At 71.8% G+C, this 56,467-nt stretch carries 47 protein-coding genes, 3 pseudogenes and 1 riboswitch (2 of these 51 only partly in view); of the genes and pseudogenes, 23 read left to right on the forward strand and 27 right to left on the reverse strand.

The window, feature by feature from the left end:
• Window positions 1-845, reverse strand: the 5' portion of a protein-coding gene (locus ACGFZF_RS01855) for an NYN domain-containing protein (RefSeq protein ID WP_393550572.1). 520 nt of this gene lie to the left of the window's left edge; 845 of the gene's 1,365 nt are visible here — the first part of the coding sequence; it begins with the start codon at window positions 843-845; its stop codon lies off the left edge, out of view.
• A gap of 34 nt (window positions 846-879) precedes the next feature.
• Complete coding sequence (locus tag ACGFZF_RS01860; protein ID WP_147977656.1) at window positions 880-1,122, reverse strand: hypothetical protein; 243 nt, start codon at window positions 1,120-1,122, stop codon at window positions 880-882.
• A 195-nt stretch (window positions 1,123-1,317) separates the two neighbouring features.
• Between ACGFZF_RS01860 and ACGFZF_RS01865 the strand changes: the two are divergent.
• Window positions 1,318-2,101, forward strand: a pseudogene (locus tag ACGFZF_RS01865) (rhomboid family intramembrane serine protease).
• Complete coding sequence (locus ACGFZF_RS01870; protein WP_147977657.1) at window positions 2,098-2,379, forward strand: Lrp/AsnC family transcriptional regulator; 282 nt, start codon at window positions 2,098-2,100, stop codon at window positions 2,377-2,379. The pseudogene ACGFZF_RS01865 and the gene ACGFZF_RS01870 overlap by 4 nt, the downstream one beginning before the upstream one ends.
• A gap of 62 nt (window positions 2,380-2,441) precedes the next feature.
• Here the strand turns inward: ACGFZF_RS01870 and ACGFZF_RS01875 are convergent, their stop codons facing one another.
• The 6 genes from ACGFZF_RS01875 to ACGFZF_RS01900 form a co-directional block, all read right to left on the reverse strand.
• Window positions 2,442-3,872: an aminotransferase class V-fold PLP-dependent enzyme gene (locus ACGFZF_RS01875; protein ID WP_393550573.1), complete on the reverse strand. Its 1,431-nt coding sequence runs from the start codon at window positions 3,870-3,872 to the stop codon at window positions 2,442-2,444.
• 230 nt (window positions 3,873-4,102) lie between these two features.
• A riboswitch (SAM riboswitch) is annotated at window positions 4,103-4,219 on the reverse strand.
• Window positions 4,220-4,328: 109 nt separating this feature from the next.
• Window positions 4,329-5,393 carry an anthranilate phosphoribosyltransferase gene (gene trpD / locus ACGFZF_RS01880; protein WP_393550574.1) on the reverse strand — a complete coding sequence of 355 codons (1,065 nt, stop codon included), beginning with the start codon at window positions 5,391-5,393 and terminating at the stop codon, window positions 4,329-4,331.
• Window positions 5,394-5,514: 121 nt separating this feature from the next.
• Complete coding sequence (locus tag ACGFZF_RS01885) at window positions 5,515-7,140, reverse strand: cytochrome bc complex cytochrome b subunit (protein WP_393550575.1); 1,626 nt, start codon at window positions 7,138-7,140, stop codon at window positions 5,515-5,517.
• The gene (locus tag ACGFZF_RS01890; protein ID WP_147977659.1) at window positions 7,137-8,189 is read right to left on the reverse strand and encodes a Rieske 2Fe-2S domain-containing protein; all 1,053 of its coding nucleotides are present in this window, start codon (window positions 8,187-8,189) and stop codon (window positions 7,137-7,139) included. The genes ACGFZF_RS01885 and ACGFZF_RS01890 overlap by 4 nt, the downstream gene beginning before the upstream one ends.
• Window positions 8,186-8,995 (reverse strand): c-type cytochrome, encoded by an 810-nt coding sequence (locus ACGFZF_RS01895; protein ID WP_393550576.1) that lies wholly within the window; start codon window positions 8,993-8,995, stop codon window positions 8,186-8,188. The genes ACGFZF_RS01890 and ACGFZF_RS01895 overlap by 4 nt, the downstream gene beginning before the upstream one ends.
• A gap of 66 nt (window positions 8,996-9,061) precedes the next feature.
• Window positions 9,062-9,682 (reverse strand): heme-copper oxidase subunit III, encoded by a 621-nt coding sequence (locus ACGFZF_RS01900; RefSeq protein ID WP_393550577.1) that lies wholly within the window; start codon window positions 9,680-9,682, stop codon window positions 9,062-9,064.
• Window positions 9,683-9,859: 177 nt separating this feature from the next.
• On the opposite strand from ACGFZF_RS01900, the gene ACGFZF_RS01905 reads away from it, so the two are divergent.
• Window positions 9,860-10,261 (forward strand): hypothetical protein, encoded by a 402-nt coding sequence (locus ACGFZF_RS01905; protein ID WP_356603180.1) that lies wholly within the window; start codon window positions 9,860-9,862, stop codon window positions 10,259-10,261.
• Between the two features lie 70 nt (window positions 10,262-10,331).
• On the opposite strand, the gene ACGFZF_RS01910 is transcribed toward ACGFZF_RS01905, so the two are convergent.
• From ACGFZF_RS01910 to coxB, 4 genes are all read right to left on the reverse strand, one after another.
• On the reverse strand, window positions 10,332-11,594 hold the full coding sequence (locus tag ACGFZF_RS01910) for an Ig-like domain-containing protein (RefSeq protein ID WP_393550578.1): 1,263 nt from the start codon (window positions 11,592-11,594) through the stop codon (window positions 10,332-10,334).
• A 119-nt stretch (window positions 11,595-11,713) separates the two neighbouring features.
• Entirely contained in the window at window positions 11,714-12,112 is a 399-nt protein-coding gene (locus tag ACGFZF_RS01915) for a cytochrome c oxidase subunit 4 (RefSeq protein ID WP_393550579.1), read from the reverse strand.
• Window positions 12,109-13,842 (reverse strand): cytochrome c oxidase subunit I, encoded by a 1,734-nt coding sequence (gene ctaD / locus ACGFZF_RS01920; protein WP_393550580.1) that lies wholly within the window; start codon window positions 13,840-13,842, stop codon window positions 12,109-12,111. Before ctaD ends, ACGFZF_RS01915 begins: the two co-directional genes overlap by 4 nt.
• Window positions 13,839-14,804 (reverse strand): cytochrome c oxidase subunit II, encoded by a 966-nt coding sequence (coxB, locus tag ACGFZF_RS01925; RefSeq protein ID WP_393550581.1) that lies wholly within the window; start codon window positions 14,802-14,804, stop codon window positions 13,839-13,841. The genes ctaD and coxB overlap by 4 nt, the downstream gene beginning before the upstream one ends.
• 286 nt (window positions 14,805-15,090) lie before the next feature.
• Between coxB and ACGFZF_RS01930 the strand changes: the two genes are divergently transcribed.
• Window positions 15,091-16,482 carry a cysteine desulfurase/sulfurtransferase TusA family protein gene (locus tag ACGFZF_RS01930; protein WP_393550582.1) on the forward strand — a complete coding sequence of 464 codons (1,392 nt, stop codon included), beginning with the start codon at window positions 15,091-15,093 and terminating at the stop codon, window positions 16,480-16,482.
• A gap of 111 nt (window positions 16,483-16,593) precedes the next feature.
• On the opposite strand, the gene ACGFZF_RS01935 is transcribed toward ACGFZF_RS01930, so the two are convergent.
• The gene (locus ACGFZF_RS01935; protein ID WP_393550583.1) at window positions 16,594-17,568 is read right to left on the reverse strand and encodes a carbohydrate kinase family protein; all 975 of its coding nucleotides are present in this window, start codon (window positions 17,566-17,568) and stop codon (window positions 16,594-16,596) included.
• Window positions 17,569-17,699: 131 nt separating this feature from the next.
• Between ACGFZF_RS01935 and ACGFZF_RS01940 the strand changes: the two genes are divergently transcribed.
• Window positions 17,700-17,906 carry a hypothetical protein gene (locus ACGFZF_RS01940; RefSeq protein ID WP_147977668.1) on the forward strand — a complete coding sequence of 69 codons (207 nt, stop codon included), beginning with the start codon at window positions 17,700-17,702 and terminating at the stop codon, window positions 17,904-17,906.
• 68 nt (window positions 17,907-17,974) lie between these two features.
• Complete coding sequence (locus ACGFZF_RS01945) at window positions 17,975-19,417, forward strand: hypothetical protein (RefSeq protein WP_393550584.1); 1,443 nt, start codon at window positions 17,975-17,977, stop codon at window positions 19,415-19,417.
• Between the two features lie 81 nt (window positions 19,418-19,498).
• Here the strand turns inward: ACGFZF_RS01945 and ACGFZF_RS01950 are convergent, their stop codons facing one another.
• Complete coding sequence (locus ACGFZF_RS01950) at window positions 19,499-19,855, reverse strand: iron-sulfur cluster assembly accessory protein (protein ID WP_018848827.1); 357 nt, start codon at window positions 19,853-19,855, stop codon at window positions 19,499-19,501.
• A 291-nt stretch (window positions 19,856-20,146) separates the two neighbouring features.
• Between ACGFZF_RS01950 and nadA the strand changes: the two genes are divergently transcribed.
• Window positions 20,147-21,328, forward strand: coding sequence for a quinolinate synthase NadA (gene nadA, locus ACGFZF_RS01955; RefSeq protein ID WP_356776419.1), 1,182 nt, complete (start codon window positions 20,147-20,149; stop codon window positions 21,326-21,328).
• Between the two features lie 127 nt (window positions 21,329-21,455).
• Here the strand turns inward: nadA and ACGFZF_RS01960 are convergent, their stop codons facing one another.
• The 5 genes from ACGFZF_RS01960 to ACGFZF_RS01980 all read right to left on the reverse strand — a co-directional run bounded on the left by ACGFZF_RS01960 (window position 21,456) and on the right by ACGFZF_RS01980 (window position 27,888).
• A complete protein-coding gene (locus ACGFZF_RS01960; RefSeq protein ID WP_393550585.1) occupies window positions 21,456-24,572 on the reverse strand; it encodes an efflux RND transporter permease subunit in 3,117 nt (1,038 codons plus the stop codon).
• A gap of 160 nt (window positions 24,573-24,732) precedes the next feature.
• Window positions 24,733-25,425, reverse strand: coding sequence for a response regulator (locus ACGFZF_RS01965; RefSeq protein WP_393550586.1), 693 nt, complete (start codon window positions 25,423-25,425; stop codon window positions 24,733-24,735).
• Complete coding sequence (locus ACGFZF_RS01970) at window positions 25,422-26,648, reverse strand: sensor histidine kinase (protein WP_393550587.1); 1,227 nt, start codon at window positions 26,646-26,648, stop codon at window positions 25,422-25,424. The genes ACGFZF_RS01965 and ACGFZF_RS01970 overlap by 4 nt, the downstream gene beginning before the upstream one ends.
• Window positions 26,649-26,787: 139 nt before the next feature.
• A complete protein-coding gene (locus ACGFZF_RS01975; protein ID WP_393550588.1) occupies window positions 26,788-27,066 on the reverse strand; it encodes a hypothetical protein in 279 nt (92 codons plus the stop codon).
• Window positions 27,067-27,090: 24 nt separating this feature from the next.
• Window positions 27,091-27,888, reverse strand: coding sequence for a PspA/IM30 family protein (locus ACGFZF_RS01980; protein WP_393550589.1), 798 nt, complete (start codon window positions 27,886-27,888; stop codon window positions 27,091-27,093).
• A 272-nt stretch (window positions 27,889-28,160) separates the two neighbouring features.
• On the opposite strand from ACGFZF_RS01980, the gene ACGFZF_RS01985 reads away from it, so the two are divergent.
• Window positions 28,161-28,757 (forward strand): DUF3043 domain-containing protein, encoded by a 597-nt coding sequence (locus tag ACGFZF_RS01985; RefSeq protein ID WP_361313135.1) that lies wholly within the window; start codon window positions 28,161-28,163, stop codon window positions 28,755-28,757.
• A gap of 41 nt (window positions 28,758-28,798) precedes the next feature.
• The gene (locus ACGFZF_RS01990; RefSeq protein ID WP_393550590.1) at window positions 28,799-29,575 is read left to right on the forward strand and encodes a class I SAM-dependent methyltransferase; all 777 of its coding nucleotides are present in this window, start codon (window positions 28,799-28,801) and stop codon (window positions 29,573-29,575) included.
• Between the two features lie 125 nt (window positions 29,576-29,700).
• Here ACGFZF_RS01990 and ACGFZF_RS01995 read toward each other — a convergent pair whose 3' ends face one another.
• On the reverse strand, window positions 29,701-29,907 hold the full coding sequence (locus ACGFZF_RS01995) for a hypothetical protein (RefSeq protein ID WP_356603150.1): 207 nt from the start codon (window positions 29,905-29,907) through the stop codon (window positions 29,701-29,703).
• Between the two features lie 91 nt (window positions 29,908-29,998).
• Between ACGFZF_RS01995 and ACGFZF_RS02000 the strand changes: the two genes are divergently transcribed.
• The 4 genes and pseudogenes from ACGFZF_RS02000 to ACGFZF_RS02015 form a co-directional block, all read left to right on the forward strand.
• A complete protein-coding gene (locus ACGFZF_RS02000) occupies window positions 29,999-31,201 on the forward strand; it encodes a bifunctional adenosylcobinamide kinase/adenosylcobinamide-phosphate guanylyltransferase (RefSeq protein ID WP_393550591.1) in 1,203 nt (400 codons plus the stop codon).
• 44 nt (window positions 31,202-31,245) lie between these two features.
• Window positions 31,246-32,349: a nicotinate-nucleotide--dimethylbenzimidazole phosphoribosyltransferase gene (gene cobT, locus ACGFZF_RS02005; protein WP_393550592.1), complete on the forward strand. Its 1,104-nt coding sequence runs from the start codon at window positions 31,246-31,248 to the stop codon at window positions 32,347-32,349.
• A 124-nt stretch (window positions 32,350-32,473) separates the two neighbouring features.
• Window positions 32,474-34,234 carry a phosphatidylglycerol lysyltransferase domain-containing protein gene (locus ACGFZF_RS02010; protein WP_393550593.1) on the forward strand — a complete coding sequence of 587 codons (1,761 nt, stop codon included), beginning with the start codon at window positions 32,474-32,476 and terminating at the stop codon, window positions 34,232-34,234.
• Window positions 34,231-34,890: pseudogene (locus ACGFZF_RS02015) on the forward strand (hypothetical protein); the annotation flags it as partial. The gene ACGFZF_RS02010 and the pseudogene ACGFZF_RS02015, both read left to right, overlap by 4 nt.
• Here the strand turns inward: ACGFZF_RS02015 and ACGFZF_RS02020 are convergent.
• Window positions 34,890-35,756 (reverse strand): hypothetical protein, encoded by an 867-nt coding sequence (locus ACGFZF_RS02020; RefSeq protein WP_393550594.1) that lies wholly within the window; start codon window positions 35,754-35,756, stop codon window positions 34,890-34,892. The pseudogene ACGFZF_RS02015 and the gene ACGFZF_RS02020 sit on opposite strands and share 1 nt — an antisense overlap.
• Window positions 35,757-35,832: 76 nt before the next feature.
• Between ACGFZF_RS02020 and cobS the strand changes: the two genes are divergently transcribed.
• Complete coding sequence (gene cobS, locus ACGFZF_RS02025) at window positions 35,833-36,597, forward strand: adenosylcobinamide-GDP ribazoletransferase (protein WP_393550595.1); 765 nt, start codon at window positions 35,833-35,835, stop codon at window positions 36,595-36,597.
• 205 nt (window positions 36,598-36,802) lie between these two features.
• Window positions 36,803-37,888: a hypothetical protein gene (locus tag ACGFZF_RS02030; RefSeq protein WP_393550596.1), complete on the forward strand. Its 1,086-nt coding sequence runs from the start codon at window positions 36,803-36,805 to the stop codon at window positions 37,886-37,888.
• 40 nt (window positions 37,889-37,928) lie between these two features.
• Here the strand turns inward: ACGFZF_RS02030 and ACGFZF_RS02035 are convergent, their stop codons facing one another.
• The 3 genes and pseudogenes from ACGFZF_RS02035 to ACGFZF_RS02045 form a co-directional block, all read right to left on the reverse strand.
• Complete coding sequence (locus ACGFZF_RS02035; RefSeq protein WP_393550597.1) at window positions 37,929-38,474, reverse strand: GNAT family N-acetyltransferase; 546 nt, start codon at window positions 38,472-38,474, stop codon at window positions 37,929-37,931.
• 43 nt (window positions 38,475-38,517) lie between these two features.
• On the reverse strand, window positions 38,518-39,186 hold the full coding sequence (locus ACGFZF_RS02040; protein WP_393550598.1) for a spherulation-specific family 4 protein: 669 nt from the start codon (window positions 39,184-39,186) through the stop codon (window positions 38,518-38,520).
• Between the two features lie 178 nt (window positions 39,187-39,364).
• Window positions 39,365-40,753 (reverse strand): annotated as a pseudogene (locus ACGFZF_RS02045) (hypothetical protein); the annotation flags it as partial.
• Between the two features lie 295 nt (window positions 40,754-41,048).
• On the opposite strand from ACGFZF_RS02045, the gene ACGFZF_RS02050 reads away from it, so the two are divergent.
• The 6 genes from ACGFZF_RS02050 (at window position 41,049) to ACGFZF_RS02075 (ending at window position 50,953) form a co-directional block, all read left to right on the forward strand.
• Entirely contained in the window at window positions 41,049-42,560 is a 1,512-nt protein-coding gene (locus ACGFZF_RS02050) for a leucyl aminopeptidase (protein ID WP_393550599.1), read from the forward strand.
• 301 nt (window positions 42,561-42,861) lie between these two features.
• Entirely contained in the window at window positions 42,862-44,250 is a 1,389-nt protein-coding gene (gene lpdA, locus ACGFZF_RS02055) for a dihydrolipoyl dehydrogenase (RefSeq protein WP_393550600.1), read from the forward strand.
• A gap of 96 nt (window positions 44,251-44,346) precedes the next feature.
• Window positions 44,347-46,110: a 2-oxoglutarate dehydrogenase, E2 component, dihydrolipoamide succinyltransferase gene (gene sucB, locus ACGFZF_RS02060; protein ID WP_393550601.1), complete on the forward strand. Its 1,764-nt coding sequence runs from the start codon at window positions 44,347-44,349 to the stop codon at window positions 46,108-46,110.
• 141 nt (window positions 46,111-46,251) lie between these two features.
• The gene (locus ACGFZF_RS02065; protein ID WP_393550602.1) at window positions 46,252-46,875 is read left to right on the forward strand and encodes a GntR family transcriptional regulator; all 624 of its coding nucleotides are present in this window, start codon (window positions 46,252-46,254) and stop codon (window positions 46,873-46,875) included.
• Between the two features lie 361 nt (window positions 46,876-47,236).
• Window positions 47,237-49,933 carry a pyruvate dehydrogenase (acetyl-transferring), homodimeric type gene (gene aceE / locus ACGFZF_RS02070; RefSeq protein WP_393550603.1) on the forward strand — a complete coding sequence of 899 codons (2,697 nt, stop codon included), beginning with the start codon at window positions 47,237-47,239 and terminating at the stop codon, window positions 49,931-49,933.
• Window positions 49,934-49,990: 57 nt separating this feature from the next.
• On the forward strand, window positions 49,991-50,953 hold the full coding sequence (locus ACGFZF_RS02075; protein ID WP_393550604.1) for a helix-turn-helix transcriptional regulator: 963 nt from the start codon (window positions 49,991-49,993) through the stop codon (window positions 50,951-50,953).
• On the opposite strand, the gene ACGFZF_RS02080 is transcribed toward ACGFZF_RS02075, so the two are convergent.
• Window positions 50,944-51,861 (reverse strand): SDR family oxidoreductase, encoded by a 918-nt coding sequence (locus tag ACGFZF_RS02080; protein ID WP_356603116.1) that lies wholly within the window; start codon window positions 51,859-51,861, stop codon window positions 50,944-50,946. The two genes, ACGFZF_RS02075 and ACGFZF_RS02080, sit on opposite strands and share 10 nt — an antisense overlap.
• Before the next feature lie 99 nt (window positions 51,862-51,960).
• On the opposite strand from ACGFZF_RS02080, the gene ACGFZF_RS02085 reads away from it, so the two are divergent.
• A complete protein-coding gene (locus ACGFZF_RS02085) occupies window positions 51,961-52,479 on the forward strand; it encodes a DUF4240 domain-containing protein (RefSeq protein WP_393551003.1) in 519 nt (172 codons plus the stop codon).
• A 60-nt stretch (window positions 52,480-52,539) separates the two neighbouring features.
• On the opposite strand, the gene ACGFZF_RS02090 is transcribed toward ACGFZF_RS02085, so the two are convergent.
• Both ACGFZF_RS02090 and ACGFZF_RS02095 read right to left on the reverse strand, forming a co-directional pair.
• Window positions 52,540-54,621, reverse strand: a complete 2,082-nt coding sequence (locus ACGFZF_RS02090; RefSeq protein ID WP_393550605.1) for a SpoIIE family protein phosphatase — start codon at window positions 54,619-54,621, stop codon at window positions 52,540-52,542.
• Between the two features lie 273 nt (window positions 54,622-54,894).
• Window positions 54,895-55,680 (reverse strand): SDR family NAD(P)-dependent oxidoreductase, encoded by a 786-nt coding sequence (locus ACGFZF_RS02095; protein WP_393550606.1) that lies wholly within the window; start codon window positions 55,678-55,680, stop codon window positions 54,895-54,897.
• 188 nt (window positions 55,681-55,868) lie between these two features.
• Between ACGFZF_RS02095 and ACGFZF_RS02100 the strand changes: the two genes are divergently transcribed.
• On the forward strand, window positions 55,869-56,467 hold the 5' portion of the coding sequence (locus ACGFZF_RS02100; protein WP_393550607.1) for a TetR/AcrR family transcriptional regulator. It continues 118 nt past the right edge of the window; only the first 599 of its 717 coding nucleotides appear in the window; it begins with the start codon at window positions 55,869-55,871; its stop codon lies off the right edge, out of view.

Consider the following 56,467-nt stretch of genomic DNA (forward strand, 5'->3'; position numbering starts at 1 on the left):
AGTTCACGGCGCAGCCCCTGCGCCGATTCCAGGACGGTGTCCAGCAGCAGTCGCAGGCGCATGTCCTCGACCGAGCGCCCCTCACGGGCGGCACGGCGGCTCGCCTCCAGCGCCGCCTCCACCTCGGCGAGCCGCGACTTGAGCCGGCGGCTCTCGCTCTCGGCGGCCGAGACCTGGGCTGCGGCCTCCGCCTTGACGGTGTCGATCTCGGCCTGGGCACGGCGCAGGGCGGCCTCGCCGCGCTTCACGTCGCTCTGGGCACTGCGCAGCTTGCGGTGAAGCGATTCCGCTTCCTTGCGGGTCGTCTCCAGGTCGTGGCGCAGTTGCTCGGTCTCGCTCCGGCCGCGCTCCTTGGCGTGCGCGACCTCCTCGCGCAGCCGCTCCAGCTCGCGCCGCCCGGCCTCGTCGGCCCGCTCGGCGTCCGCGCGCTGGGCCTCCTCGCCTGCGGCGGCGACCAGCTTGACCCAGCCCGCCGGGCGCAGGACGTAGGCCGCCGCGGCGACGTCGACGGGGTCGGCGGCGGCCGGCGGCGCGCCGGACTCGACCGCACCGGCAAGCTCGGGCTGGGCGTCCTTGAAACGCTCGCCGATGCGCTGCCGGAAGAGCGGGTCGCTCTCCAGGGCCGCGGCCATCGCGTTGCCGGCGAACTTGGCCCGCCGGCTCGCGGTGAAGCGCGCGTACTGCCGCAGGGGCGCGGGCAGCTCCGCGACGGTCAGCCCGCCGAAGGCGTCGGCGACCAGCGCGACGACCTTGCGCCGCACGCCGTCCGGCAGCGGCCGGTCGAGCGCCTCGGCGGCGTCGTCCGCCGCGCCGGCCGGTTCGTCACCACGCGTGGGCTGCTCCACGATCCGTCACCCCACTGTCATGCGCAGCGCTCCGTCAGGAAGCGCTGCCCGGCCTGTCCACCAGTTCGATCTGGTCCACCGCGTTGCACCAGCGACAGCGGACCGACTCGATGGTCTCACTGACCACCTCGCGCTCCTCCACCTTGGGCTCCCCGGCAAGGTCCAGATGGATGTACTCGACGACCTTGGAGGAGCGGGTCACGTCGAATCGGGTCAGATTGCCGCAGAGTGTGCAGCGCCAGCGGGTCTCGGCGGTCGGCTGGGGAATCGCCGTCATCGTGCCGTCCTCGTTTCTTGGTGCGTGATACCAGGTGCGGGAGCCGCGGTGCGCCGTCGAACTGCGGATGTAATGCCCGTACCCTACGGCCATCGGGGTACGCCCTGCTCGGGCGGAGCCCGGCGCACGGGCCGGTACCGCGCGCCCCGGCGAGGCGCTCTGTCCGCGTCGACCCCGGTACGTCATGATCTGTCCATGATCGACTGGCGGGGAGCGGCCCTCGGCGCCTGGCACGGCGCGCGGAACGGACCGACGGTGACGTACGGCCTGATCGCCCTCTGCTGCCTCGCGTTCCTGATCAGCCCGGTCTCCGGGCTGGTCCCGGCGCACGGCACGGGGGACGCGTCCCTGATCGCCCAGAGCGCGTACTTCCACCGCTGGGGAGTGGTGCCGGCGGAACTGATGGACAGCGAGCCGCGCGCCCTGCTGACCCCGCTCACCGCGCTGTTCGTCCACGGCAGCTGGCTGCATCTGCTCGGGAACATGCTGTTCCTCTACGTCTTCGGCGCGATGGCCGAGGAACGGATGGGGCCGGTGCCGTTCCTGCTCTTCTACCTCGCCTGCGGCTACCTCGCCCTGCTCGGCTACGCCGCCGCCTACGCGAGCAGCGAGCAGACCCTGGTCGGGGCGTCGGGGGCGATCTCGGGGGTGCTCGGGGCGTTCCTCTACCTCTTCCCCCGCTCCCGGGTCACCAGCCTCTTCCCCTTCCTCCTCTTCCTGCCGCTGCGGTTCCCCGCCTGGATCGTGCTGGTCTTCTGGTTCGTGCTGCAGTGGCTGGCCGCCCGGGCGGCCGGGGCGGGACCCGGGGTCGCCTATCTGGCACACGTGGTCGGCTTCGCCGTGGGCTTCCTCTACGCCTGGGGCCGGTACCGCCGGCGGGGTGGCCGCGGGGTGCTTCCCCGGCGCGACGGCGACGGAAGCCGGGCGGGCTAGAGTGAAGGCCCCAGCCGCGGCGACCGAGGGAGTAAGCCAGCCGTGATCACCGCGATCGTGCTCATCAAGACCAGCGTGGACCGCATTCCCGAGATCGCGGAGTCGATCGCCTCGCTCGACAGCGTCAGCGAGGTCTTCTCGGTCACCGGTACCTACGACCTGATCGCCATGGTGCGCGTGCCGAAGCACGACGACCTGGCGGACGTCATCCCGGGCCGCATCAGCAAGATCCCCGGCGTCGAGGCCACGGACACGCACGTCGCGTTCCGTACGTACTCCCAGCACGACCTGGAAGCGGCCTTCGCCATCGGCCTGGAGTCGTAACATCCGTCACGAGTGAAGGGGGCCTCCCGGGGGAGGCCCCCTTCACTCGTACGAGTGGGTGGTCAGCCGCGGTCCGGCACGCAGCGGCCGTCCTCGGTGCGGTACTTCCACTGCGCGCCGTCGCGGACGAGCTCCCGTACGGCGCCGACGAAACGCTCCACGTGCTCGTCCGGCGTACCGGCGCCGAAGCTGACCCGGATGGCGTTCAGCGACCGCTCGCCCGGCTCGGCCTCCGGGGCGCCGCACTCGCCGACGTCCTGCGGGTCGCTGCCCAGCAGGGTCCGCACCAGCGGGTGGGCGCAGAAGAGACCGTCGCGGACGCCGATGCCGTACTCGGCGGAGAGCGCGGCGGCGAAGTGCGAGCTGTTCCAGCCCTCCACCACGAAGGAGATGACGCCGACGCGCGGGGAGTCGTCGCCGAACAGCGAGAGCACCCTGACCTCGGGCACCTCGGCCAGGCCCGCGCGCACCGTGGCGATCAGGTGCTGCTCGCGGGCGACCAGGGAGTCGAAGCCGGCTTCGGTCAGCGCCTTGCAGGCGGAGGCGATCGAGTAGACGCCGATGACGTTCGGGGATCCGGCCTCGTGGCGGGCGGCGGTGGTGTGCCACTCGACGTCCACTCCCCCGTCGGCGCGGCGGGCGACCTTGCGGGAGGCGCCGCCGCCCGCGAGGTACGGCTCGGCCTCCTGGAGCCAGTCGGCACGTCCGGCGAGGACGCCGGAGCCGAAGGGGGCGTACAGCTTGTGGCCGGAGAAGGCCACCCAGTCGACGTCCGACTCCCGGACGGACACGGGGTGGTGGGGCGCGAGCTGGGCGGCGTCGAGGACGATGCGGGCGCCGTGGGCGTGCGCGGCGGCGGCGAGCTCCTTGACCGGCCACAGTTCGCCGGTGACGTTGGACGCGCCGGTCACGCAGACCAGCGCCGGACCGTGCGGCTCGCGGGCGGCCAGCGCCTGCTCCAGGATCTCGACGGCCTGGGCGGGCGTGCGCGGCGCGTTGAGGTAGCTGACCTGGGCGTCCTTCCAGGGCAGCAGCGAGGCGTGGTGCTCGGTCTCGAAGACGAAGACCTGGCAGTCGGCCGGAACCACGGCGGCGAGCAGGTTCAGCGAGTCGGTGGTGGAGCGGGTGAAGACGACCTGGTCGTCGGCGCGGCAGTCGAGGAACTCGGCGACGGTGACCCGGCTGTTCTCGAAGAGGTCGGTGGACAGCTGCGAGAGGTAGCCGGCGCCCCGGTGGACGCTGCCGTAGTACGGGGCGTACGCGGCGACGTCGTCCCAGACCCGCTGGAGCGCCGGGGCGCTGGCCGCGTAGTCGAGCGCGGCATAGCTGACCTCGCCGCCGGTCACCAGGGGGACGGTGACGTCCCGGCCGAGCACCGGGAGCGGGGCCGCGCAGCAGGGATCGGCGGAGTCGGCGGCGGTGACGGGCTCGCCGCCCGCGGTGGGCACGGTGGCGATGACGGAAGCGGCGGCGGCGTTCGGGCACACGGACATGGCGAAGTCTCCCTGCGGGACGGAGTGTCCCCTCGGCCGAGGAGGGGATGGTGACGTGAGAAGCCCGCAGGGCACGACGAAGAAGGGTGCCGCGTACGGGAGTTGCCTCGACAGGCGGCACGGAGGGCCGCTCGGAGGGAATGGGAAAGAAGGAGGGCCGGAGGCCCTAGCACATTCGCTTGCTCACGAGACTGCTCCCTCGAGGACCAAGGACCCCAGGGTTCCGCAGGGGTCCGCGCTTGCCGCGGACCTTGCTGTCCACGGCCTGGTCTTCACCCGGGGCACCCCGCCACGGACGGAGGGTTGCCGGACAGCAAGCCGGGGCCTGAACGCTGTCACTCATGACCTGCTCCGAAGTTATGCCACGTGATCGCTCCGGCGCAACCCGTGTCCGGATCACGGGACACGAAAGGGCCCCGCCGCAGCGGGGCCCCTCGGTCGTCCCTACGACGCTCCCTACGCGTTGCTGGCCGCGACCCAGCGCTCCAGGGCCTGCCGCGCCGCTCCGGAGTCGATCGACTCCGCCGCCTTCGCGATGCCCGACGCGAGCTGCTCCGTCAGCGTGCCTGCGCCGGGGTCGAGCGCCGTGAGGGCGGCCGCCGAGTTGAGCAGCACCGCGTCCCGTACGGGACCGGTCTCGCCGGCCAGCAGCCGGCGGGCCACGTCCGCGTTGAAGGAGGCGTCGGCGCCGCGCAGCGCCTCCACCGGCACCAGCTCGATGCCGACGTCCCGCGGGTCGAAGGCCTCCTCGCGCACCGCGCCGTCCCGGACCACCCACACCCGGGAGGTGGCCGTGGTGGTGAGCTCGTCGAGGCCGTCGTCGCCGCGGAAGACCAGGGCCGAGGAGCCGCGCTCGGCGAGTACGCCCGCCATGATCGGGGCCATCCGGGCGTCGGCCACGCCGGTGGCCTGGGACCTGACCCGGGCCGGGTTGGTGAGCGGGCCGAGGAAGTTGAAGACGGTGCGCACGCCGAGCTGGCCGCGGGCGGTGGCGACGTGACGCAGCGCCGGGTGGAACTTGACCGCGAAGCAGAAGGTGATGCCGGCCTCCTCGGCGACCTCGGCCACCCGCCGCGGGGTGAGCTCCAGGTTGACGCCGAGCTTCTCCAGGACGTCGGAGGCGCCCGAGGCCGAGGAGGCCGCCCGGTTGCCGTGCTTGACGACCTTGGCCCCGGTGCCGGCCACCACGATCGCCGACATGGTGGAGATGTTGACCGTCTTCGCGCCGTCGCCGCCGGTGCCGACGATGTCGACGGTGCGGCCGGGCACCTCGATGGTGTTGGCGTGCGCGTACATCGTGCGGACGAGGCCGGTGATCTCCTCGACGGTCTCGCCCTTGGCGCGCAGCGCGACCGCGAAGCCGGCGATCTGCACGTCGGTCGCCTCGCCGCTCATGATGCGGTCCATCGCCCAGGCCGAGTCCTCGGTGCCGAGGTCGCCGCCGTCCAGCAGGGTGTTCAGCACGGCCGGCCAGGAGCGACCCGCCGTGGTAGGTCCTCCAGCGGGGGTCACAGCGCTCATGGCAGCTCCAGGTTCGACACGTATCGGTGGTGATCCCACCCTATCGAGCCGGCGGCACGGCAAAGAGCCCCGTCCATCGAATGGACGGGGCTCCTGCCGTGGCGACCTTCAGGTCAGGTGATCAGTGGTGGCCGTGGCCGCTGGTGATCTCCTTGTACTCCTCGGCGGTGGGCTTGGCGATCTGGCTGTCCTCGCCGTAGTAGCTCCGGTTGAGCTTGATCCGGAGCCTCTCGATGGCGCCGACCTTGCGCTCCACACCGTTCTCGTCGACCAGCGGGCCGAGCTCGGCCGGCTGGTTCTGCTCGTGCGCCGTGAGGCGGTACAGCTCGCCCTGGCTGAGCGGCTGGTGGATCTCGACGAACTCACCGTGCGGCAGGCGCTTGATGATGCCGGACTCGCGTCCGTGCAGCACCTTGTCCTTGTCCCGGCGCTGGAGGCCGAGGCAGATCCGCTTGGTGACGACGAAGGCGATGACCGGTCCGACGAAGAAGAAGATCCGGACGAACCAGGTGATCGAGTTCAGCGACAGGTGGAAGTGGGTGGCCCAGAGGTCGTTTCCACCACCGATGAGCATGACCATGTACGCGGTGATCCAGGCGACGCCGAAGGCGGTGCGCGTCGGAGCGTTGCGCGGACGCTGCGCGATGTGGTGCTCGCGCTTGTCGCCCGTGATCCAGGACTCGATGAACGGGTAGACCGCGATGGCCGCCAGGACCGCCGGGAAGATCGCCAGCGGGATCATCACGCCCAGGACCAGCGTGTGGCCCCAGAGGTTGATCTCCCAGCCCGGCATGACACGGATCAGACCCTCGGCGAAGCCCATGTACCAGTCGGGCTGGGCGCCGGTGGACACCTGGTCCGGCCGGTACGGGCCGATCGCCCAGATCGGGTTGATCGAGGCGATCGCCGCGACGACCGAGATGACACCGAAGACCAGGAAGAAGAAGCCTCCGGCCTTGGCCATGTAGACCGGCAGCAGCGGCATGCCCACGACGTTCTTGTTCGTCCGGCCGGGGCCCTCGAACTGCGTGTGCTTGTGGTAGAAGACCAGGATCAGGTGGGCGACCACCAGACCCAGCATGATGCCGGGCAGCAGCAGGATGTGGGCCGAGTAGAACCGGGCCACGAAGTCGCCGCCGGGGAACTCCCCGCCGAACAGGAACATCGACAGGTACGTGCCGATGATCGGCACGGACAGGATCGCGCCCTGCATGAAGCGGACACCGGTGCCGGAGAGCAGGTCGTCCGGGAGCGAGTAGCCGGTGAAGCCGGTGAACATGCCCAGGAAGAACAGCAGGAAGCCGAACAGCCAGTTGATCTCACGCGGCTTGCGGAACGCGCCCGTGAAGAACACGCGCATCATGTGCACGAACATGCCGGCGAGGAAGATCAGCGCCGCCCAGTGGTGGATCTGCCGGATGAGCAGACCACCGCGCACATCGAAGGAGATGTGCATGGTCGAGTTGAACGCCTCGGACATCAGCTGACCCTGGAGCGGGATGTAGCTGCCGTGGTACTCCACCTCGTTCATCGACGGGTGGAAGAACATCGTCAGGTAGACGCCCGTCAGGATGATGATGATGAAGCTGTAGAGGCAGATCTCACCGAGCATGAAGGACCAGTGGTCCGGGAAGATCTTCCGCATGTTGGCCTTGGCCAGGGAGTAGATCCCGAGGCGGCCGTCGGCCCAGTCGGCGACCCGCTCACCGGCGGGGGCCTTCTTCTTGGTATCCGTCACAGTGCTCATCCGCGCTCCCAGAAGGCAGGACCGACGGGCTCGTCGAAGTCGCCGAGCGCCTCGAGGAAGCCCTTGTCGTTCACGCCGATCCGCAGCTGCGGGAGAGCGTGGCCGGCCGGGCCGAAGATGACGCGGGCGCCGTCGGACAGGTCGAAAGTGGACTGGTGGCACGGGCAGAGCACGTGGTGCGTCTGCTGCTCGTACAGGGAGATCGGGCAACCCACGTGGGTGCAGATCTTCGAGAAGGCGACGATGCCGTCGTGCGACCACTCGAGCTCGCGCTTGTCCTTGATGTCCTCCGGCTGGATCCGGACGATCATCAGGGCGGCCTTGGCGATCTCGACCTGGAAGTCGTGGTCGTGCTCCGACAGACCCTCCGGCATGGCGAAGGTCAGCGAGCCGACCGCGACGTCCTCGGGACGCAGCGGCTCGTGCGTGTTCATGTTGATCAGCTGCAGGCCCTTGGCCCACATCGTGCTGCGGAGCTTCTTCTCCGGCAGCGGACCCATGTCACGCAGCAGGACGACGCCGGAGAGCGGCACGAGCGCCAGCGCGCCGAACATCGTGTTGCGGATCAGCTTGCGCCGGCCCATGCCGGACTCGGAGGCACCGGCGGCGAAGTCGGCCATGACCTTCGCCTTGGTCTCCGTGTCGGCCTGGATGGCGTGACGGTCGTCCGCCATCTCCACGTCCGACATCAGGGTGCGGGCCCAGTGGACCGCGCCCGCGCCGATGAGGAACAGCGCGGCACCGAGGGTCAGACCCAGGGCGAAGTTGAGCGCGGACACCCGGCCGAAGGGCCAGATGTACACGATCTGATCGACCGGGAAGATCACGTAGGAGGCGATGAAGCCGATCGTGGCCAGCATCGACAACGTGAACATCAGGGCGACCGCGCGCTCGGACCGCCGGGCGGCCCGCTCGTCGATGTCCTGGATGCGGGGCTTGTGGGGCGGGAGGCCCGGGTCGGCGAACGGGTCGTCGGCGACCATCACCGCGCCGTGCGCGGTGTCCTGCGCTGCGGGCAGGTTCTCTTCTGGAATCTCTTGGCTACTCATGACTTCTTGGCCTTAGCGGTGTGGGCCGCGACCCAGACGGCAACTGCGATCAGCGCACCCAGTCCGAAGACCCACGCGAACAGACCCTCGCTGACGGGGCCGAGGCCACCCAGGCTGAGTCCGCCGGGGCTGTCGGCCTCGTCGCTGTTGACGGCCTTGACGTACGCGATGATGTCCCTCTTCTCCTTCTCCGGCATCGTGGTGTCGGGGAAGGAGGGCATGTTCTGCGGGCCGGTCTGCATGGCCTCGAACAGGTGCTTGTCGCTCACGCCTTCGAGGTTCGGGGCGTACTTGCCGTGCGTCAGCGCGCCGCCCTCACCGGTGAAGTTGTGGCACTGGGCGCAGTTGGTGCGGAACAGTTCGCCACCACGGGCGACGTCCGCGCCGTCGGGGCTGAACTGGCTTTCCTTCGGCGTGATCGGGCCGGCGCCGAGAGAGGCGATGTACGCCGCAAGCAGATCGATCTCTGCCTGCGAGTAGATGACCTTCTTCTTCGGGACCTGGGCGCCCGGCTGCTGGGCGGGCATACGGCCCGTGCCGACCTGGAAGTCCACGGCGGCCGAGCCGACGCCGACCAGCGAGGGGCCGTCAGAGGTGCCCTGACCGCCGGTTCCGTGGCAGCTGGCGCAGCCGACGGAGTAGAGCTTCTTGCCCTCCTCGATGGCGAGGGACTGGGCGGTTTCATCGGCCTTCGCCGTGCCCGCGGGCGCGAACGCGGCGTACAGCCCCCCAGTGGCCGCCAGCGCGAGAAGTAGGACGACGACCGCCGCCAGCGGATGGCGTCGTCGTGCGGAGAGCTTTTTCACGGATTACCCCGGTGTCAGGATCTTCTGCGTCGATGCTTGCTGGATGTGCTCGGGTCGGAGACCCGATTACTTGATCATGTAGATCGTGGCGAAGAGGCCGATCCAGACGACATCGACGAAGTGCCAGTAGTAGGACACGACGATGGCGGCGGTTGCCTGCTCGTGAGTGAACCTCTTGGCGGCGTACGTCCGGCCCAGGACCAGCAGGAAGGCGATCAGGCCGCCCGTCACGTGCAGGCCGTGGAAGCCGGTGGTCAGGTAGAACACCGAGCCGTACGGGTCCGACGAGAGCGAGAGGCCCTCGTGCTTGACCAGCTCGGTGTACTCGAAGACCTGGCCGCCGATGAAGATCGAACCCATCACGAACGTGATGATGAACCACGTCCGGAGCTTCTTCACATCACCCCGCTCCGCGGCGAAGACGCCGAGCTGGCAGGTGAGGGAGGAGAGCACCAGGATCGTGGTGTTGGTCGCCGAGAACGGGAAGTTCAGGGCGGAGGCCTGCTCCTCCCAGAACTCGGGTCCCGTCACCGATCGCAGGGTGAAGTACATCGCGAAGAGGGCCGCGAAGAACATCAGCTCGGAACTCAACCAAATGATGGTTCCGACGCTGGTGAGGTTCGGTCGATTGACCGACGGGTGCGCGTGCCCGGTTTCTACTGTCGTTACTGTCGCCACGACCGACATTATGTCGGTCGCTTATCCCGCCCTCACTCCGGGGGGTGCCGTTCGGAGTGTCAGGGGCCCGTGTCCAGCCCGAACGGCCCATCGAAGGGCCCTCCGATCCGGTGTCGAAGCGGTGTTGACGGGCAGTGGGACGGAGTAGCATCCGCCGCATCGGTTGATGACCTTCACGGAGGAACGATGCAGTCGAGCGCCACGGTCCTGGTCTACAGCGACGACGCGAACACCCGCGAGCAGGTACGCCTCGCGGCGGGACGCAGGCCCGCTCCCGACGTTCCCCCGGTCGAGTTCATCGAGTGCGCGACACTCCCGGCGGTGCTGAAGCACCTGGACGAGGGCGGGATCGACGTCTGCGTACTGGACGGCGAGGCCGTGCCGGCGGGCGGGATGGGCGTGTGCCGCCAGATCAAGGACGAGATCTTCCACTGCCCGCCGGTACTGCTGCTGATCGGCCGCCCGCAGGACGCCTGGCTGGCCACCTGGAGCCGCGCGGACGCCGCGGTGACCCTCCCGGTCGAACCGGTCGATTTCGCGGCCTCCCTGGCCGCCCTGCTGCGTTCCCGCCTCGCCCTGTCTCTGTAGTACGAGGCTCGGTTCGCCTCCGGGCGCCCTGTTGCGTGGGGCGCCCGGAGGCGAACCGAGCCCTGCTGGATCAGACAGACGGCCGGAGGCGGGCGGTGTCGGTGGTCACGGCGGTCGCCGTGCCGCCGGCGGCGACGCCGGTCAGGGCGCTGCCCTGACGCCACTTGTCCCAGGCCAGGTTCCAGTCGCCGAAGCCGTTCCCGAACGGGTCCATCGTGTCGCCGATGCTGTTGACGGTCTGCACGATGTCACCCGGACGGACGGTTTCGAAGAACCAGGCCGCGTTGCCCGTCGACATGCCGACGCAGCCGTGGCTGACGTTCGCGAACCCCTGCGAGCCGACGGACCAGGGTGCCGCGTGGACGTATTCACCACTCCAGGTGACCCGGGTCGCGTAGTAGACGGGCAGGTCGTACGACTCGGAGCTGCCCTCCGCGATACCGACGCTGGTGCCCCGCATCCGGACGTAGTACTCCTTGCCGAGCACGACCTTGATGCCGTTTCGGGTAGAGAAGCCCGGTTTGCCGGTGGTCACCGGCATGGTCTTGATCACTTCTCCGTTGCGCCGCACGGTCATCGAGTACGTGCCGGCGTCCGCGACCGCCTCGATCCGGTCGCCGATCGTCAGCTTCAGCGGCTTCGACGCGCCGCCGTAGAGCTTGTCGCCGACCTTCACGCCGGCGAGGTTCCCGGAGACGCTGACCGCCGCGCCGGCGGGCCAGTACTCCTTCGGACGGTAGTGCAGTTTCTTGTCGTCCACCCAGTACCAGGCGCCCTCGACGGCGGGCGTGGAGCGCACCTTCAGCGCCCGTTCGACGACGGCCCTGGCCGCCTTGTCCTTCACGGGGAGGCTGAGTTCGGCGGTGATGGGCTGGCCGACGCCGTAGGTGCCCGCCTCCGGGCCGAACGCCACGGTCAGCGCCCGCTTGGCCGCAGCCGTCTCGAACGTGTACGTACGGCTGCCGGGCGCGCCGTCGTCGTCCTCCGTGGAGACCTTGACGGTGTACCGGCCGCCGGCCGTCAGCGCGCCGGTGGAGCGCCAGCGCTGCCCGTCCGCGGTGAGTTCGCCCGCCAGGTGGTGTCCGGTCTCGTCGAGGGCCGTCACGTCGGTGATGCGGCCCTCTTCGTCCTTGACCGTGATCTCCAGCGGCTTGTCCGGGTCGGCCTTCTTGCCGTCCGCCGGGGCGTTGAAGGAGATCTGCTGCCCCGCGTCGTACGGCTTGGCCGACAGCGGATGGTCCCCGGAGGCCGAGCAGGCGCTGCCCGCGGCGGTGAACGTGAGGGCCAAAAGAGTGCAGCTCAGAACAGTCCGAATGCGCGGCGTGTCGTTCATGACATCACCGTAAGAACAATCCTCGGACCCAGCGCGTCGAGTGCTGCAAACGAGGGGCCCGGCCACTTCGGTGACGAAGTGGCCGGGCCCCTCGGGGTCCTGCGGGTGGAGCGGACGGGCTACTGGTTCTGGTTCTCACCGCGGTAGAACTCGAACACCCAGCCGAAGAGGCCGACCAGGATCAGCGGAGCCGAGAAGTACAGGATCCACCAGCCCATGGCGATGGCCAGGAACGCGAGCGCGCCACCGGCGGCGAGCGAGAGCGGCTGCCAGCTGTGGGGGGCGAAGAAGCCCACCTCACCGGCCTCGTCCGCGACGTCCGCCTCCTTGTCGTCCTGCGCCATGGCGTCCACGCGCCGGGCCGTGAAGGCCAGGTAGTAGCCGATCATGATGCAGAGGCCGAAGGCCAGGAAGAGGGCCGTGGTACCGACCGGCTCCTTCGACCACACGCCGTAGAGGATGGCCATGGCGAGCACGAAGACGCTCAGCCAGATGAACATCTTGCCCTGGATCTTCACTTGCCGGCCTCCTTCTCACCCGCGAGGGCCTTGACCGGACCGTGGTTCTCGAGCTGGTCGACGGCCGCGATCTCGGGGTGGTGCAGGTCGAACGCCGGGGATTCGGAACGGATCCGCGGGAGGGTGAGGAAGTTGTGCCGCGGCGGCGGGCAGGACGTCGCCCATTCGAGCGAACGGCCGTAGCCCCACGGGTCGTCGACCTCGATCTTCTTGCCGTACTTGGCGGTCTTCCAGACGTTGTAGAAGAACGGCAGGATCGACAGGCCCAGCAGGAAGGAGGAGATCGTCGAGATCGTGTTCAGCGCGGTGAAGCCGTCGGCGTTCAGGTAGTCCGCGTAACGACGCGGCATGCCCTCGGCACCCAGCCAGTGCTGCACCAGGAACGTGCCGTGGAAGCCGATGAACAGCGTCCAGAAGGTCATCTTGCCCAGGCGCTCGTCCAGCATCTTGCCGGTGAACTTCGGCCACCAGAAGTGGAAGCCGGCGAACATCGCGAAGACGACGGTGCCGAACACGACGTAGTGGAAGTGCGCCACCACGAAATACGAGTCCGAGACGTGGAAGTCCATCGGCGGCGAGGCCAGGATGACGCCGGTCAGACCACCGAAGGTGAAGGTGACCAGGAAGCCGATCGTCCAGAGCATCGGTGTCTCGAAGGACAACGAGCCCTTCCACATCGTTCCGATCCAGTTGAAGAACTTCACGCCGGTCGGTACGGCGATGAGGAACGTCATGAAGGAGAAGAACGGCAGTAGGACGCCGCCGGTGACGTACATGTGGTGGGCCCACACGGTCACGGACAGACCGGCGATCGCGATGGTCGCGGCCACCAGGCCGATGTAGCCGAACATCGGCTTGCGGCTGAAGACCGGGATGACCTCGGAGACGATGCCGAAGAACGGCAGGGCGATGATGTACACCTCTGGGTGTCCGAAGAACCAGAAGAGGTGTTGCCAGAGCAAGGCGCCGCCGTTGGCCGCGTCGAAGACGTGGGCACCGAACTTCCGGTCCGCCTCCAGGGCGAACAGCGCGGCCGCGAGGACCGGGAAGGCGAGCAGGACCAGGACACCGGTCAGCAGCACGTTCCAGGTGAAGATCGGCATGCGGAACATCGTCATGCCCGGAGCGCGCATGCAGATGATCGTGGTGATGAAGTTGACCGAGCCGAGGATCGTGCCGAAGCCGGAGAAGGCCAGACCCATGATCCACATGTCGGCGCCGACACCCGGCGAGCGGACGGCGTCCGACAGCGGGGAGTAGGCGAACCAGCCGAAGTCGGCCGCACCCTGCGGGGTGAGGAAGCCGGCCACCGCGATGATCGAGCCGAAGAGGTACAGCCAGTACGCGAACATGTTCAGCCGCGGGAACGCCACGTCGGGCGCGCCGATCTGCAGCGGCATGATCCAGTTCGCGAATCCGGCGAACAGCGGCGTCGCGAACATCAGCAGCATGATCGTGCCGTGCATCGTGAACGCCTGGTTGAACTGCTCGTTCGACATGATCTGCGTGCCCGGACGGGCCAGCTCGGCGCGCATGAAGAGCGCCATCAGACCGCCGATGCAGAAGAATGCGAACGACGTGACCAGGTACATCGTGCCGATGGTCTTGTGGTCCGTGGTGGTCAGCCACTTGATCACGACGTTGCCGGGCTGACTGCGCCGCACGGGCAGCTCGTTCTCGTACGAGTCCTCAGCTGCGGCGGCACCCTGGGGTTCGTTGAGGATGCTCACAGTTGGTTCTTCTCCGCATTCCTGGCCGGGTCCGTCTGCTCAATGCCCGACGGGATGTAGCCGGTCTGCCCCTTCTCCGCCAGCTCCTTCAGGTACTTCTGGTAGCTCTCCGGGGAGACCACCTTGACGTTGAAGAGCATCCGGGAGTGGTCGACACCGCACAGCTCGGCACACTTGCCCATGAAGGTGCCTTCCTGTGACGGGGTCACCTCGAAGACGTTGGTGTGACCGGGGATGACGTCCTGCTTGAACAGGAAGGGGACCACCCAGAAGGAGTGGATGACGTCACGGGAGGTCAGGACGAACCGGACCTTCTCGCCCTTGGGCAGGACCAGGGTCGGGCCCGGGTTGCCGGTCTGCGGGTTCCGGTCGCCGGGGATGCCGGCCTCGTAGACGCCACCGGCGTTCGCCGGGAAGTCGTCCTGGTACTTGTCCGGAATGGCGTCGAGGTTCGGGGCGATCTGTGCGTCACCCTTCACGCCCGGCACGTTCTCGATGTAGTTGAAGCCCCAGCTCCACTGATAGCCGACCACGTTGATCGTGTGGGCCGGCTTGTCGGCGAGTGAGAGGAGCTTCGACTCGTCGCGCGCGGTGAAGTAGAAGAGCACCGACACGATGATGAGCGGGGTGACCGTGTACAGCGCCTCGATGGGCATGTTGTACCGGGTCTGCGGAGGTACCTCCACCTTGGTGCGACTGCGCCGGTGGAAGATGACGGACCACAGGATCAGTCCCCACACCAGGACGCCCGTGACGAGCGCAGCCGCCCACGAGCCCTGCCACAGGGAGAGGATCGTAGGCGCCTCTTCCGTCACCGGGGTGGGCATTCCAAGGCGGGGGAAGTCTTCCCAGTTGTACGAGCAGCCAGTGGCTGTCGCCAGGATCAGGCCCGCAGTCAGCACCTGCGGCAGCTTCCGCCGCATCGGGCGCCGCGACGAGCGGTCGGAGCCGTTGGGACTCACGTAGCGCCTTCCCGAGAGTCTCGGCCCGCGCTGGTCCGGCTACGGCCGTCTCGCTGGTCGGTCGCCGCCCCGGCCGCGGGCAGGGGTTTGGATGTTTATGCGGACCAAACCCTACTGGACGCTATTTGGGGTCGCGCGGGGAGGGTGCCCAACGCGCCGTCCGACTCCCCGAAGGGGTGGACCCCGGCATTCCGCGGTGGGGTCCCGGGGGGCCGACCGGTGGGCGATCGGCGGCGTGTGCGGGGCATCTGACGGGGCCTTACGGAGCGCCGGTTAGCGTGGGCGGATGCCCTACTTCGACGCCGCCTCCGCCGCTCCGCTGCACCCTGTCGCCCGCCAGGCGCTGCTCGCCTCCCTGGACGAGGGCTGGGCCGACCCGGCCCGGCTGTACCGCGAGGGCCGCCGCGCGCGGCTGCTGCTGGACGCGGCGCGGGAGGCCGCGGCGGACGCGGTGGGCTGCCGCCCCGACGAGCTCGTGTTCACTCCTTCGGGGACACGCGCTGTTCACGCGGGGGTTTCCGGAGCGCTCGCGGGGCGTCGGCGTGTCGGGAACCGTCTGGTGGTCTCGGCGGTCGAGCACTCCTCCGTCCTGCACGCCGGCGAGGCGCACGCGGCGGCCGGCGGCACGATGACGGAGGTCCCGGTCGGACGGACCGGGGCGGTCCGGGTCGCGGACTTCACCGCGGCCCTGGACGACGGCACCGCGCTGGCGTGTCTGCAGTCCGCCAATCACGAGGTGGGGACGGAGCAGCCGGTGGCGGAGGTCGCCGAGGCATGCCGGGCCGCCGGGGTGCCGCTGCTGGTGGACGCCGCGCAGTCGCTCGGCTGGGGGCCGGTCGAGGGCGCCTGGTCACTGCTCGCGGCCAGTGCGCACAAGTGGGGCGGCCCGGCGGGGGTGGGGCTGCTCGCGGTGCGCAAGGGCATCCGGTTCGCGGCCCAAGGCCCGTCCGACGAGAGGGAGTCGGGGCGGGCGCCGGGCTTCGCGAACCTGCCGGCGATCGTGGCGGCGGCGGCCTCGCTGCGGGCGGTGCGGGCGGAGGCGGCGGCCGAGGCGGCGCGGCTGCGCGTCCTGGTGGACCGGATCCGCGCCCGGGTGCCGGAGCTGGTGCCGGACGTGGAGGTGGTGGGCGACCCGGTGCGCCGGCTCCCCCATCTCGTCACCTTCTCCTGCCTCTACGTCGACGGCGAGACGCTGCTGCACGAGCTGGATCGGGAGGGTTTCTCCGTTTCGTCCGGCTCGTCGTGCACCAGCTCGACCCTGACGCCCAGCCATGTCCTGCGCGCCATGGGGGTGCTCAGCGAGGGCAACGTCCGGGTGTCGCTGCCGGCGGGCACGCCGGAGGAGGACGTGGACCGCTTCCTGGAGGTGCTGCCGGGCGTGGTCGCGTCCGTACGGGAACGGCTGGGCGCGCCCCACGGCCCGGTGGCCCCGGGCGCGGCGGCGGCCCCGGCCTCCCTCGTGGTGGACGCCCTGGGCCGGAGGTGTCCGATCCCGGTCATCGAGCTGGCCAAGGTGATCGGTGACGTGCCGGTCGGCGGCACGGTCACGGTCCTCGCCGACGACGAGGCGGCGCGGCTGGACATCCCGGCCTGGTGCGAGATGCGGGGCCAGGAGTACGTGGGCGAGGAGCCCTCGGAGCGGGGCGGCACGGCGTACGTGGTGCGGCGGGTGTCCTGAGCGGCGCGTCCCGGGGCGGGCCGCCGTGGACGGCCCGGGGCCGGACGCGCCGCGGCGCCGGACGGGGTGGACCCGGCCGGCGCCGCGGGCAGGGGGCGTCGCCCCCGGGGATCAGGCCAGGTGCGCCTGGACCTCGGCGGCGGCCTCGTCGCCGTACGCCTTGGTGAAGCGCTCCATGAAGTTGGTGCGGCGCAGGGTGTACTCCTGCGTGCCGAGGGTCTCGATGACCAGCGTCGCGAGCATGCAGCCGACCTGGGCCGCGCGCTCCAGGCTGACGCCCCAGGACAGACCGGTCAGGAAGCCCGCGCGGAACGCGTCGCCGACGCCCGTCGGGTCGACCTTGGCGTCCTCCTCGGCGCAGCCGACCTCGATGACCGGCTCGCCGGCCCGCTCGATGCGCACGCCGCGCGAGCCGAGGGTGGTGACGCGGTGCCCGACGCGGCCGAGGATCTCCTCGTCGGTCCAGCCCGTCTTGGACTCGATGAGGCCCTTCTCGTACTCGTTGGAGAAGAGGTAGGTCGCCCCGTCGAGGAGGGTGCGGATCTCCCGGCCCTCCATGCGCGCGATCTGCTGCGAGAAGTCGGCGGCGAAGGGGATCTCGCGCGTCTTGCACTCCTCGGTGTGGCGCAGCATGGCCTCGGGGTCGTCCGCGCCGATCAGCACCAGGTCCAGGCCGCCCACGCGGTCGGCGACGGCCTTCAGCTCGATCAGCCGGGCCTCGCTCATCGCGCCGGTGTAGAAGGAACCGATCTGGTTGTGGTCCTTGTCCGTGGTGCACACGAAGCGGGCCGTGTGCAGGACCTCGGAGATCCGCACCGAGCCGGTGTCGACGCCGTGACGGTCGAGCCACGCGCGGTACTCGTCGAAGTCGTAACCCGCCGCGCCCACGAGGATCGGACGGCCGCCGAGCTGACCCATGCCGAAGCAGATGTTCGGGCCGACACCTCCCCGTCGGACGTCGAGGTTGTCGACCAGGAACGAGAGCGAGACCGTGTGCAACTGGTCCGCGACGAGCTGGTCCGCGAACCTGCCGGGGAAGGTCATGAGGTGGTCGGTGGCGATGGAGCCGGTGACTGCGATACGCACGGCTGGGCGCTCCTGCGGGACGGGAGAGGCTGACAGCTCACGCTACCGGGTGACGGCGCCGCTGCCGAACAGGGGAAACTACCCCAGAGTAGGTCTTTTTTCCGAAGGCGTGCCATGCATACGGTGCCCACATGTCCACGTACCCTGCTCCCCGCGAGCATCAGGAGTCCGAGTTCAGCCTGGCCCAGCTGCGCGGCGACAGCGCGCGGATGGCCCCTCACTGGGTCGTTCCCGCGCCCGACGCGCCCGCTCCGGTCTCCCCGGCACTGATCCACGGCGTCGTCGTCCCGGCCGCTTCGGCACGGCTGATCGACGCGACTTCCGAATACGGCGCCTGAGGGACGGAACCAGCCGCTCGCCCGTTCCGTCCCATCGGTGTCTTCCCACCGGGATGAAGGAGCGAGTGGTGAGCGGTACGGAGAACCGACGGCCCAGGCGTACCCCGCTGCTGGTCGCATCGGTGGCAGCGGGAGTGCTGCTGGCCGGCGGCGGTGGCGTGTACCTCGCGACCACGGCGTCCGAGGGTGGTGACGGCGGCGCGTCCGACGCCGCGCGGGGGGCGGGCTCGCCCCCGCCGCTGCGCCTGGACGCCAAGGCGTCGGGCGACGACCCCGGGCCCGGCATCGCGCCCGGCGAGCCGGACCCGAACGGCGGCGGCGCGGTCTACCAGGCCAAGGGTCCGCTCCCCCAGGGACCCTCCTCGGCCGCGGTCCACCGGCCCGAGGGCCGGGTCACCTCGGCGGAGGTGACCCGGCTGGCGAAGGCCCTCGGCATCGCGGGCACCCCGGCGCTCCAGGACGGGGTGTGGCGGATCGCCCCGGAGAAGGACGGGTCGGGGCTGCGGCTCGACGTGTCGGAGCAGGCGCCGGGCAGCTGGACGTTCGCGCGGTACGACGGCGGTCCGGTCGGCGACACGTGCCTGAAGGGGAAGGCGTGCCCGCCCCCGGGCGAGGCCCGGCCCCCGCGCGGCGGCACGCCGGTCGGCGAGGCGGCGGCGAAGGCCGCGGCGGCTCCCGTCCTGAAGGCGGTCGGGCAGGACGACGCGAAGGTGGACGCCACCCAGCTGATGGGCGGCTCGGTACGGGTGGTGAACGCCGAGCCGGTCGTGGGCGGGCTGCCGACCTACGGCTGGTCGACCGGGATCCATGTCGGTTCCGACGGGTCCCTGGTGGCGGGCAGCGGGCAGCTGAAGGCGCCCGCGAAGGACGCGGTCTATCCGGTGATGGGCGCGAAGAAGGCGCTGGAGGAGCTGAACGAGGCGTCGTCCGGCCCGGGCCGGCACGGCGTCGGCGGCTGCGCGACCGACCCGCCCGCGACGACGCGGGACGACGGCGCGACCGGCGGCCCGACCGGCACCGACCTGCCGTGCACGACGGCTCCGCGGCCGGTGCTGAAGGTGACGGGGGCCGTCTTCGGCCTGGCGTCGCAGTACGTCGACGGCACCCGGGTCCTCGTGCCGTCCTGGCTGTTCGCGGTGGAGCCGGCGGCCGGGGCCCGGCCCTACACGGTGGTGCAGACGGCGGTGGCTCCGGAGTACCTGGCGCCCCCGGCGAAGCCGTCTCCGGACGAGGGCACCGCGCCCGCCCGGCAGATCGGGTCGTACCGCGTCGACGCGGCCGGCACGAAGCTGTCGGTGACCTTCTGGGGCGGGGTGTGCAGCGAGTACACGGTGACGGCGCGGCAGAGCGCGGACAACGTCGCGGTGCGCGTGACCGAGAAGCCCATGGATCCGGGCCGGGCGTGCATCGCCATGGCCGTGGAGGTGACGAAGACGGTGGCGCTGGACCAGCCGCTGGCCGGCCGGACCGTGACCGACGCGGCGAGCGGGGAGCCCGTGCCGCGGCAGTAGCGCCCTGAGCCCGGCAGGCGGGCGTGTACGACGAAGGCGGCCCCCGGAGCACCGGGTGGCCGCCTTCGTCGTGCGTTCGGCTTAGCTGAACGAGTCGCCGCAGGCGCAGGAGCCCGTGGCGTTCGGGTTGTCGATCGTGAAGCCCTGCTTCTCGATGGTGTCGACGAAGTCGATCGAGGCGCCGCCCAGGTACGGGGCGCTCATGCGGTCGGTGACGACCTTGACACCGTCGAAGTCCTTGACGACGTCGCCGTCGAGCGAGCGCTCGTCGAAGAAGAGCTGGTAACGCAGGCCGGAGCAGCCACCGGGCTGAACGGCGACGCGCAGCGCCAGGTCGTCACGGCCTTCCTGGTCGAGCAGGGCCTTGACCTTGGCCGCGGCGGCGTCAGACAGGAGGATGCCGTCGCTGACAGTGGTCTTCTCGTCCGATACGGACATCTGCTTCTCTCCCGGGTTGTACGGAGACTGCTTGCCGACCGGTTGCAACCGGCGGGGCCGCGGATTCATTCCGGGCCGAGTGCGTGTCTTTCCCTTTCATGCTCGCACATCGCCGTCCGAACCAGCGCCGATCCGGCCCGCCCGAATTCGTCACATCGACACTATGGACATCGTCAAACTGACGTGAAGCGGTTATGATAGATAGCGTCATTTAGACGAAAAGCCTCCGGTGCATGTGCCGCACCGGCTCCACTGGAGCGGCCGAGCCGCAATGATTTTGGAAAAGAAAGGGTGCGTGACGTGACCACCGCCCAGCCCCTGGACGTCCAGCCGACCCCCCTCGCCCTCCTGCTGCTCGGCCGTGAGGCCGACCCGAAGAGCGAGCGCGGCGTGGAGTGTCCGGGCGACCTGCCGTCGCCCTCCGACCCGGACCTGGTGGAGCGCGCCCGCGCGGCCAAGGAGAAGCTCGGGGACAAGGTCTTCGTCCTCGGCCACCACTACCAGCGTGACGAGGTCATCCAGTTCGCCGACGTCACCGGCGACTCCTTCAAGCTCGCCCGCGACGCGGCCGCGCGACCGGAGGCCGAGTACATCGTCTTCTGCGGCGTGCACTTCATGGCCGAGTCGGCGGACATCCTCACGTCCGACGCCCAGAAGGTCGTGCTGCCGGACCTCGCCGCGGGCTGCTCGATGGCCGACATGGCCACCGCCGAGCAGGTCGCCGAGTGCTGGGACGTGCTGACCGAGGCCGGTGTCGCCGAACAGGTCGTGCCCGTCTCGTACATGAACTCCTCGGCCGACATCAAGGCCTTCACCGGCAAGCACGGCGGCACGATCTGCACCTCGTCGAACGCCAAGCGCGCGCTGGACTGGGCGTTCGAGCAGGGCGAGAAGGTGCTCTTCCTGCCGGACCAGCACCTGGGCCGCAACACCGCCGTGCGCGAGATGGGGATGTCCCTGGAGGACTGCGTCCTCTACAACCCGCACAAGCCGAACGGCGGCCTGACCGTCGAGGAGCTGCGCGCCGCGAAGATGATCCTGTGGCGGGGTCACTGCTCGGTGCACGGCCGCTTCTCGCTGGACTCCGTCGAGGACGTGCGCGCGCGGATCCCCGGCGTCAACGTGCTGGTGCACCCGGAGTGCAAGCACGAGGTCGTCGCCGCCGCGGACCACGTGGGCTCCACGGAGTACATCATCAAGACCCTGGAGGCGGCCCCGGCCGGCTCGAAGTGGGCGATCGGCACCGAGCTGAACCTGGTCCGCCGCGTGGCCGCCGCGCACCCGGACAAGGAGGTCGTCTTCCTCGACAAGACGGTCTGCTTCTGCTCGACGATGAACCGCATCGACCTGCCGCACCTGGTCTGGACGCTGGAGTCGCTGGCCGAGGGCAACCTGGTCAACCACATCCAGGTCGACCCGGAGACGGAGAGCTTCGCGAAGCTCGCGCTGGAGCGGATGCTCGCCCTCCCGTAGGTCCCGGCGCGGGCCGGGGGCACACGCGGAGCAGGACAGGAAGAACGCCGAAGGGCGCCCCGCACGAGGTGCGGGGCGCCCTTCGGCGTCCGGTGGGGCCCGCCCGCGAGCGGACGGGCCCGGTGGATCAGACCTTCAGCAGGTCCGTGTCCCCGGCCTGCTGCGGAACGTCCGCCTTGGCCGCGCGCCGGGCGGCCTTCTTCTTCGCCCGGCGCTCCTTGCGCAGCTCGACCATCGCGTACAGCGTCGGGACGAGCAGCAGCGTGAGCAGCGTCGAGGTGATCAGACCGCCGATCACGACCACGGCCAGCGGCTGGGCGATGAAGCCGCCCTCGCCGGTGATGCCCAGCGCCATCGGCAGCAGCGCGAAGATCGTCGCCAGCGCGGTCATCAGGATCGGGCGCAGCCGGTGGCGGCCACCCTCGACGACCGCCTCGACGACGCCGAGGCCCTGGGCCCGGTACTGGTTGATCAGGTCGATCAGGACGATCGCGTTGGTGACCACGATGCCGATCAGCATCAGCATGCCGATCATCGCCGGGACGCCCATCGCCGTGCCGGTGACGACCAGGAGGCCGAGGGCGCCGGTCGCCGCGAACGGGATGGAGACCAGCAGGATCAGCGGCTGGATCAGCGACTTGAAGGTCGCGACCAGGAGCATGAAGACGATCGCGATCGCCGCGAGCATCGCCAGGCCCAGGTTCACGAACGCCTCGGACTGGTCCTCGGAGACACCGCCGATGGAGGCGGTGGCGCCCTCCGGCAGGTCCAGCGCGTTGATCTTCGTCTGGAGGGAGGCGCTGACCGCGCCCGTGTTGTCGCCGGTCGGCTTGGCCGTGATGGTCGCGGCGCGGGCGCCGTCGATCCTGGTCATCGAGACCGGGCCGGGCACCAGCTTCACGTCGGCGATGTCGCCGAGCGTGACCGGGCCGATGGGCAGGGCCTTGAGCTCCGCCATGGTCGTGGCCCGCCGGGCGGAGGTCAGGACGACGTCGCGCTCGGTGTCGTCGAGGATCGCCTTGCCGGCCGGGGTGCCGCGGACCGCCTGGGCCACGGCCATCCCGAGGGTGGTGTCGTCCAGACCGAGGTCCGCCGCCTTGGCGGTGGCCTTGACGGAGATGCGCGGCACGGACTGGGACAGGTCGCTCTGGACGTCGGTGACGTCGTCGAGCTTCGCGACCTCGGCCCGTACGGCCTCGGAGGCCTTCTTCAGCGTCTCGGCGTCGGAGGCCTTGACCACCACGCTGAGGTCCTGGCTGCCGAAGCCGTCGCCCGCCGCGATCGTCGTGTCGCCGATGCCGTCGAGCTTCCCGAGCGCCGCGTCGATGGCGTCGCGGGTCTTCTCGTACGTCGCGGACTCCTCCAGGGTCACCTGGTACGAGGCCTGGTTGGCGCCCGTGCCGCCGCCGAAGGCGGCCAGGAAGCCGGAGGAGCCGACCGTGACCTGGTAGTCCTTCACGCCCTCGGTGTCGGCGAGGACCTTCTCGACCTTCTTCGCGGCCTCGTCGGAGGCGGCGAGGCTGGTGCCCGGCGCCAGCTCCTGCTTGATGCTGAGGACCTCCTGCTCACCCTGGTCGAAGAAGTTGGTCTTGAGCAGCGGGGCCATGCCGAACGTGCCGATGAGGACGACGACGGCGATCGCCACGCTGGTGAGGCGGCGGCGTGTCGCGAACCGCAGGACGGGGACGTACAGGCGCTGCAGGCGGCTGCGGTCCTCCTTCTCCTCGGCGAGCCGGCGGGCTTCCTCCGGGTCCTCGGACGTGCCCTTGGGGGCGCGCAGGAACCAGTACGACAGGACCGGGACGACGGTGAGCGAGACCAGGAGGGAGGCCAGCAGGGCGGCGGTGACCGTCAGGCTGAACGAGCCGAACAGCTCGCCGACCATGCCGCCGACCAGGCCGATCGGCAGGAAGACCGCGACCGTGGTGAGCGTCGAGGAGGTGACGGCGCCGGCGACCTCGCGGACCGCGGTGAGGATCGCGGACTCGCGCTCCTCGCCGTAGCCGAGGTGACGCTTGATGTTCTCCAGGACCACGATCGAGTCGTCGACGACCCGGCCGATGGCGATGGTGAGCGCGCCGAGGGTCAGCATGTTGAGCGACAGGTCACGGGTCCACAGGACGATCAGGGCCAGGACGACCGAGAGCGGGATGGAGACCGCGGTGACGAGCGTGGAGCGGATCGAGGCCAGGAAGACCAGGATCACCAGGACCGCCATGACGAGGCCGAGCGCGCCCTCGGTGGTCAGACCGGAGATGGACTTGGCGACGGCCGGCCCCTGGTCGGAGACCACGGTCAGCTCGGCGCCGGCGCCCAGGTCCTTGCGGAGGTCGGGCAGCTTCTCCTTGACGGCGTCGGAGATCGCGACGGCGCTGCCGTCCTTGTCCATGGTCGCCAGGACGGCGAGGCTGGGCCGGCCGTCGGTGCGGGTGATGGAGACCCGCGAGGACTCCTGCTGCTCGACCTTCGCCACGTCGGCGAGGCGGACGGCCTTGCCCTTCGCGGGCTTGATGCGCAGGTCCTGGATCTGCTGCAGCGAGGTGTAGCCGCCGCCGACCTGGACGGTGCGGCTCTTGCCGGCCTCGGAGAAGGATCCGGCCGGCACGGTGCCGCCGCCCGCCCTGATGGCCTCGGCGAGCCGCATGGTGTCGAGGCCGGCCGCCGCCAGCTTCCTGTCGTCCGGCGTGACGGAGACCTGGAGGTCCTGGACGCCGTCGACGGAGACCTGGCCCACGCCCTCGATGTCCTCGAGGGCCGGGACGACGGTCCGCTCCAGCTGGTCGGCGAGCGCCTGCTGGTCCTTGTCGGAGGTGACGGCGAGGACGACGGTCGGGATGTCGTCGGTCGAGCCGGCCACGACCTGCGGGTCGACGCTGTCGGGCAGGGCCGCCCGGGCCCGGTTCACCGCCTGCTGGACGTCGGCGACGAGCTGCTTGGTGCCCTCGTCGCCGTACTCGAAGGAGGCCATGATGACGGCGCTGCCCTCGGAGGCGGTGGAGGTGACGCCCTTGATGCCGTCGACGGCCTTGATGGTGGATTCGAGGGGCTCGACGACCTGCTTCTCGACCACGTCGGGCGACGCGCCCTGGTACTGGGCCAGGACCGACACCATCGGGAGTTCGATCGAGGGGAGCAGCTGCTGCTTCAGCTGCGGGATCGCGATCGCTCCGAAGACGATGGCGACGATGGACATCAGCCCGATCAGGGCCCGTTGCGCGAGGCTGAATCTGGACAGCCAGGACATGGGGTCTCTCTTCTGTGGCGTACTCGGCGGGCGGGCGCCGGGGAATGCCCCAGGAGTGCCCGGTGTCCACCCTCGGTCACGCCGGGGCCGGATTCGTCGGCCCCCGGGCCCAGATCCTTATGCCGCGCATACCGCGTCTGGAGTACGCCGGGGTCCCGCCTCACTCCACCTTCGGACGTACCAGGCCCGATTCGTAGGCCGTGACCACCAGCTGGGCGCGGTCGCGGGCGCCGAGTTTGGCCATGGCGCGGTTCACGTGGGTCTTCACCGTGAGGGGGCTGACGGCGAGGCGTTCGGCGATCTCGTCGTTGGAGTGACCGCCGGCGACGAGGACCAGGACCTCCCGCTCGCGGGTGGTCAGCGCGGCCAGCCGCTCGGAGTGGGCCCGGCCGTGCTCGCCGCCGCCGAGGTCGGCACCGCCGCCCTGGGCGAGGAACCTGGCGATCAGGCCCTTGGTCGCCACGGGCGAGAGCAGGGCGTCGCCGGCGGCGGCGATCCGGATCGCGTTGAGCAGCTCCTCCGGTTCCGCGCCCTTGCCGAGGAAGCCGGAGGCTCCCGCGCGCAGCGACTGCACGACGTACTCGTCCACCTCGAAGGTGGTCAGCATGACGATCCGGACGTCGGAGAGCGCCGGGTCGGCGGTGATCATGCGGGTGGCGGCGAGACCGTCGGTCCCGGGCATCCGGATGTCCATGAGGACGACGTCGGCCCGCTCGGAGCGGGCCTTCGCGAAGGCTTCGGCGCCGTCGGCGGCCTCGGCGACGACCTCCATGTCCGGCTCGGAGTCCACGAGCACTCTGAAGGCGCTGCGGAGCAGGGCCTGGTCGTCGGCGAGCAGCACCCGGATCGTCATCGGTCCTCCCCCGTACAGGTCGTCGCGGGCAGTATCGCCTGCACCCGGAAGCCGCCGCCGTAGCGGGGTGCGGCGGTGAGCGTGCCGCCGAGGGCGGTGACGCGTTCCCGCATGCCGAGGAGGCCGTGGCCGCCGGTGTCGGCGGGCGGGACCGGCTGCGGTACGCCGTCGTCCAGGACGGTGATCTCCACGGTGCGCCCGACCCGCACGACGCTGACCTCCGCCTTGGCGTCCTGGCCGGCGTGCTTGCGCACGTTGGTCAGGGCCTCCTGGATGATCCGGAACGCGGCGAGGTCGACGGCTGCGGGGAGGCTCGTGTCCTCGTCGGCACGGGCCAGCTGCACGGGCAGTCCGGCGTTGCGGAAGGTGTCGAGCAGCGCGTCGAGGACGGCGAGTCCCGGGGCGGGCTCGGTGGGCGCCTCCGGGTCGCCGGACTGGCGCAGCAGGCCGACGGTGGCGCGCAGCTCGTCGAGCGCGGAGCGACTGGCGTCGCGGACGTGCGCGAGGGCTTCCTTGGCCTGGTCGGGGCGCTTGTCCATGACGTGGGCGGCGACTCCGGCCTGGACGTTGACCAGGGCGATGTGGTGCGCGACGACGTCGTGCAGGTCGCGGGCGATGCGCAGGCGCTCCTCGGCGACCCGGCGCCGGGCCTCCTCGTCACGGGTCCGCTCGGCGCGTTCGGCGCGCTCCCGGATGGCGTCGACGAAGGCGCGGCGGCTGCGGACGGCGTCGCCCGCCGCGGCGGCCATGCCGGTCCAGGCGAAGACGCCGACGTTCTCCTGCGCGTACCAGGGGTTGGGCCCGAAGAGCATCGCCGCCCCCGTGAGCACGGCCATGGTGAGCAGGCCGACCCGCCAGGTGGTGGGCCGGTCGGTGTGCGCGGCGACGGTGAAGAGGGCGACGACGGCGCTCATGGCGACCGGGGCGGGGCGGTCGTCGCTGACCAGCCCGACCAGGGTGACGGCACAGGTGAAGAGGAGTACGGCGATCGGGTGGCGGCGGCGCGGCACGAGGGCGGCGGCCCCCAGGACCATGAGGACGACGCCGCCGGCGCCGGGGGTGCGGTCGCCGAAGGTGGGGCCGTTGGGGCTGCCGTGGGGGTCGGCGAAGGACCCGGTGACCATGCAGACCAGTACGGCGAACGCGAGCGCCCCGTCGAAGGCGAGCGGATGGGTGCGCAGCCAGTGGCGGGGTCGGGCGAAGGGGGTGCCGGTGGGGGTCACGCCAAGCAACGGTACGGGGTGCGTCCGCGGGGCCGGTACGGGGCCGGTGGGCGCACGCGGCGGCCCGGGGGGGGGACACGCGCGGTGCCCCGCCGCCCTTCGGGGGCGACGGGGCACCGTGTGGTGTGGAGTGCGGGGCTCAGCCCGGGATGAGGCCGTCGTCGGACAGCATCTCGCGCACCTCTTCGAGGGTCGCGTCCGCCGACGGAAGGATCAGCTCCGACGGCTCCAGGGAGTCGTCGGGAAGGGGGTCGCCGAAGCGCCGGACCGCGTCGAGCAGGGCTCCGAGGGTGCGGCGGAAGCCGTCCTCGTCGCCCGACTCCATCTCGGCCAGCAGCTCGGCGTCCAGCGTGTTCAGCTCGGTGAAGCGGTCGTCGGCCAGCTTCCACTGGCCCTCCCCCATGATCCTGACGATCATGATGCGCCGTCCTTGGAGAGCTCGTTACTGCTTGTCGAACCGGGGGTGGGACTGCGGCTTGTCCTGCGGGGCGGCCGCGCCGTCGCCGCCCTCGATCGCCTGCTGGGAGGACGAGGGGCCGCCGGCCAGTTCCGCCTTCATCCGCTGGAGCTCCAGCTCGACGTCCGTGCCGCCGGACAGCCGGTCGAGCTCCGCCTGGATGTCGTCCTTGCCGAGGCCGGACTGGTCGTCGAGGGCCCCGGAGGCGAGCAGCTCGTCGATCGCGCCGGCCCGGGCCTGGAGCTGGGCCGTCTTGTCCTCGGCACGCTGGATGGCGACGCCGACGTCGCTCATCTCCTCCGAGATGCCGGAGAAGGACTCGGCGATCCGGGTCTGCGCCTGGGCGGCCGTGTAGGTCGCCTTGATCGTCTCCTTCTTCGTACGGAAGGCGTCGACCTTGGCCTGGAGCCGCTGCGCGGCCAGGGTGAGCTTCTCCTCCTCGCCCTGCAGGGTCTGGTGCTGCACCTCCAGGTCGCTCACCTGCTGCTGCAGGGCGGCCCGCCGGGACAGCGCCTCGCGGGCCAGGTCCTCGCGGCCGAGGGCCAGCGCCTTGCGGCCCTGGTCCTCCAGCTTGGCGGACTGGCCCTGGAGCTGGTTCAGCTGCAGTTCGAGCCGCTTGCGGGAGGTCGCCACGTCGGCGACACCCCTGCGGACCTTCTGCAGCAGCTCCAGCTGCTTCTGGTAGGAGTAATCAAGGGTCTCGCGCGGATCCTCGGCCCGGTCAAGGGCCTTGTTTGCCTTCGCGCGGAAGATCATCCCCATACGCTTCATGACACCGCTCATGGGCTTCGCGCGCCCCCTTCTGACGGACTCGGCTCAAGCACTCCAACAGGATCCACAGTACGGTCCCTGCCTCCATTACCGCACTGTTCGGGGGCGGAAGTGCTCCTCCCCAAGGACGACTGCGCGCGAGCACTCTCAGGCCCAGGGAGTAGACGGCCCCCTCGGGGAAACCCCGCACGTCGTCCGGACGTACCCCCACAGACGCAGGCTGTTAGCGGATCGTTCCCGGCGGGACTGGGGTCCATGCCTCGCACCACGTACCCTTGGGTTTTGTGTTCCGTAGCCGTTCCAAGGAAGAGAAGGCCCCCACCGACAAGGTGACGGCGGACCTCTCCAAGCAGCCCCGCGACCCCGAGGCCCCCAAGGGCCGCCCGACACCGAAGCGGAGTGAGGCGCAGACCCAGCGCCGCCGCGCCGCGACGGTGCCGACCGACCGCAAGGAGGCCGCCAAGCGCCAGCGCGAGGCCCGCCGTACCGATCTCGCCCGCCAGCGCGAGGCCCTGGCGAGCGGCGACGAGCGTTACCTGCCGGCCCGCGACAAGGGCCCGGTGCGCCGCTTCGTGCGCGACTTCGTCGACTCCCGCTTCGCCATCGCCGAGTTCTTCCTGCCGATGGCCGTCGTGATCCTGGTCCTGTCGATGATCCGGGTCCCGTCGCTGCAGAACATCTCGCTGCTGCTGTGGCTCGGTGTGATCGTCCTGATCGTCATCGACTCGATCGGCATCTGGCTCCGCCTGAAGAAGCAGCTGAACGAGCGCTTCCCGAACGAGCCGAAGCGCGGTGCCGTGGCCTACGGCCTCATGCGTACGCTCCAGATGCGCCGACTGCGACTGCCGAAGCCGCAGGTCAAGCGCGGAGAGCGGCCCTGAGCGGGGACGGCTCCGCATCCGGCACCGGTACGGGGGGTCCGGTGCTGCCCGCCGTCTCCCCCTGGCCGGCCGGCCACGGGGGACTGCGCGACACCGTCCGTCAGGAGCTGATCGCGCGCCAGCTGGACGAGCAGATAGCCGCCCGCTACCCGGTGGGCCAGCGGCTGCGCATCCTCGACGCGGGGATGGGGCAGGGCTTCCAGGCCCTGAGGCTGGCCCGGGCCGGTCACACGGTGACCGGTCTCGAGGCCGATCCCGAACTGCTCAAGGCGGCCCGTGACTCGCTGGCCACCGAACCGGCCGGGATCCGCGAGCGGGTCCGCCTGATCGAGGGCGACGGCCGCGAGACGGGCGTCCACTTCCTGCCCGGCAGTTTCGACGTGGTGCTCTGCCACGGCGTGCTCATGTACGCGCAGGAGCCGGACGCGCTGCTCGCGGGCCTGGCCCGGATGCTGGCACCCGGCGGCCTGCTGTCCCTGGTCGTACGGAACGGGGAGGCGCTGGCCCTGCGGCCGGGGCTCGCCGGGGACTGGGCCGGCGCACTGGCCGGCTTCGACGCGGACACGTACCCGGACGACAACGGGGTCAAGGTGCGCGCCGACCGGCTCGACGCGCTGACCACGACGCTGGCGGGGATCGCGGCGCCCCTGCACGCCTGGTACGGGGTGCGGGTCCTGACCGACGGCGTGGCGGCCGATGTCGGCCTGCCGGCCGCCGCCGAGCTGGAACGGCTGCTCGCGGCCGAGGACCGGGCGGGACGGACGGAGCCGTACCGGCGGGTGGCGGCCCTGCTGCACCTGTGCGGCGTCCGCGGCTGATCCCCGGACGCGGGTGAAGGGGCCCGCGGGTCGGACGCCGACCCGCGGGACGCTCCCGGCGGGCGTCTCCACCCGTCCGCGACCGAGGGGGTTCCCCGGCGGGACGGGCGGCCCGCCACGGGTGACTACGCCTCGGCGTCCAGGGCCATCGGCCCGTAGATCTTGGCACCGTCCTCGGAGAGCGTGACCTGGTCCGCGCCGCCCTCCAGGAGGTCCTTCCAGTTCTCCCCGATCCACGACTCGGCGTCACCCTGGGTCGTGAACTCGTCCGGCGCCACCGCCGGCTGGACCTCGGTGCCGTCGGACTTCTCGAAACGCCACGTCCATGCCATGTCCGCCTCCTGGGCTTCACCGGATGATCGGTTTCCTGCCCGCAGCGTAGCCGGGCGCGCACCCGTCGCGGTGACGCGGGAGGATCGGTGCGTGGAACTGACATTGCTCGGCACCGGCGCCCCCCTCGGACTCCCCCGCCCCGACTGCCCGTGCGCCGTGTGCGCGACCGCCCGCGGCACCCGGGCGCGGGCCGCGACCTCGCTGCTGGTGGACGGGGCGCTGCTGCTCGACCTGACGCCGGGCGCCGCGCTGGCCGCGGCCCGGTCGGGGCACTCGCTGGTGGGGGTGCGGCAGGTGCTGCTGACCCACCCGCACGACGGTCCGGCCGTCGAGATGCCGGCCGGTCTGCCGACTGCCGGACGCGTACCGGACGGGCGCGAGCTGACGCTGATCAGCGGGCACCGGGTGCGGGCGGTGGCGATGGACTCCCCCGGTACGGGGTACGAGGTGACGGCCCCCGACGGCGAGCGGCTGCTCTACCTGCCGCCGGCCGGATCCCCCGCGGGGCTGCACGACGACGACGGGCGGCCGTACGACACGGTCGTCGCCGACGTCACCGGCCGGCCGGACGCGCTGGCCCGGTTGCGGGCGGCCGGCGCGGTCGGGCCGGCCACCGACGTCGTCGCCGTGCACCTGGACCACGACGCACCGTGGGGGGCCGAGCTGGACCGGCGGCTGGCGGCGGCCGGGGCACGGGCGGTGCCGGACGGCACGACCCTGTACGTCGGCGAGTACCACGCCGTGCCGGAGGTGCCACGCCGCACCCTGGTGACCGGCGGCGCCCGTTCGGGCAAGTCGGTGGAGGCCGAGCGGCGCCTGGAGACGTTCCCCGAGGTGGTGTACGTGGCGACCGGCGGGGTCCGCGAGGGCGACCCGGAGTGGGCCCAGCGGGTGCATCTGCACCGGGAGCGGCGGCCGTCGTCCTGGCGGACCACCGAGAGCTGCGACCTCGTGCCGCTGCTCGCCGAGGAGGGTCCGCCGCTGCTGATCGACTGTCTGTCCCTGTGGCTGACGGACGCCATGGACCGGGTCGGGGCGTGGGACGACGGGCGGTGGGCGGACGGCGGCCGGGAGGAGCTGGAGGCCCGGGTCGCGGAACTGGTGGCGTCGGTGCGGGCCACCGGCCGCACGGTCGTCGCCGTGACGAACGAGGTCGGTTCGGGGGTGGTGCCGGCGACGGCGTCGGGACGCCGGTTCCGGGACGAGCTGGGCCGGCTGAACGCGGCCTTCGCCGGGGAGTGCGAGCAGGTCCTGCTGGTCGTCGCAGGCCAGGCGCTGGTACTGCGCGGGTAGGGTGCGGATCATCGATGGCCTCGTTGATCTCCCAAGGCGGAACCGTGAACCTGGACGACTTCTCCGATCTGATCGAGCGCCCCGACGGGGGGATACGGCGTGACGCCGAGGAACGCCGCGAGCGCCTGACCGTGCCGCCCGGCGCGCTCGGCCGGCTCGACGAGCTGGGCGAATGGCTGTCGGCGGCACAGGGTTCGGTCACGGTGCGGGCGATCGAGCAGCCGCGGGTGGTGCTCTTCGCGGGCGATCACGGGGTGGCCTCGCTCGGCGTGTCCGGCCGGCCGGCCGGGGGCGCGTACGAGCTGGTCCGTGCGGTGCTGGAGGGCGCGAGCCCGGTCGCCGTGCTGGCACGCAGCGCGGGGGTGCCGGTGCGGGTGGTGGACGCGGGGCTCGACTGCGACCCCGGGCTGCTGCCCGCCGACGTGGTGCGCCACCGGGTCCGGCGCGGCAGCGGCCGGATCGACGTCGAGAACGCGCTGACGGCCGAGGAGACCGAGGCCGCGATCCGGCTCGGCATGGCGATCGCCGACGAGGAGGCGGACTCGGGCACGGACCTGGTCGTCCTCGGCGACCTGAGCGTCGGCGGGACGACCCCGGCGGCGACGCTCGTCGCGGCGCTGTGCGGCACGGACGCCTCGGTGGTCACCGGCCGCGGCGGGGCGGGGATCGACGACCTGGCGTGGATGCGCAAGTGCGCGGCGGTCCGGGACGCGCTGCGGCGCGCCCGGCCGGTGCTCGGCGACCAGGTGGAACTGCTCGCCGCGGTGGGCGGTGCGGACCTGGCGGCCATGACCGGCTTCCTGCTGCAGAGCGCGGTGCGCAGGATGCCGGTTCTGCTGGACGGCGTGGTGGGCGCGGCCTGCGCGCTGGTCGCGCAGCGGGCGGCGTTCCGGGCCCCGGACTGGTGGCTGGCGGGGCAGGTGAGCGGCGAGCCGGCGCAGGCCAAGGCGCTGGACCGGATGGCGCTCAACCCTCTGCTGGACCACGGCGTCACTGTGGGCGAGGGAACCGGGGCACTGCTCGCTCTTCCCCTCGTCCAGGCCGCGGCGGCGCTCGCCGCGGAGCTGCCGGAGCGGCCCGAGGCGCCGCTTCCGACGGAGCCGACCACTCCGGCGGACCCGGCGGACACGCCGGCCGAGGAGGACTGAGACGGACGACGGCGCCGGACACGGCCCCTCCCCCTAGGACTTCGTCCTGGGGGGACCCCCAACTCGCGGGCGGCCGTCTCCGGCGCCCCGTCATGACAGGCGATGCCCCATATGATCGCTTTTCATGGGAGAGGTCCGTTTGTCCACCGAAGGAGCGCCCGGGGGCACCGCCCGCTCGCGGCGCAGCGCCGCGTTCGCCGTCTGGTACCTGCGCGCCGTCACGTTCGTCAACTTCCTGAGCGCCGTCTGGGTCTCGTTCGGCCAGGACCTCCGCAGACACAACACCGACAACTACTTCACGCCGTACCTGCTGACGGCGGGTTTCGCCTCGGGCGTCTTCACGCTCTTCCTCGCGATCACCATGCGCCGCCGCAAGCGCGCCGCGTGGATCCTCAACATCGTGCTGAGCGGGCTCTTCCTGCTGCTCTTCGTCGTCGCCATGTTCTTCCCGGAGATCCGGCAGCACGCCCAGAACTGGATCTCCGTCGTCCTCACCGCCGCCTTCGTGCTCGCGCTGGTGCTGGGCCGCAAGGAGTTCTACGCCAAGGGCGACCGCTCCAACCCGTGGCTGGCCGCGATCGTCGCGGTCGGCGGACTGCTCGTCACCTCGCTGCTCGCCGCACTGCTCGTGACCGTCACCAACACCTCCACCGGCACCTCGACCTTCCTGGAACGCTGGCGCTACGGCGTGCTGCGGCTGGTCACGCTGGCCGCCGACGACTCGGCCTACGACGGCATCGCCACGCCCGGCTGGGTCAACGTCACCATCAACGTCCTGTCGACCCTGCTGCTCATCGCCGTGCTCTACGCCGCGTTCCGCTCGCGCCGGGCGGTCGACCCGCTGACCGCAGAGGACGAGGACAAGCTGCGCGGCCTGCTGGACAAGCACGGGGACCGGGACTCCCTCGGCTACTTCGCGCTGCGCCGCGAGAAGAGCGTGGTCTGGTCGGCCAGCGGGAAGGCCGCCGTCGCCTACCGCGTCGTCGGCGGCGTCTCGCTCGCCTCGGGCGACCCCATCGGCGACCCCGAGGCCTGGCCCGGGGCGATCGAGCCCTGGCTGGCGGAGGCCCGCGAGCACGGCTGGATCCCCGCCGTGATGGGGGCGAGCGAGGAGGCCGGCACCGTCTACGCCCGGCACGGCCTCGACGCGCTCGAACTGGGCGACGAGGCGATCGTGGAGACCGACGAGTTCACCCTCGACGGCCGGGCCATGCGCACGGTCCGGCAGGCGTTCAACCGGGTCAAGCGGGCCGGCTACGAGGTCCGCATCCGGCGGCACGAGGACATCCCCACCGACGAGATGGACGGGCTGCTGCGCAAGGCCGACGACTGGCGCGACGGGGCCACCGAGCGCGGCTTCTCGATGGCCCTCGGCCGGCTCGGCGACCCACGGGACGGCCGCTGCGTGATGCTGGAGTGCACCGACGGCGAGGGCAGGCTGCGCGCCGTGCTGTCCTTCGTGCCCTGGGGCCCGAAGGGGCTCTCGCTGGACCTGATGCGCCGTGACCGGGACTCCGAGAACGGCCTGATGGAGTTCATGGTCATCGAGCTCCTGCAGCGCGCCGAGGAGATCGGGATCACCCAGGTCTCGCTCAACTTCGCGATGTTCCGCTCCGTCTTCGAACGTGGCTCGAAGCTCGGGGCGGGACCCGTGCTGCGCATGTGGCGTTCGCTGCTCAGCTTCTTCTCCCGCTGGTGGCAGATCGAGTCGCTGTACCGCGCCAACGCCAAGTACCGACCGATCTGGGAGCCCCGATTCATGCTCTTCGAGAAGAGCGCCGACCTGCTGCGCATCGGACTCGCCGCGGGCCGCGCCGAGGGCTTCCTGGAGGCACCAGGCATGCCGAGGTGGCTGTACCGCAGACACCTGGAGGGCACGCGGTGAGGTCGGCTCTCCGGGACTTCGCCCGCCGCGAGTGGGGACCGCTGTACGCCACCGTGCGGGCCGGACTGGTCGCGCGCCGGTGGCGCGCGATCGCGATGACGCTGAGCGCGGTGTGCCTCACGGCGCTGTTCCAGATCGTGCAGAACACGGACTGGGGCTACCAGCCCGTCCAGGACATCGGCTCGGTCCGGGCCGAGGACCCGCTGTGGCTCGCGCTGCTGCGGACCCCGCTGTCGCTGTTCGTGCCGGCGCTCGACCTGCCGGTGTGGGGCGCGCTGGCCCAGGTGCTGCTGGTCTTCGGCATCGCCGAGATCTGCCTGGGCCGGTGGCGGACCCTCACGATCGCCTACGTGGCGACGCTCGCCGGGACGCTGTACGCCCGGGCGGCCGTCGCGCTCGGGCCGGACAGCCCGTTCGGCCTGCCCGCCTCGGACGCCCAGGTGGTCGACACCGGCCCGTCGGCCGCCGTCGTGGGCCTCGCGGTGTACGTGTGCCGGCGCTACCGGGCCCGCTGGACCGGGGCGCTGGTGATCGTGGCGATGGTCGTCGAGGTGCTGATCAAGAACAACCTCGCCGGCAAGGAGCATCTGGCGGCGATCGCGGCCGTGCTGCTGATCATCGCCGGCACGCGGTGGCGGGAGCGGCGGGGCGGGGATCAGTCGCCGGACCCGGAGCCGGAGCCCGGACCCGAGCCGGCACCGGAGCCCGAGCCGGAACCGGCACCCGGCCCCGGCCCCGTATCCGAGCCGGAGCCAGGGCCGGGGCCCGAGATGCTCGCGGGGACCCGCTCCTGGAAGCCGCCGATCACGTCCTGAACCCGCCGCCGCACCCGGTTCCAGCGCCTGTCGTGCCGGTACGTGCGCAGGCGCGAGCGGGCTCGGGCCCGGTGGCGGCGGCGGTAGAAGTGCCGCGACCACCAGGACCCGGGGCGGGCCAGCCGCACGGCCCCGACGAGGGCGACGAACGGCACCAGCGCCCCGATCACGGCGATCCGGAACTTGCCCTTCACCAGGGACACGAGGACGAAGAGGAAGTTCACCAGGACGGTGACCACGAAGGCGGCCCGGTTCTGCCGCTCGTCGCCGGTGAGGTCGTCGACGCCCAGGGGCGAGAAGCCGCCGAGGGCCAGCATGACCAGCGCCGCGGTGAGGACGACGACCTCGACGCTCTTCCGGCCCTGCTCGGACCAGTACACGTCGTCGAGATGGAGGATCAGCGCGAACTCGTCGAGGACGAGCCCCGCGCCGATCCCGAACACGATCGCGAAGACGGCGGCACCGACGCCGTGCCGGTCGCTGGCGACCGCGCCGAAACCGCCGAGGACGGTCAGCACGACGCCGGGGACGACATGGTGGATGTGCAGCCCGCCCGCCGAGGAGACGTTCCGGAACGGTCCCTTCCCGGCCCGGATCAGCCGGGTGACGATCCGGGTGATCAGGAAGGTCAGGATGAAGGAGGTCAGGGCGAGCAGCGTCGCGAGCTTCCCCGGCTCGATGATGTTGCGCGTGAACCAGTGATCCATGCCACCCGCTTCTGATCGCACGATTTATTCGGGTATGCGCAATTTACCGTCCGAGGACGCCGATTACCCTGCCCGGATGGACGGCCTGCGTTTCGCCTTCGGCACCCTCACGGTGCTTCCCGCCCGCATCACCCGCTGGGACCGGGACGCGGCGCGGGCCGGCATGCTCTGGGCGCCCCTCGCCGGCCTGGTCGTCGGCCTCTGCTCGGCGGCGCTCGGCGGGATGTTCCTGCTGCTCGGCTCGGGCCCGCTGCTCGCCGCCGTGATCACGGCGGCGGTGCCGGCGGTGATGACCCGGGGCCTGCACCTGGACGGACTCGCGGACACCGCGGACGGCCTCGGCAGCGCGAAGCCGGCCGAGGACGCCCTGCGCGTCATGAAGCAGTCCGACATCGGGCCGTTCGGCGTCATCGTGCTGCTCTTCACCCTGTTCGCCCAGGTGGCGGCGCTCTACCGGCTGTACGACGAGGGCTGGGCGCAGGGCGCGGTCGCCGCCGCGCTCGCCGCGACCGTCGCCCGCCTCGCCCTGACCCACGCCTCCCGCACCGGCATCCCCGCGGCGCGCCCGGAGGGCCTGGGCGCGATGGTCGCGTCGACCGTCCCGGTCGGCCCCGCGGCGCTGGCCACGGGCCTGGTGCTGGTCCTGTGCGCGGCCGCGGGCGCGGCGTTCTCCCCGTACGACGCTGTCCGGCACGTCCTGGCGGCGGGTGCGGCCCTCGCGGCCGCGGCACTGCTGCTGCGGCGGTGCGTGCGGCGCTTCGGCGGCGTCACGGGAGACGTGTTCGGGGCGGTGGAGGAGACCGCGGCCACGGCGGCACTGGTGGCGCTGACGCTGGGGTGATCGTTTCGTGATGCCTCGGAGGGCAACCCTCCGGATGACTGCCCGGTCTTGAACGTGTGATCAGACGTCCCGCCCGCGCCGCGGCCGCCCTCCTTGCCACCTCCCTCCTCCTCGCCGCTGCGGAACCGGCGAGGACGGGAACGCGAAGCCGCGGGCCGCGCGGCCCGCGCAGCACCCGGTCTTCGACCAGCCCCTGGACCGGCAGGTGTTCCTCGCCCTGCGCCAGACGCAGAAGGCGGGCGGCGCGCGCTTCACCCAGACGCTGACCTTCGAGTCGGAGAAGGGCCGGGCGGTCCAGACGACGAGCGGCCGGCTGGACTTCGCCGGGGGCACCGGCGAGGCGCGGGTCACCTGGAGCGTGCCGAAGGAGTACCCCGACGCCGCCAAGGCGGCCATGCTCGGCTCCACTCCCGGCCGGACGAACGCCGACGCCTCCGGAAGCTTCCTCGTCGACCGGCAGGCCATCCGCTACCGCGCCGGCTCCGCGGACTACTGGCTCCGCTACACGGTCGGCGACGACGGGGCGACGGCCGGCTCGGATGCCGTCGACCGGCTGCTCGGCACCGAGAGCCCGATCGGCGGCACGCTGCTGGAGGGGATCGGCGGCGCGGAGGCGACGGCCGGAAAGACCGAAGGGCAGGGCCGGACGTACCGGGCGGAGATGCCCGCCACGGTCGCCTGGGAGCTCTTCCCGCAGGATCTGCGCGACGAGCTGACCGTCCAGGGGATGGCGTCCTCCCGTACCGCCCCTCTGCCGCTGACCGTCTCGGTCGACGGCCGTGGCCGGATCGTCCACGCGCTGGTCGACCTCGCCTCGACCCTCGGCCGGAAGGGGAGTGCCCTCCACGACGTGACCTCGCTGCGGATGGACCTCACGCTCTCCGCGCACGGCACGGCCGCCCCGTCCTCCGCCGCCCCTCAGGGCCCCACCCGCGAGGCGAACGACGCGGTGCTCCGGCTCCTCGCGGTCAAGGCCGGGAAGTGCGTCGACTTCGGCACCGGTCTGCGGGAGGCCCGGATGGTCGTGAGCGTGCCCTGCTCCGGGCCCCACGACGGGCGGGTGTTCGACCAACTGTCCCTGGGCAAGGGCGCCTTCCCGGGCGGCGACGCCGCGCAGAAGCGGGCGCGCCGGGCGTGCCGCGGGGCGTACGACGGTGCCCCGTCCGGCTGGACCTCCGAGAGCGCCGAGAAGGACACGTACTGGTACATGTGGTCCGGCGAGAGCGACTGGCGGGAGTCGGGCGAGGGCCGCGTCACCTGTTACGTCGTCACCCGCGAGGGCGCGGCGTAGCGTCCGTCCCGGCGCGGACGTCCGGTGCCCGCGCGGTGGCTCAGACCCGCGTCGCGTCCGCCGGGATCTCGAAGACGATCGCGATCCCGTCGTGTCCGTCGCTCCGCTCGCCGACACGCGTGAAGCCGAAGCCCGCGATCGTGGCCAGGGATGCCGTGTTGTCGGATCCGATGGTGGCCCGCACGGTCCTGACTCCGGGTTCGGCGGCGGCTCGGGCGAGCAGCGCCGCCACCATGGCGCGGGCGTAGCCGCGGCGGCGGTACCGGGGCACGACGGTGTAGCCGATCTCGACCAGTCCGGCCTCGTCCGGCGGCCCGTGGAACCCGGCGTCGCCGACGACGGTGCCGTCCGGTACGGACACCGCGGCCCGTGCGGTCCAGGGCGCGGCGGACGGGTCCGCGGCGAGCTGGTCGGCGCGGTGGCCGAAGATCCATCGGGCCCGGTCGCCGACGAAGTGCTCGTCGAGGGCGACTCCGGCCTCGGCGCTGCCGCCGGCCAGGTCTCCGTCGGCGAGCGCCCGGAACGCCTTCGCGCTGAGCTCGACGAATCGGACGTTCTTGGCGGCGGGGAGAGGTTCGCTGTTCATCGCGAGGATGTTCGCCCGGTGGCCGCGGCCTGTCCACCGCTTTTCACGGCGCCCCCGCGGACGCCGTGATCGTCCGTTCGGGCGTCGGCGCCGAGACGGGCTCAGGCTCCAGGCCGTGGGGCAGCGTGCCCCACGGGTGGGCGCCGGCTCCCGGGACCGCGCAGTGGACGGGGGTGGCCGGCCGGACGCCGGACGGGGCGGCGTAGACGAGGTGGCAGTAGTGGTCGGCGACGGGCAGGTCGAGGTTGCGGTAGGTGTCCCACGGCCCCTCGAAGGTGACCAGCAGGTCGGCGAGTTCCGCGTATCCGGGGTCGGGATGGGCCCCGTGGTTGAGCACGACGGCCCGGGCACCGGCGGAGCGGGCGCCGACGGCGAGGCGGCGGTAGTGGGCGAGCGCCTCCGCCTCGGTGGGCACCTGGTCGAGGAAGGCGCCGTCGGCCCCGTACCAGTCGCGATGGCGCAGCAGTTCGGCGACGACCTCGCCGTGCGGGCGCCTCCCGTACGCGGTGTCGGTGTACCCGAGCACCCGCGTGCCGGCCGCCCGCAGGCGTGCGGCGACGTCCGCGAACGCGGGGTCGGGACGCTCCCCCGCCCCGCTCGCCGGGTTGAGCACGACGCCGTACAGGGACGGCGCGGCCTCGATCACCGCGCTCCAGGCGTCCGGCCGGTCGGCCGGATGCTCGTAGAAGGGGACCAGCAGGCGGGAGTTCACGGACGGGCACCTCCAGGGAGCGTCTTGGGGCGGTGGGCGGCGGACCGGACCAGTCGAACGCTCACGCCGCCATGGACGTGCCGCTAGGTGCCGTCGGTGAGCAGGGTGACGTGACGGCAGCGGCTCGGCATGTGCGTGTCCCCCCGGAGCGTCTGGTCGGTCGTCAGGTGGTCGGCAGCTCGCGCGCGTTGTCGCCGGCCGTCCATTTCAGGCCATTGTCGGCGAGGGCCCCGGCGAGGTGGGGGTGGTCGACGGGCTGCTGCGGAAGGGTCCTGAGCCCCGAGTGCTCGCCGGTGACGAGCTCGCCGCGGTCGATGGGGATCCCCTTGGCGCCGGCCCAGTCGAGGGTGTCGCGGATCTGCCCGGAGATCTCGGCCCGGCTCGTCCACAGCGGGGCGCCGGAGGCGTTCGTGGCGCGCGTCCACGGGACGGTGGTGCTGTCCTGCACGCAGCCGAGGAAGGGGTGCGCGAAGGTGTGGTTGATCCACCGGTACCGGGCGCGGTCGGCGACGAGCTGCGCGGCGAGCGGGTCGGTGCCGCCGTGATCGGCCTTCCACTGCTCGCCCTGGCCGCCGATGTGGACCGGGCCGAGGGTGAGGCCGGCGGTCTTCTGCCGGGCCGCGGCGTACCGCGCGTCGGCGGCGGTCATCCGGATCGGCGCGGCTCCCGCGTCGTCGGCGCCGGGGCAGTCGAAGTCGCCGGGGGTGCAGTTGCGGACGGGGTCCCAGGCGGCGTCGGGGGCGAGGACGTCGTCGGCGTGGACGGAGAACCGGCTGCGGGACCGACCGAGGTGGACGCCTTGGGTGAGCCATTCGACGATGCCGCGGGCGAGCACCCGGAACTGCCGCTGGTACTGGTTGTAGGCGAAGGTGACGACCAGTTCGCGGCGCCCGTCGTGGGCGTACTCCCCGATGAGGCTGGCCCGGCCGCCGCCCGCGACGGGCATGTCGAGGTAGCTGGTGTAGCCCGCGCGGGGGCGCCCGGCGTAGCCGTAGCTCTCGGAGACGGACGGGTCGCCGTCCTCGAAGGCCAGCGGACCGTCGAGGTGGCGGAAGGGGCCGCCGCGGCCGGCGGCGGTGACGGTGGCGACCGTGCCGTCGAGGACGCCGGAGAAGCCTCCGTCGGTCGTGTAGTCGAGGCCGACCTCGGGGTGGGCCCAGGTCTGGGCGTCGACCTGCGGGATGCCGAAGGCGCGCTCGTAGGCGGCCAGCGCGGCCTGCTCGGCGGAGTCGGGTCCGAAGGCGGACTCGTGGGGCAGGACGACGCCCTGGTACTTGGCCCGGGGGCGGCCGTCGACGGTGTCGCCGAGGAAAGCGGCGTCGATGACGGGGCGGCCGGGCTCGTTCAGGTCGACGCTGCGGTAGGGCACGCCGGTGGAGCGCAGCTCGGAGGTGATCGCCTCCACGGCGCTGCCACCGTCGTCCACGACGAGGACGGTCAGATCGATCCGCGGTGCCGGTTCGGCGGCGCGGGCACCGGCGGACGGGACGACGGTGGCGAGCAGCGCGGCGGCGACGAGTGCCGTGGCCCGGGCGGCTCCGGGCATGCGGGATCCGGCGGAGTCCATCGTGGTGGTGTCCCCCTCGGCAGGCCCTCCGGGCAGGAGGGAACCTGTGGAGATGGTGCGTGGACGGGGGTGCCGCCCCTGCGTGAATGAGGCGATTCTGAGCGAGCCCTCGCGGCGTGAGCGGTAAACGTGAAAGAGACACCTCGGACGAGTGAATCAACGTCGCCGTGATCGAACGCGAGCGGCGAGCGTAGGCTCGTTCTCGGCGCTCTCCGGGCCGAAATACGATGCGGCGGGCACGGTCGGCCCATCCCTCGACCGCTACAGAACTCAATGGAAGCGAGATTTCACCACCGTGACTGCTCTCACTCTCAGCACCGCCGGCGCGGCGACGCTGCGTGCCGACGCCCTCGTCGTCGGCGTCGCGAAGTCCGGCAAGGCCCTGGTCGTCGCCCCGGGCGCCGAGGCCGTGGACCAGGCGTTCGACGGAAAGCTCGCCGCCGTCCTGGAGACCCTCGGTGCTTCGGGTGCCGAGGGTGAGGCGACCAAGCTGCCCGCCCCCGCCGGCCTGAAGGCCCCCGTCGTCCTGGCCGTCGGCCTGGGCTCCGCCCCCGAGGACGGCGAGGGTTACGACGCCGAGGCCCTGCGCCGCGCCGCCGGCACCGCCGCCCGCACCCTGACCGGCACGAAGAAGGCCGCGTTCGCGCTGCCGATCTCCGGCGCCGAGGACGCCGAGGCGATCGCCGAGGGCGCGCTGCTCGGCGCCTACGCCTACACCGCGTACCAGGACAGCAAGAACGGCGACGCCCGCAAGCCGCTGGCCGAGGTCGCCCTCCTCGGCGCGAAGCCGCGCGACAAGGCCCACAAGGCCGCCGCGGAGCGCGCCCAGGCGCTCACCGAGGAGATCAAGCGCGCCCGCGACCTGATCAACATGCCGCCGAACGACCTCACCCCGGCCGCCTTCGCCGCCGTGGCGCAGGCCGCGGGCAAGGAGCACGGACTCAAGGTCCAGGTCCTCGACGAGAAGGCGCTCGCCAAGGGCGGCTACGGCGGCATCCTCGGCGTCGGCGTCGGTTCCGAGAACCCGCCGCGCCTGGTCCGGATCGCCTACACCCACCCGGAGGCGGAGAAGACCCTGGCCCTGGTCGGCAAGGGCATCACCTACGACTCGGGCGGCATCTCCCTGAAGCCGGCCGGCCACAACGAGACGATGAAGTGCGACATGAGCGGCGCGGCCGCCGTCTTCGCCGCGGTCGTCGCCGCCGCCCGCATCGGCGTGCCCGTCAACGTCACGGGCTGGCTGGCGCTGGCCGAGAACATGCCCTCGGGCTCGGCCACCCGCCCCGGTGACGTGCTGCGCATGTACAGCGGCAAGACCGTCGAGGTGCTGAACACCGACGCCGAGGGCCGGCTCGTCCTGGCCGACGCGCTGACCCGGGCCTCCGAGGAGCACCCGGACGCGATCGTCGACGTGGCGACGCTGACCGGTGCGATGGTCCTGGCGCTGGGCAACCGCACCTTCGGCATCATGGCCAACGACGACGCCTACCGGACCGCGATCCACGAGATCGCCGAGGAGGTCGGCGAGCAGTCCTGGCCGATGCCGCTCCCGGCGGACCTGCGCAAGGGCATGGACTCGCCGACCGCCGACATCGCCAACATGGGCGAGCGGATGGGCGGCGGCCTGGTCGCCGGCCTCTTCCTGCAGGAGTTCGTCGGCGAGGGCATCACCTGGGCCCACCTCGACATCGCCGGCCCGGCCTTCCACGAGGGCGCGCCGTACGGCTACACCCCCAAGGGCGGCACGGGCTCCGCGGTCCGCACGCTGGTCAAGCTGGCGGAGCGCACCGCCGACGGCGAGGTCTGATCCTCGGCGGGGCCGGACCGGGATCGGCCCGGCCCCACGCGACGGCCCCCGGGTTCCTGCCCGGGGGCCGTTGCGCTCTCGACGAAATCCGCAGCGCCGCCCACCCCTATTACCCACGGGTACCGACGATCGCCCGGTCTCACACACCGGCCCCGCGTCCCGCCTCCCGTCAACAAGTGCGAAGATGGGTTCTCGGCAGGACAGGGCCCCCACCACAGGGCCGAACCAATAGCGGCCGAACACCAGCCGCCGCCCGGTCATCGGAGACCGGCGACCGGCGCACATGCATGGAGGACGTGACGTGGCGAACGACGCCAGCACCGTTTTCGACCTAGTGATCCTCGGCGGCGGTAGCGGCGGTTACGCCGCGGCGCTGCGCGGAGCGCAGCTGGGCCTGGACGTCGCACTGATCGAGAAGAACAAGCTCGGCGGGACCTGCCTGCACAACGGCTGCATTCCCACGAAGGCCCTGCTCCACGCCGGCGAGGTCGCCGACCAGGCGCGCGAGGCGGAGCAGTTCGGTGTCAAGGCCTCCTTCGAGGGCATCGACATCAAGGCCGTGCACAAGTACAAGGACGACGTGATCTCGGGCCTGTACAAGGGTCTGCAGGGTCTCGTCGCCTCCCGCAAGGTGACCTACATCGAGGGTCACGGCCGGCTCTCCTCCCCGACCTCCGTCGACGTGGACGGCCGTCGTGTCGAGGGTCGTCACATCCTCCTGGCCACCGGCTCCGTACCGAAGTCGCTGCCCGGCCTGGAGATCGACGGCAACCGGATCATCTCCTCGGACCACGCGCTGACCCTGGACCGTGTCCCGGAGTCCGCGATCATCCTCGGCGGCGGTGTCATCGGCGTCGAGTTCGCGTCCGCGTGGAAGTCCTTCGGCACCGACGTCACGGTCATCGAGGGCCTGAAGCACCTGGTCCCGGTCGAGGACGAGAACAGCTCCAAGCTTCTTGAGCGCGCCTTCCGCAAGCGCGGCATCAAGTTCAACCTCGGCACGTTCTTCCAGTCCGCCGAGTACACCGACAGCGGCGTCAAGGTCACCCTGGCCGACGGCAAGACCTTCGAGGCGGAGGTCCTGCTCGTCGCCATCGGCCGCGGCCCCGTCTCGGCCGGCCTCGGCTACGAGGAGCAGGGCGTCGCCATGGAGCGCGGCTACGTCCTCGCCGACGAGTACATGCGCACCAACGTGCCGACGATCTCGGCCGTGGGCGACCTCGTCCCGACGCTGCAGCTCGCGCACGTGGGCTTCGCCGAGGGCATCCTGGTGGCGGAGCGGCTGGCCGGACTGAAGCCCGTTCCGATCGACTACGACGGCGTGCCCCGGGTGACGTACTGCCACCCCGAGGTCGCCTCCGTCGGCATCACCGAGGCCAAGGCCAAGGAGATCTACGGCGCGGACAAGGTCGTCGCCCTGAAGTACAACCTCGCGGGCAACGGCAAGAGCAAGATCCTCAAGACCGCGGGCGAGATCAAGCTCGTCCAGGTCAAGGACGGTGCCGTGGTCGGCGTCCACATGGTCGGTGACCGCATGGGCGAGCAGGTCGGCGAAGCACAGCTGATCTACAACTGGGAGGCGCTGCCGGCCGAGGTCGCGCAGCTCATCCACGCCCACCCGACGCAGAACGAGGCGCTCGGCGAGGCTCACCTGGCCCTCGCAGGCAAGCCCCTCCACTCCCACGACTGATCCAGTCGACCGGGCGCGACGACCACTTTCCGCACCTCCCCCGCTCGGCGCGCCGCGCGAGCGGGGGAGACCCCACCGTTAGGAGCAACTGAAACCATGTCGGTTTCCGTAACCCTGCCGGCGCTCGGCGAGAGCGTCACCGAGGGCACCGTCACCCGCTGGCTCAAGGCCGAGGGCGAGCGCGTCGAGGCCGACGAGCCGCTGCTCGAGGTGTCGACCGACAAGGTCGACACCGAGATCCCCGCCCCCGCCTCGGGCATCCTCGCCTCCATCAAGGTCGCCGAGGACGAGACCGTCGAGGTCGGCGCCGAGCTGGCGATCATCGACGACGGCTCGGGCGCCCCCGCCGCCGAGGCCCCCGCCGCCGAAACCGCTGCCCCGGCGCCCGCCGCCGAGGCCCCCGCCGCCCCGGCCCCCGCGGCCCCCGCCGCCCCGGCGCCCGCCGCCGAGGCCCCGGCCGCTCCGGCCGCCGGTGGTGCCTCCGGCACCGACGTCGTGCTGCCCGCGCTGGGCGAGAGCGTCACCGAGGGCACCGTCACCCGCTGGCTGAAGTCGGTCGGCGACTCGGTCGAGGCCGACGAGCCGCTGCTCGAGGTCTCCACGGACAAGGTCGACACCGAGATCCCGGCCCCGACTTCGGGTGTCCTGCTGGAGATCGTCGTCGCCGAGGACGAGACCGCCGAGGTCGGTGCCAAGCTGGCCGTCATCGGTGCCGCGGGTGCCGCTCCGGCCGCCGCCCCGGCTCCGGCCGCGGCCCCGGCTCCGGCCGCGGCCCCGGCTCCGGCTGCCGCTCCGGCTCCGGCCGCCCCCGCTGCCCCGGCCCCGGCCGCCCCGGTCGCCGCTCCGGCCGCTCCGGCTCCGGCCGCCGCCCCGGCTCCCGCCCCGGCCCCGGTCACCCCGGCCCCGGCCGCCGCCCCCGCCGCCGTGCAGCCGGCGGACGACGGCGCCTACGTCACCCCGCTGGTCCGCAAGCTCGCCACCGAGAACGGTGTCGACCTGGCGTCGGTCAAGGGCTCCGGCGTCGGCGGCCGCATCCGCAAGCAGGACGTCCTCGCGGCCGCCGAGGCCAAGAAGGCCGCCCCGGCCCTCGTCGCTGCCGCTCCGGCCGCGTCGAAGGCCCCGGCCCTCGAGGTCTCCCCGCTGCGCGGTCAGACCGTCAAGATGACCCGCATGCGCAAGGTCATCGGCGACAACATGATGAAGGCGCTGCACGGCCAGGCCCAGCTGTCCTCGGTCGTCGAGGTCGACATCACCAAGCTGATGAAGCTGCGCGAGCAGGCGAAGGCCTCCTTCGCCGCCCGTGAGGGCGTCAAGCTGTCCCCGATGCCGTTCTTCGTGAAGGCGGCGGCCCAGGCGCTGAAGGCCCACCCGGTCATCAACGCCCGGATCAACGAGGACGAGGGCACCATCACGTACTTCGACTCGGAGAACATCGGCATCGCCGTGGACTCCGAGAAGGGTCTGATGACGCCGGTCATCAAGGGTGCGGGCGACCTGAACATCGCCGGCATCTCCAAGGCCACGGCCGACCTGGCGGGCAAGGTCCGCGCCAGCAAGATCACGCCGGACGAGCTGTCCGGTGCGACCTTCACGATCAGCAACACCGGCTCGCGCGGTGCGCTGTTCGACACGATCATCGTCCCGCCGAACCAGGTCGCCATCCTGGGCATCGGCGCCACGGTGAAGCGTCCCGCCGTCATCGAGACCGCCGAGGGCACCGTCATCGGCGTGCGCGACATGACCTACCTGACGCTCTCCTACGACCACCGTCTGGTGGACGGCGCGGACGCCGCCCGCTACCTGACCGCGGTCAAGGCGATCCTCGAGGCCGGCGAGTTCGAGGTCGAGCTCGGCCTGTGAAACACGGAGGCCCGCAGCCCGGAAGCGCAAGCTACTGAGCTGTAACAAGCCTCACCAGCAGCGCCCCCGTCCGGCAGTGTTTCCGGACGGGGGCGCCGCCGTATTGTCTAGAGGTCAACGCCCTCCCTAAGGAGCTGCTCCATGACCATCCCTGTCGTCCACTCGCTTCGCGAGCAGATCCGCGAGCACATCGTGGAGGGCATCGTCAGCGGGCGCTGGAAGCCGGGCGAGCGGATCGTGGAGCGACGGATCGCCACCGAGCTGGAGGTCAGCCAGACACCGGTCAGGGAGGCGCTGCGCGAGCTGGAGTCGCTGCGCCTGATCGAGTCGGCGCCCAACAAGGGCGTACGGGTACGGAACCTCACGGCGGCCGACCTGGAGGAGAGCTACCCCGTCCGGGCCGGTCTGGAGCAGATCGCGGCCGAGCTGGCGGCAGGGCGGCTCGCGGCCGACTGCTCCACCCTGGAGCCGCACGTCACGGCCCTGTACGAGGCGGACCGCACCGCCGACGGGACGGCGCAGGTGCGGCACACGGTGGCGTTCCACCGCGAGCTGGTGAAGGCGGCCGGGAACAGCGTGCTGCTGCACACCTGGGAGGGCCTGGGCATCGAGGTCTTCACGGCCCTGTCGATCCGCTGGCTCGGCACGGTCCAGAAGTCGTACGCGGAGGAGCACCAGGAGCTCGTGGAAGCGTTCCGCCGCGGGGACCCGAACATCGGCGCGCTGGTGAAGGCCCACGTCCTGGGCTGCGCCCCGCGGGCCTAGGGGGCGCGTCCCGTCCCGTCCCGTCCGGTCCGTCCGAGCCCCGAGACACCTCCGGGAGGAGGACCTCCGGCCCGGTCCCGAAGCCCCTTCTCCTCCGAAGCCCCGCCCCGGCGGGGCTTCGCTCATTCGTGCGCGCACCCCCTCATCCGGCTCCCCACCTGCGAAAACAAGGCACCGGGTGCCCAGTTTCGCGGCACCCTGTGCCGACTTTCTCGATCTGAAGAGGTTTTCCCCTTCAACCCTTTGATCGATCATCGATCGGCGACATACAGTCTTCGGCGGGCCGCAACCCCGGCCTTCGCCCTGTCCTGCCAGACAAGGCACCCCTTCTCCACCCCCATCTGTCCGGAAGGCGGCGATCATGACCGATCCCGTAGGCAAGATTCCGAGTGAGCTCGACCAGCTCCCGGACCGTGACACCGAGGAGACCGCCGAGTGGGCGGCCTCCCTCGACGCCGTCACCAAGGCCGCCGGCCCCCACCGGGCCGCCTACCTGATGCGCCGCACGCTCCAGCACGCCGAGGGCGCCGGCCTGGCCCTGCCCAAGCTGCTGGAGACGGACTACGTCAACACCATCCCCACCTCCGCGGAGCCCGTCATCGACGGTGACGAGGAGATGGAGCGGAAGATCACCGCGTGGAACCGCTGGAACGCGGCCGCGATGGTCTCCCGCGGCGCCAAGCACGGCGTCGGCGGCCACATCGCCACCTTCGCCTCCGCCGCCTGGCTCTACGAGACCGGCTTCAACCACTTCTTCCAGGGCAAGGAGGGGGACGGCTCCGGCGACCAGCTCTACATCCAGGGCCACGCCTCCCCCGGCATCTACGCCCGCGCCTTCCTCGACGGGCGCCTCACCGAGGAGCACCTCGACAACTTCCGGCAGGAGTCGGGCGGCAAGGGCCTGCCCTCCTACCCGCACCCGCGCCGCCTTCCCTGGCTGTGGGAGTTCCCGACCGTCTCCATGGGTCTGGGCCCGCTCTCGGCGATCTACCAGGCGCGCTTCAACCGCTACCTCACCAACCGCTCCATCAAGGACGTCTCCGCCTCGCACGTGTGGGCGTTCCTCGGTGACGGCGAGATGGACGAGCCCGAGTCGACCGCCGCCCTCGCGCTGGCGGCCCGCGAGGGTCTGGACAACCTGACCTTCGTCATCAACTGCAACCTGCAGCGCCTCGACGGCCCGGTCCGCGCCAACTTCAAGATCGTGCAGGAGCTGGAGGCCCAGTTCCGCGGTGCCGGCTGGAACGTCGTGAAGTCCCTGTGGGGCGGCGCCTGGGACGAGCTGTTCCAGCTCGACACCACCGGCGCGCTGGTCCGCCGGCTCCGCGAGGTCCCCGACGCGCAGGTGCAGACGTACCAGACCCGCGACGCCGCCTACATCCGCCAGGACTTCTTCGGCAAGGACCCGGCGCTCGTCGCGATGGCGCAGCTGCTGAGCGACGACAAGATCCTGGAGTGCTTCCACCTCTCCCGCGGTGGCCACGAGCCGCGGAAGGTGTACGCCGCCTACAAGGCCGCCCTGGAGTTCAAGGGCGCGCCGACGGTCATCCTCGCGCAGACCGTGAAGGGCTTCACCCTCGGCGAGGGCTTCGCCTCGAAGAACGCGAACCACCAGATGAAGAAGCTCTCGGTGGACGAGTTCAAGAACATGCGGGACCTGCTGGGCCTGCCGATCTCGGACGCGCAGTTCGTCGACGGCGTGGTGCCGTACGGCCACCCCGGCGCCGACTCCCCCGAGGTCCGCTACCTCCAGGAGCGCCGCGCGGCCCTCGGCGGCCCGGCCCCGGCCCGCCGCACGCACGCCCTCTCCCCGCTGCCGGCCCCGGCCGACAAGTCGTTCGCCGCCTTCGACAAGGGCTCCGGCTCGCAGTCGATGGCGACCACGATGGCGTTCGTCCGCCTGGTCAAGGACCTGGTCCGCGACAAGGAGACCGGCAGGCGCTGGGTCCCGATCGTCCCGGACGAGGCCCGCACCTTCGGTATGGAGTCGCTGTTCCCGTCGCTCGGCATCTACTCGCCGAAGGGCCAGACGTACGAGCCGGTCGACCGCGACCAGCTGATGTACTACAAGGAAGCCGTCAACGGCCAGATCCTGAACGAGGGCATCACCGAGGCCGGCTCGATGGCCGACTTCATCGCCGCGTCCACCGCGTACTCCACGCACGGCGAGGCGATGATCCCCTTCTACATCTTCTACTCGATGTTCGGCTGGCAGCGGACCGCCGACCAGATGTGGCAGCTCGGCGACCAGCTGGGCCGCGGCTTCCTCGTCGGTGCCACCGCGGGCCGTACGACCCTGACGGGTGAGGGTCTGCAGCACGCGGACGGCCACTCCCCGGTCATCGCGGCGACCAACCCGGCGGCGCTGACGTACGACCCGGCGTTCGCCTACGAGGTCGCGGCCATCGTCAAGGAGGGCCTGCGCCGCATGTACGGCGAGGCGGCTCCGGGCGAGGACCAGGACGTCTTCTACTACCTCACCGTCTACAACGAGCCGATGCCGCAGCCGGCCAAGCCCGCCGGGATCGACGAGGGCATCGTCAAGGGCCTGTACCGCTTCAACACGGCGGAGTCCGCGGGCCTCGACCTGCCGGCGAACCCGTCGCGGATCCAGCTCCTCGGCTCGGGCACGGCGATCCACTGGGCCCTGCAGGCGCAGAAGCTGCTCGCCGAGGAGTGGGGCGTGGGCGCCGACGTGTGGTCCGCCACCTCCTGGACGGAGCTGCGGCGCGACGCGCTGGAGGCCGACGCGGCGATCCTGCGCGGCGAGGAGAAGGTGCCGTACATCCGCGCGGCCCTGGAGGGCGTGGAGTCCCCGGTCCTGGCCGTCTCCGACTACATGCGCCAGGTCCCGGACCAGATCGCGCAGTGGGTCGAGCAGGACTGGTCCTCGCTCGGCGCGGACGGCTTCGGTCTGTCGGACACGCGTGACGCGGCCCGCCGCCACTTCGGTGTCGACGCGCAGTCGATCGTGGTCGCGGCCCTCGCCCAGCTCGCCCGTCGCGGCGAGGTCCCGGCCTCGGCCGTGAAGGAGGCGCGCGAGCGCTACGGCCTGTAGGACCTGTCCTCCGGGCAGGCCGGTCCGGCTGTCGGTGGCGGCACGCATGATGGATTCATGCGTGCCGCCCGGCTGATCAAGATGGTCCTGCTGCTCCAGTCCCGTACCTCCATGACGGCGGCCGAACTGGCCGAGGAGCTGGAGGTGTCCGAGCGGACCGTCACCCGCGATGCCCTCGCCCTCTCGGAGGCGGGGGTTCCGGTGTACGCGGACCGGGGCAGGGCCGGCGGGTACCGGCTGATCGGCGGCTACCGCACCCGGCTGACCGGTCTGGCGCGCGGCGAGGCCGAGGCGCTGTTCCTGTCGGGGCTGCCGGGCGCGCTGCGGGAGATGGGTCTGGAGGACGCGGCCTCGGCCGCCCGGCTGAAGGTCTCGGCGGCGCTGCTGCCCTCGCTGCGCGACGCCCCGGACTCGGCGGCGCAGCGCTTCCTGCTCGACGCTCCGGGCTGGTACCAGGAGCCGGCGACCCCGGAGTGGCTGCCGCCGGTCGCGGAGGCGGTCTGGGACGACCGGACGATCTCCGCCCGGTACCGGCGCGGCGACCGCGAGGTGGAGCGCGAGCTCTCCCCGTACGGGCTCGTCCTGAAGGCGGGCGTCTGGTACCTGTGCGCGCGTTCCGGCACGGCCTTCCGGACGTACCGGATGGACCGCTTCACGGCCGTCGTCCTCACCGGGGAGCGCTTCGAACGGGACGAGGGGTTCGACCTGCCGGCCTTCTGGGCCGAGCGCGCGGCGGAGTTCGCCCGGTCGATCCTGCGCGCCGAGGTCGTGCTGCGCCTCTCGCCGGCGGGGGCGCGCCGGCTGCCGTACGTGACGGACCGCGCGGCGGCCGAGGAGGCGCTGGCGGCCGGCTCGACGGATGCCGAGGGCCGCGTGACGGCGACGCTCCCCGTGGAGAACGAGGAGGTCGCCTTCGGTCAGCTCCTCTCCCTGGGCCCGGAGGCGGAGATCCTCGGACCGGACTCCCTGCGGTCCCGTCTGGCCGAGGCGTCTCGGGCCCTCGCGGCGCTCTACCGGTAGTCCGCCACGTCCGGGTTCCCGGTCTCGCCCGCGATCATGTAGCCCCAGGCGTCCGGCCGGGAGCCGTCGGCGTCCGTGAAGCCGTACTCCCTGGCGAGGCTCCCGCTGTCGAGCGACCGGCCGTTCCAGCGGGCCCGGTCGGGGTCGGCGGCGAGTGCGGCCACCGCGCGGCCGACGTAGGCCGGCGACTCGGCGATCTCGAAGCCGGGGACCTTCTCGACGGCGTCGCGCCAGTTCTCCTCCGTGACCTCGAAGGCGGCGAGCATCTGCTCCGAGCGCAGCCATCCCGGTGTGAGCGCGACGGCGGTGCCGCCGACGTCCTTCAGGTCGTGGGCGAGGGCGAACGCCATCCGGATCGGGGCGTTCTTCACCAGGTCGTAGAAGAAGTTGAGCCGGAAGCGGGTGTTGTACTCCGCCGTGCCGTCGGTCATCTCGACGACCAGGGCGCCGGGGTGCCTGATCAGCAGGGGCACCGCGAGACGGGAGGTGATCGCGTGCGTCCTCACGCCGAGCTCCAGCATCCGCAGACCGCCCGCCAGGTCGGTCTCCCACACCTTCTTGTCGAACTCGACCAGGTGCTCGCCGCCCCAGACGTCGTTGACGAGGACGTCGAGCCTGCCCTGCTCCCTGTCGATGCGCGCGACGAGCGCCTCGACCTGGTCGATCTCCAGATGGTCGGTGGGCACGGCGATGCCCTCGCCGCCGGCCGCCGTCACCAGCTCGGCCGTCTCCTCGATGGTCTCGGTCGTCCGGCCGACCTCGCTGGCCTTCCCGCGCGTGGTGCGCCCGGTGACGTACACGGTGGCGCCCGCCGCGCCCAGCTGTACGGCGATACCCCGGCCCGCGCCCCGCGTGGCGCCCGCGACCAGCGCGATCCTGCCGCCGAGCGGCTTCGGTTCAGTCGTCATGGATCGAGCGTGACAGGAAAGTACGACATCCTCTGTCCGGATTGATTTTGGGTGTTTCCGGGTGCGTCGCCCCCGGCCAGGGCCGATGCTTGTCCCGTGATGGACGAGACGGAGTTCTGGGAGATCATCGATTCCAGCCGCGAGGCCGCCGAGGGCGACCCCGAGGATCAGGCCGACCTGCTCGTGGAACGGCTCCTGCAGCTCGACCCGGACTCCGTGCTCGACTTCGCCCGCCACTTCGAGGCCCGCTATCACCGGGCCTACTCCTGGGAGTTGTGGGGCGCGGCGGCCGTGCTGCTCGACGGCGCGAGCGACGACGCCTTCGACTACTTCCGCTGCTGGCTGATCGGCCAGGGCCGGGAGGTCTTCGAGGGCGGGGTGCACGATCCGGACTCGCTCGCGGAGCTGCTCGGCGAGTTCGACGAGGAGATCGACGGGGACGGCGAGGAGCTCGGGTTCGCCGCGGACGAGGCGTACGAGCAGCTGACCGGCGCCGAGGCGCCGGATCTGGGGATCCCCCCGCAGCCGGCCGAGCCGGAGGGCGGAACCTTCGACCTGGAGGACGACGGGGTGCTCGCGGCCCGTTTTCCGCGCCTGTGGGAGCGCTTCGGGGCGTAGGGTCCCGCCGGTCTCGCCGGTCTCGCCGGTCCCGCCGGTCCTGGCGGGCGCCGGTGTCGCTCAGGGAGTGCCGATGCGGGCGACGAGGAGGGCGACGTCGTCCGCGGGCGGGCCGGGCACGAGGCGGGTGACGATCACGTCGCACAGGTCGTCGAGCGAGGGCCCGGGATCGGCGAGCCGGCGGGTGAGTTCGTCGAGGCGCGCGTCGATGTCCGTACCGCGGGCCTCGACGAGTCCGTCGGTGTACAGGACGAGAAGGCTTCCCGGGGGCAGGCTGACGTCGCTGGTGGTGAACGTGATGCCGCCGATGCCGAGCGGGGCGCCGGCCGGCAGGTCCAGCAGTCGGGCCCGGCCGTCGGGGGTGACGACGGCCGGCGGCGGATGCCCGGCCCGGGTGATCCGGCAGCGGCCGGTGGCCGGGTCGCACATCGCGTAGAGGAACGTCGCCAGCATCGGCTCGGCGAGGTCGTCCAGCACCGCCTCCAGCTGCATGAGCACCTCGACGGGCTCCAGGTCGAGGCGGGCCAGGGCCCGCACGGTGGAGGACAGGCGTCCCATGACGGCCGCGGCGGCGGTGCCGTGGCCCATGACGTCCCCGATCAGCAGGGCGGCCTTGCCCCCGGACAGGGACACGACGTCGTACCAGTCGCCGCCGACCTCGTTGACGTCGCTCGCCGCGAGGTAGCGATGGGCGATCTCGATGCCCGCCGGCGGGGTGATGTGCTGGGGCAGCATGCTGCGCTGGAGCGCCACGGCGGTGTCGTGCTCGCGGCCGTACAGGCGCGCGTTGTCCGCGCACACGGCCGCCCGGGCGGCCAGCTCGCCCGCCAGTTCCACGTCGGTGCCGTCGAAGGGCGGTTGCTCGCCGGTGCGGTAGAAGGTGGCGAGCCCCAGGACCTTCTCCCGGGCGATCAGCGGCACCATCAGGAAGGAGCGGACTCCCAGCAGCAGCAGCTTCCTCGGCGTGTCCGAGTACGGCGCGGCCGCGGCGACGACCTTCTCGTCGAGGTGGGTGAGCAGGTAGGGCCGGCGCCGGGCCAGGGCCTGGGAGTAGGGCGCGGCAGAGGGGAACTGCAGGGTCCGGTCGAGCGGTGCGAGGACGCCGGCGACCAGGGATCCGGCGCGGGGTGCCTTGCCCAGGCGCCGCAGCGCCGTGCCGCCGACCAGGCCGTCTCCGACCTCGCCGCCTTCGGCGAGCGATTCGAGCAGGTCGACCGTGACGACGTCCGCCAGGCCGTGGATGGCGACGTCGGCCAGTTCCTGGGCGGTGCGCTCCAGATCCAGCGTCGTGCCGATCTTGATGCTGGCCTCGTTCAGCAGGGCCAGGCGGGCGCGGGCCTCCTCGGCCTGCATCCTGGTCCCCTCCACGGCGGTGATGTCCGTCATCGAGGCCGCGATCCCCACGGGCAGGCCGTCCGCGTCCTCCAGCCGTACGAAGGACACGGACCACACGCCCTCCCGCCGGGGCTGAGCGGGGGTGCGGCCGACCCGGCGGAAGTCGACCACCGGCTCGCCCGTGTCCAGGACGCGGCGCATCACCGCCTCCATCTCGCGCGCGTTCACCTCGGGCAGCACCTGCGGCAGGGTCCGTCCGGCGTGCGCGGCCTCGGGCAGGCCGTTCATCCGCTGCAGCGCGGCGTTCACCCGCAGGAACCTGAGACCGGTGTCGAAGACCGCGATCCCGACCGGGGAGTGCGAGAACAGGCCGTCCCACACCACCGAGGAACCGCGCACCCGGGCCGAGGAGTGCGCCTCGGCGGCGAAGACGAGGACCCCCGCGTCGGCGCCGGCGCCGGCCGGGCGCGCCCAGATCTCCAGCTCGACGGGCCGGCCGTCGCGGTGCCAGGCCGTCACGGAGCCCATCACGCCGTGCCCGGCCGCCGCCCCTTCCCACAGGGACCGGCCCAGGCTCCGGTCCGCGTCCGGGTGCAGCAGCTCGACCACGTGCCGCCCGACGGCGTCCCGCGCCCGGTATCCGAGCAGCTGCTCGGCCACCGGATCCCAGTGCACGATCCGGCCGTCCGGATCCGTCGCCGCGAGGGCCACCGGGACGGCTCCCAGCCACCCGCCGGCACCCCGGGCCACGCCCGGTCCGTCGGTCATCGTCTGCGCCGCCACCGGGCGTCCACCACTGGCATCCATGACCTTGAGAGCCCCTCCCAGTATCAGCCCGGGGCACGCCGCCAACCAGTCACCCGCCCGGAGGGCCCGTCCTGGCGGGTGAGGGACGCGGTGGCCTCGAGGGCCTCGGCCCGGTCGGGGCGGGCCGCCCGGACGATCTCGCTCCGGACGGCGCCGGGGTGACCACGGAGACCCGGCCCTCGCCGATGCCGGAGGAGGCGCCGTCGCCCCCGACCGGTCCGCGCCGGTGACGACGGCGGTGCGCCCCCGAGGACGCGGGCGGCGCGGGGGACGTCAGAAGTGCGTCCCGCCGTCGATCCTGACCTCGGTGCCGGTGATGAACCTCCCGTCCTCCGAGGCGAGCATGGCGACGACGCCGGCGACGGTCTCCGGGCCGGCGAAGCCCTGGCCGAGGGCCGGGGTGAGCTTCATGAAGAGGGAGAGGTCGGCGTCCTCGGGCAGGCCGGGGCCGACGCTCTGCCGGCTGGCGCCGGTGCCGTCGGTCATGCCGGAGGAGATGGAGCCGGGCTGCACCGCGGTGAAGCGGATGCCCTGCCGGGCGTACTCGGCGGCGAGGGCGTGGGTCATGGACTGGATGCCGCCCTTGCTGGCCGCGTACGCCGCCATGTACGGGTGGGCGAACACCGCCGAGGTGGAGGAGAAGTTGACCACGGCGGCGCCTTCGCCCTCCAGGAGCGCGGGTATCGCCTCGCGGATGACGAGGAAGGTGCCGGTGAGGTTGATCCGGACGACCTGCTCGAAGAGGTCGAGACCGGTCTCGTGGGTGTGCGAGGAGCGCAGGATGCCGGCGGCGTTGACCAGCGCGTCCAGGCCGCCGAGCGCCTCGACGGCGGCGGCGACGCCCGCGCGTACGGAAGCCTCGTCGGCCACGTCCAGGACGACGGTCGTCAGGCGGTCCGCGTGCGCGCCCGCCCGCGCCACGGTGTCCTTCAGACCGGCCTCGCTGATGTCGGCGGCGACGACACGGCCGCCCTCGGCGAGCATGCGCAGCACGGTGGCCTGGCCGATGCCCGATCCGCCGCCGGTGACCAGTGCGCGGCGTCCTTCGTAGCGGTTCATGTCCTGTCCGACCTCTCGACGGCTCGCGGCCGTGTGTTCGGTGTGCTCGGCGGCCCGGTGCGGTCCGGGGCTCGCGTGCTCGGTGCGCGGCGCACTCGATGTAGGTGCCACCGTACGCCTGAGTGGCACGTTTTGCCATAGCTGCACGGAGTGCCCGCCTGGCAGAGGCACAGCGTAGGCTTCGTACGGTGAGCACCAAGCCCCTCTCCCTGACCGAGCGCCGCAAGGCGGCCACGCAGCTCGACATCGCGCGTGCCGCCGCCGAGCTCTTCACCGAGCGCGGCCCGGACGGCACGACGGCGGAGGACATCTCCCAGCGGGCCGGGGTCGCCCTGCGCACCTTCTACCGCTACTTCCGCTCCAAGCAGGACGCCGTCGCCCCGCTCCTCGCGGTCGGCGCGGACCGCTGGCGGGAGCGGCTCGCCGCCACCGAGCCGGGGGCGGCACTGCCCGAGGCGCTGGAGCGCTCGGTCGCCGAGTCGCTCGCCGCGGCCGACGAGGAGGCCGCCGAGGGGCTGCGCCGGACGCGCGGCCTGCTGCGGGCCGCCGCGCAGGACCCGGCGTTGCGGGCCGTCTGGTACCGGGTCAACCAGGAGTCCGAGGAGCAGCTGCGCTCCGTCGTCGCCGTGCTCGCCGGCCCGGACGCCGATCCGCTGGGGGTCCGGCTGACGGCGGCGGCGGCGACGGACGCGATCCGGATCGCGCTGGAGACCTGGGCGGAGACGGACGCGCCCGTCCGCGGCCGGGGCGCGCCTGCCGGGCTCGCGGTGCGGTGCCTGCGGGAACT

Origin of the sequence: Streptomyces sp. NPDC048338 (assembly GCF_043201055.1) — a bacterium.
Lineage (GTDB): Bacteria > Actinomycetota > Actinomycetes > Streptomycetales > Streptomycetaceae > Streptomyces.

Coding starts and splice junctions, on each gene's coding strand:
- ACGFZF_RS01860 (WP_147977656.1), bottom strand. CDS start 1,122: ATGACGGCGATTCCCCAGCCGACCGCCGAGACCCGCTGGCGCTGCACA.
- ACGFZF_RS01875 (WP_393550573.1), bottom strand. CDS start 3,872: ATGTCCGTGTGCCCGAACGCCGCCGCCGCTTCCGTCATCGCCACCGTG.
- trpD (WP_393550574.1), bottom strand. CDS start 5,393: ATGAGCGCTGTGACCCCCGCTGGAGGACCTACCACGGCGGGTCGCTCC.
- ACGFZF_RS01885 (WP_393550575.1), bottom strand. CDS start 7,140: ATGAGCACTGTGACGGATACCAAGAAGAAGGCCCCCGCCGGTGAGCGG.
- ACGFZF_RS01890 (WP_147977659.1), bottom strand. CDS start 8,189: ATGAGTAGCCAAGAGATTCCAGAAGAGAACCTGCCCGCAGCGCAGGAC.
- ACGFZF_RS01900 (WP_393550577.1), bottom strand. CDS start 9,682: ATGTCGGTCGTGGCGACAGTAACGACAGTAGAAACCGGGCACGCGCAC.
- ACGFZF_RS01905 (WP_356603180.1), top strand. CDS start 9,860: ATGCAGTCGAGCGCCACGGTCCTGGTCTACAGCGACGACGCGAACACC.
- ACGFZF_RS01910 (WP_393550578.1), bottom strand. CDS start 11,594: ATGAACGACACGCCGCGCATTCGGACTGTTCTGAGCTGCACTCTTTTG.
- ACGFZF_RS01930 (WP_393550582.1), top strand. CDS start 15,091: ATGCCCTACTTCGACGCCGCCTCCGCCGCTCCGCTGCACCCTGTCGCC.
- ACGFZF_RS01940 (WP_147977668.1), top strand. CDS start 17,700: ATGTCCACGTACCCTGCTCCCCGCGAGCATCAGGAGTCCGAGTTCAGC.
- ACGFZF_RS01950 (WP_018848827.1), bottom strand. CDS start 19,855: ATGTCCGTATCGGACGAGAAGACCACTGTCAGCGACGGCATCCTCCTG.
- ACGFZF_RS01960 (WP_393550585.1), bottom strand. CDS start 24,572: ATGTCCTGGCTGTCCAGATTCAGCCTCGCGCAACGGGCCCTGATCGGG.
- ACGFZF_RS01965 (WP_393550586.1), bottom strand. CDS start 25,425: ATGACGATCCGGGTGCTGCTCGCCGACGACCAGGCCCTGCTCCGCAGC.
- ACGFZF_RS01975 (WP_393550588.1), bottom strand. CDS start 27,066: ATGATCGTCAGGATCATGGGGGAGGGCCAGTGGAAGCTGGCCGACGAC.
- ACGFZF_RS01980 (WP_393550589.1), bottom strand. CDS start 27,888: ATGAGCGGTGTCATGAAGCGTATGGGGATGATCTTCCGCGCGAAGGCA.
- ACGFZF_RS01995 (WP_356603150.1), bottom strand. CDS start 29,907: ATGGCATGGACGTGGCGTTTCGAGAAGTCCGACGGCACCGAGGTCCAG.
- ACGFZF_RS02010 (WP_393550593.1), top strand. CDS start 32,474: ATGGGAGAGGTCCGTTTGTCCACCGAAGGAGCGCCCGGGGGCACCGCC.
- ACGFZF_RS02020 (WP_393550594.1), bottom strand. CDS start 35,756: ATGGATCACTGGTTCACGCGCAACATCATCGAGCCGGGGAAGCTCGCG.
- cobS (WP_393550595.1), top strand. CDS start 35,833: ATGGACGGCCTGCGTTTCGCCTTCGGCACCCTCACGGTGCTTCCCGCC.
- ACGFZF_RS02035 (WP_393550597.1), bottom strand. CDS start 38,474: ATGAACAGCGAACCTCTCCCCGCCGCCAAGAACGTCCGATTCGTCGAG.
- sucB (WP_393550601.1), top strand. CDS start 44,347: ATGTCGGTTTCCGTAACCCTGCCGGCGCTCGGCGAGAGCGTCACCGAG.
- ACGFZF_RS02065 (WP_393550602.1), top strand. CDS start 46,252: ATGACCATCCCTGTCGTCCACTCGCTTCGCGAGCAGATCCGCGAGCAC.
- aceE (WP_393550603.1), top strand. CDS start 47,237: ATGACCGATCCCGTAGGCAAGATTCCGAGTGAGCTCGACCAGCTCCCG.
- ACGFZF_RS02075 (WP_393550604.1), top strand. CDS start 49,991: ATGCGTGCCGCCCGGCTGATCAAGATGGTCCTGCTGCTCCAGTCCCGT.
- ACGFZF_RS02080 (WP_356603116.1), bottom strand. CDS start 51,861: ATGACGACTGAACCGAAGCCGCTCGGCGGCAGGATCGCGCTGGTCGCG.
- ACGFZF_RS02085 (WP_393551003.1), top strand. CDS start 51,961: ATGGACGAGACGGAGTTCTGGGAGATCATCGATTCCAGCCGCGAGGCC.
- ACGFZF_RS02090 (WP_393550605.1), bottom strand. CDS start 54,621: ATGGATGCCAGTGGTGGACGCCCGGTGGCGGCGCAGACGATGACCGAC.
- ACGFZF_RS02095 (WP_393550606.1), bottom strand. CDS start 55,680: ATGAACCGCTACGAAGGACGCCGCGCACTGGTCACCGGCGGCGGATCG.